Source organism: Nostoc sp. DedVER02, assembly GCF_034530675.2.
In the GTDB taxonomy this organism is placed as follows: Bacteria; Cyanobacteriota; Cyanobacteriia; order Cyanobacteriales; family Nostocaceae; genus Nostoc.
Genome location: NZ_JAVRCP020000015.1, coordinates 1 through 57671, shown reverse-complemented (window position 1 = coordinate 57671; position 57671 = coordinate 1). Strand labels below are relative to the sequence as shown.

General features: G+C 41.5%; 53 protein-coding genes (1 of these 53 running past the window's edge). 21 read left to right on the top strand and 32 right to left on the bottom strand.

Going from position 1 to position 57671, the window contains the following annotated elements; translation table 11 throughout:
• The 6 genes from RMZ41_RS16690 to topA form a co-directional block, all read right to left on the bottom strand.
• Nucleotides 1–1572 carry the 5' portion of a hypothetical protein gene (locus RMZ41_RS16690; protein ID WP_322643619.1) on the bottom strand. Its footprint begins 138 nt before the window's first position, so the window shows 1572 of its 1710 coding nt (coding positions 1–1572); the start codon lies at nt 1570–1572; the stop codon falls past the left edge of the window.
• A gap of 431 nt (nt 1573–2003) precedes the next feature.
• Nucleotides 2004–4673, bottom strand: a complete 2670-nt coding sequence (locus RMZ41_RS16685) for an HD family phosphohydrolase (protein ID WP_322643620.1) — start codon at nt 4671–4673, stop codon at nt 2004–2006.
• Nucleotides 4674–4791: 118 nt separating this feature from the next.
• On the bottom strand, nt 4792–5721 hold the full coding sequence (locus RMZ41_RS16680) for an ADP-ribosylglycohydrolase family protein (protein WP_322643621.1): 930 nt from the start codon (nt 5719–5721) through the stop codon (nt 4792–4794).
• Nucleotides 5722–5861: 140 nt separating this feature from the next.
• Nucleotides 5862–6326 (bottom strand): type II 3-dehydroquinate dehydratase, encoded by a 465-nt coding sequence (aroQ, locus tag RMZ41_RS16675; protein WP_322643622.1) that lies wholly within the window; start codon nt 6324–6326, stop codon nt 5862–5864.
• Between the two features lie 7 nt (nt 6327–6333).
• The gene (locus RMZ41_RS16670; protein ID WP_012410890.1) at nt 6334–6474 is read right to left on the bottom strand and encodes a hypothetical protein; all 141 of its coding nucleotides are present in this window, start codon (nt 6472–6474) and stop codon (nt 6334–6336) included.
• A gap of 599 nt (nt 6475–7073) precedes the next feature.
• Nucleotides 7074–9725 carry a type I DNA topoisomerase gene (gene topA, locus RMZ41_RS16665; RefSeq protein ID WP_322643623.1) on the bottom strand — a complete coding sequence of 884 codons (2652 nt, stop codon included), beginning with the start codon at nt 9723–9725 and terminating at the stop codon, nt 7074–7076.
• 486 nt (nt 9726–10211) lie between these two features.
• On the opposite strand from topA, the gene RMZ41_RS16660 reads away from it, so the two are divergent.
• Both RMZ41_RS16660 and RMZ41_RS16655 read left to right on the top strand, forming a co-directional pair.
• Nucleotides 10212–10505, top strand: a complete 294-nt coding sequence (locus RMZ41_RS16660; RefSeq protein ID WP_322643624.1) for a hypothetical protein — start codon at nt 10212–10214, stop codon at nt 10503–10505.
• Nucleotides 10471–11589: a DUF6745 domain-containing protein gene (locus tag RMZ41_RS16655; protein WP_322643625.1), complete on the top strand. Its 1119-nt coding sequence runs from the start codon at nt 10471–10473 to the stop codon at nt 11587–11589. Before RMZ41_RS16660 ends, RMZ41_RS16655 begins: the two co-directional genes overlap by 35 nt.
• Before the next feature lie 75 nt (nt 11590–11664).
• On the opposite strand, the gene RMZ41_RS16650 is transcribed toward RMZ41_RS16655, so the two are convergent.
• Nucleotides 11665–12105, bottom strand: coding sequence for a thermonuclease family protein (locus RMZ41_RS16650; protein ID WP_322643626.1), 441 nt, complete (start codon nt 12103–12105; stop codon nt 11665–11667).
• A gap of 233 nt (nt 12106–12338) precedes the next feature.
• Complete coding sequence (locus RMZ41_RS16645) at nt 12339–12899, bottom strand: HD domain-containing protein (protein WP_322643627.1); 561 nt, start codon at nt 12897–12899, stop codon at nt 12339–12341.
• 589 nt (nt 12900–13488) lie between these two features.
• On the opposite strand from RMZ41_RS16645, the gene RMZ41_RS16640 reads away from it, so the two are divergent.
• Together RMZ41_RS16640 and RMZ41_RS16635 are read left to right on the top strand one after the other, a co-directional pair.
• Nucleotides 13489–15495 carry an amylo-alpha-1,6-glucosidase gene (locus RMZ41_RS16640; RefSeq protein ID WP_322643628.1) on the top strand — a complete coding sequence of 669 codons (2007 nt, stop codon included), beginning with the start codon at nt 13489–13491 and terminating at the stop codon, nt 15493–15495.
• Between the two features lie 240 nt (nt 15496–15735).
• Nucleotides 15736–16302, top strand: a complete 567-nt coding sequence (locus RMZ41_RS16635) for a hypothetical protein (RefSeq protein WP_322643629.1) — start codon at nt 15736–15738, stop codon at nt 16300–16302.
• Nucleotides 16303–16587: 285 nt separating this feature from the next.
• Here RMZ41_RS16635 and RMZ41_RS16630 read toward each other — a convergent pair whose 3' ends face one another.
• Together RMZ41_RS16630 and acnB are read right to left on the bottom strand one after the other, a co-directional pair.
• Nucleotides 16588–16734: a hypothetical protein gene (locus tag RMZ41_RS16630; RefSeq protein WP_322734379.1), complete on the bottom strand. Its 147-nt coding sequence runs from the start codon at nt 16732–16734 to the stop codon at nt 16588–16590.
• Nucleotides 16735–16737: 3 nt separating this feature from the next.
• Entirely contained in the window at nt 16738–19401 is a 2664-nt protein-coding gene (gene acnB / locus RMZ41_RS16625) for a bifunctional aconitate hydratase 2/2-methylisocitrate dehydratase (RefSeq protein ID WP_322643630.1), read from the bottom strand.
• A gap of 464 nt (nt 19402–19865) precedes the next feature.
• Here acnB and RMZ41_RS16620 point away from each other — a divergent pair, with 464 nt between their 5' ends.
• On the top strand, nt 19866–20576 hold the full coding sequence (locus RMZ41_RS16620) for a Uma2 family endonuclease (protein ID WP_322643631.1): 711 nt from the start codon (nt 19866–19868) through the stop codon (nt 20574–20576).
• Nucleotides 20577–20700: 124 nt separating this feature from the next.
• On the opposite strand, the gene RMZ41_RS16615 is transcribed toward RMZ41_RS16620, so the two are convergent.
• The 3 genes from RMZ41_RS16615 to RMZ41_RS16605 all read right to left on the bottom strand — a co-directional run bounded on the left by RMZ41_RS16615 (nt 20701) and on the right by RMZ41_RS16605 (nt 22444).
• Nucleotides 20701–20934, bottom strand: a complete 234-nt coding sequence (locus tag RMZ41_RS16615; RefSeq protein ID WP_322643632.1) for a DUF4351 domain-containing protein — start codon at nt 20932–20934, stop codon at nt 20701–20703.
• A 27-nt stretch (nt 20935–20961) separates the two neighbouring features.
• On the bottom strand, nt 20962–21858 hold the full coding sequence (locus RMZ41_RS16610; RefSeq protein ID WP_322643633.1) for a DUF4351 domain-containing protein: 897 nt from the start codon (nt 21856–21858) through the stop codon (nt 20962–20964).
• Nucleotides 21859–22042: 184 nt separating this feature from the next.
• Complete coding sequence (locus RMZ41_RS16605) at nt 22043–22444, bottom strand: hypothetical protein (RefSeq protein ID WP_322643634.1); 402 nt, start codon at nt 22442–22444, stop codon at nt 22043–22045.
• 183 nt (nt 22445–22627) lie between these two features.
• On the opposite strand from RMZ41_RS16605, the gene RMZ41_RS16600 reads away from it, so the two are divergent.
• The 5 genes from RMZ41_RS16600 to RMZ41_RS16580 all read left to right on the top strand — a co-directional run bounded on the left by RMZ41_RS16600 (nt 22628) and on the right by RMZ41_RS16580 (nt 25786).
• Nucleotides 22628–23023, top strand: a complete 396-nt coding sequence (locus RMZ41_RS16600; protein WP_322643635.1) for a hypothetical protein — start codon at nt 22628–22630, stop codon at nt 23021–23023.
• 266 nt (nt 23024–23289) lie between these two features.
• Nucleotides 23290–23610, top strand: a complete 321-nt coding sequence (locus tag RMZ41_RS16595) for a 2Fe-2S iron-sulfur cluster-binding protein (RefSeq protein WP_322643636.1) — start codon at nt 23290–23292, stop codon at nt 23608–23610.
• Between the two features lie 148 nt (nt 23611–23758).
• Nucleotides 23759–23938, top strand: a complete 180-nt coding sequence (locus RMZ41_RS16590) for a hypothetical protein (protein ID WP_094351499.1) — start codon at nt 23759–23761, stop codon at nt 23936–23938.
• 119 nt (nt 23939–24057) lie between these two features.
• Nucleotides 24058–25119, top strand: coding sequence for a DUF3326 domain-containing protein (locus RMZ41_RS16585; protein WP_322643669.1), 1062 nt, complete (start codon nt 24058–24060; stop codon nt 25117–25119).
• A 64-nt stretch (nt 25120–25183) separates the two neighbouring features.
• Nucleotides 25184–25786 (top strand): CPBP family intramembrane glutamic endopeptidase, encoded by a 603-nt coding sequence (locus RMZ41_RS16580; protein ID WP_322643637.1) that lies wholly within the window; start codon nt 25184–25186, stop codon nt 25784–25786.
• Between the two features lie 336 nt (nt 25787–26122).
• Here RMZ41_RS16580 and RMZ41_RS16575 read toward each other — a convergent pair whose 3' ends face one another.
• A complete protein-coding gene (locus tag RMZ41_RS16575) occupies nt 26123–26539 on the bottom strand; it encodes a hypothetical protein (protein WP_322643638.1) in 417 nt (138 codons plus the stop codon).
• Between the two features lie 623 nt (nt 26540–27162).
• Between RMZ41_RS16575 and RMZ41_RS16570 the strand changes: the two genes are divergently transcribed.
• Nucleotides 27163–29745: a GAF domain-containing protein gene (locus tag RMZ41_RS16570; RefSeq protein WP_322643639.1), complete on the top strand. Its 2583-nt coding sequence runs from the start codon at nt 27163–27165 to the stop codon at nt 29743–29745.
• Between the two features lie 191 nt (nt 29746–29936).
• On the opposite strand, the gene purN is transcribed toward RMZ41_RS16570, so the two are convergent.
• The gene (purN, locus tag RMZ41_RS16565; protein ID WP_322643640.1) at nt 29937–30599 is read right to left on the bottom strand and encodes a phosphoribosylglycinamide formyltransferase; all 663 of its coding nucleotides are present in this window, start codon (nt 30597–30599) and stop codon (nt 29937–29939) included.
• Nucleotides 30600–30624: 25 nt separating this feature from the next.
• Here purN and RMZ41_RS16560 point away from each other — a divergent pair, with 25 nt between their 5' ends.
• On the top strand, nt 30625–31509 hold the full coding sequence (locus RMZ41_RS16560; protein WP_322643641.1) for a sugar ABC transporter permease: 885 nt from the start codon (nt 30625–30627) through the stop codon (nt 31507–31509).
• Nucleotides 31510–31616: 107 nt separating this feature from the next.
• On the opposite strand, the gene RMZ41_RS16555 is transcribed toward RMZ41_RS16560, so the two are convergent.
• Complete coding sequence (locus tag RMZ41_RS16555) at nt 31617–32180, bottom strand: thermonuclease family protein (protein WP_322643642.1); 564 nt, start codon at nt 32178–32180, stop codon at nt 31617–31619.
• 181 nt (nt 32181–32361) lie between these two features.
• On the opposite strand from RMZ41_RS16555, the gene RMZ41_RS16550 reads away from it, so the two are divergent.
• Nucleotides 32362–33108, top strand: a complete 747-nt coding sequence (locus RMZ41_RS16550) for a ferritin-like domain-containing protein (protein ID WP_322643643.1) — start codon at nt 32362–32364, stop codon at nt 33106–33108.
• 239 nt (nt 33109–33347) lie between these two features.
• Nucleotides 33348–33695 carry a helix-turn-helix domain-containing protein gene (locus RMZ41_RS16545; RefSeq protein WP_322643644.1) on the top strand — a complete coding sequence of 116 codons (348 nt, stop codon included), beginning with the start codon at nt 33348–33350 and terminating at the stop codon, nt 33693–33695.
• 112 nt (nt 33696–33807) lie between these two features.
• Here the strand turns inward: RMZ41_RS16545 and RMZ41_RS16540 are convergent, their stop codons facing one another.
• The 3 genes from RMZ41_RS16540 to RMZ41_RS16530 all read right to left on the bottom strand — a co-directional run bounded on the left by RMZ41_RS16540 (nt 33808) and on the right by RMZ41_RS16530 (nt 35644).
• The gene (locus RMZ41_RS16540; protein ID WP_322643645.1) at nt 33808–34203 is read right to left on the bottom strand and encodes a salt stress protein, Slr1339 family; all 396 of its coding nucleotides are present in this window, start codon (nt 34201–34203) and stop codon (nt 33808–33810) included.
• 27 nt (nt 34204–34230) lie between these two features.
• Complete coding sequence (locus RMZ41_RS16535) at nt 34231–34836, bottom strand: VWA domain-containing protein (RefSeq protein ID WP_322643646.1); 606 nt, start codon at nt 34834–34836, stop codon at nt 34231–34233.
• A 202-nt stretch (nt 34837–35038) separates the two neighbouring features.
• Nucleotides 35039–35644 (bottom strand): vWA domain-containing protein, encoded by a 606-nt coding sequence (locus RMZ41_RS16530; protein WP_104910068.1) that lies wholly within the window; start codon nt 35642–35644, stop codon nt 35039–35041.
• A 335-nt stretch (nt 35645–35979) separates the two neighbouring features.
• Here RMZ41_RS16530 and RMZ41_RS16525 point away from each other — a divergent pair, with 335 nt between their 5' ends.
• Nucleotides 35980–39027 carry a PAS domain S-box protein gene (locus RMZ41_RS16525; protein WP_322643647.1) on the top strand — a complete coding sequence of 1016 codons (3048 nt, stop codon included), beginning with the start codon at nt 35980–35982 and terminating at the stop codon, nt 39025–39027.
• 399 nt (nt 39028–39426) lie between these two features.
• Here the strand turns inward: RMZ41_RS16525 and obgE are convergent, their stop codons facing one another.
• Nucleotides 39427–40455, bottom strand: a complete 1029-nt coding sequence (gene obgE / locus RMZ41_RS16520) for a GTPase ObgE (protein ID WP_322643648.1) — start codon at nt 40453–40455, stop codon at nt 39427–39429.
• A gap of 141 nt (nt 40456–40596) precedes the next feature.
• Nucleotides 40597–41274, bottom strand: a complete 678-nt coding sequence (locus RMZ41_RS16515; protein WP_322643649.1) for a Mo-dependent nitrogenase C-terminal domain-containing protein — start codon at nt 41272–41274, stop codon at nt 40597–40599.
• A 297-nt stretch (nt 41275–41571) separates the two neighbouring features.
• On the opposite strand from RMZ41_RS16515, the gene RMZ41_RS16510 reads away from it, so the two are divergent.
• The 3 genes from RMZ41_RS16510 (at nt 41572) to RMZ41_RS16500 (ending at nt 44639) form a co-directional block, all read left to right on the top strand.
• Nucleotides 41572–42672 carry a glutamate-cysteine ligase family protein gene (locus RMZ41_RS16510; protein WP_322643650.1) on the top strand — a complete coding sequence of 367 codons (1101 nt, stop codon included), beginning with the start codon at nt 41572–41574 and terminating at the stop codon, nt 42670–42672.
• 535 nt (nt 42673–43207) lie between these two features.
• A complete protein-coding gene (locus tag RMZ41_RS16505) occupies nt 43208–43564 on the top strand; it encodes a hypothetical protein (protein ID WP_322643651.1) in 357 nt (118 codons plus the stop codon).
• Nucleotides 43565–44099: 535 nt separating this feature from the next.
• Complete coding sequence (locus RMZ41_RS16500) at nt 44100–44639, top strand: Dps family protein (RefSeq protein WP_322643652.1); 540 nt, start codon at nt 44100–44102, stop codon at nt 44637–44639.
• 338 nt (nt 44640–44977) lie between these two features.
• Here RMZ41_RS16500 and RMZ41_RS16495 read toward each other — a convergent pair whose 3' ends face one another.
• From RMZ41_RS16495 to RMZ41_RS16465, 7 genes are all read right to left on the bottom strand, one after another.
• Nucleotides 44978–45757 carry an ABC transporter permease gene (locus tag RMZ41_RS16495; protein WP_409875490.1) on the bottom strand — a complete coding sequence of 260 codons (780 nt, stop codon included), beginning with the start codon at nt 45755–45757 and terminating at the stop codon, nt 44978–44980.
• Nucleotides 45758–45948: 191 nt separating this feature from the next.
• Nucleotides 45949–46896 carry an ABC transporter permease gene (locus tag RMZ41_RS16490; RefSeq protein WP_322643654.1) on the bottom strand — a complete coding sequence of 316 codons (948 nt, stop codon included), beginning with the start codon at nt 46894–46896 and terminating at the stop codon, nt 45949–45951.
• A complete protein-coding gene (locus RMZ41_RS16485) occupies nt 46886–48409 on the bottom strand; it encodes a sugar ABC transporter ATP-binding protein (RefSeq protein WP_322734321.1) in 1524 nt (507 codons plus the stop codon). Before RMZ41_RS16485 ends, RMZ41_RS16490 begins: the two co-directional genes overlap by 11 nt.
• Before the next feature lie 112 nt (nt 48410–48521).
• Nucleotides 48522–49523, bottom strand: a complete 1002-nt coding sequence (locus RMZ41_RS16480) for an ABC transporter substrate-binding protein (RefSeq protein ID WP_322643656.1) — start codon at nt 49521–49523, stop codon at nt 48522–48524.
• 406 nt (nt 49524–49929) lie between these two features.
• Nucleotides 49930–50328: a TIGR02588 family protein gene (locus RMZ41_RS16475; RefSeq protein WP_322643657.1), complete on the bottom strand. Its 399-nt coding sequence runs from the start codon at nt 50326–50328 to the stop codon at nt 49930–49932.
• Nucleotides 50325–51203, bottom strand: a complete 879-nt coding sequence (locus RMZ41_RS16470) for a TIGR02587 family membrane protein (RefSeq protein WP_322643658.1) — start codon at nt 51201–51203, stop codon at nt 50325–50327. Before RMZ41_RS16470 ends, RMZ41_RS16475 begins: the two co-directional genes overlap by 4 nt.
• 380 nt (nt 51204–51583) lie before the next feature.
• Nucleotides 51584–51799, bottom strand: coding sequence for a hypothetical protein (locus tag RMZ41_RS16465; protein ID WP_322643659.1), 216 nt, complete (start codon nt 51797–51799; stop codon nt 51584–51586).
• Between the two features lie 544 nt (nt 51800–52343).
• Between RMZ41_RS16465 and RMZ41_RS16460 the strand changes: the two genes are divergently transcribed.
• Together RMZ41_RS16460 and RMZ41_RS16455 are read left to right on the top strand one after the other, a co-directional pair.
• Nucleotides 52344–53393 carry an adenosine deaminase gene (locus RMZ41_RS16460; RefSeq protein ID WP_322643660.1) on the top strand — a complete coding sequence of 350 codons (1050 nt, stop codon included), beginning with the start codon at nt 52344–52346 and terminating at the stop codon, nt 53391–53393.
• A gap of 71 nt (nt 53394–53464) precedes the next feature.
• Nucleotides 53465–53650 (top strand): hypothetical protein, encoded by a 186-nt coding sequence (locus tag RMZ41_RS16455; RefSeq protein ID WP_322643661.1) that lies wholly within the window; start codon nt 53465–53467, stop codon nt 53648–53650.
• 31 nt (nt 53651–53681) lie between these two features.
• On the opposite strand, the gene RMZ41_RS16450 is transcribed toward RMZ41_RS16455, so the two are convergent.
• The 3 genes from RMZ41_RS16450 to RMZ41_RS16440 all read right to left on the bottom strand — a co-directional run bounded on the left by RMZ41_RS16450 (nt 53682) and on the right by RMZ41_RS16440 (nt 56609).
• Nucleotides 53682–54017 (bottom strand): rhodanese-like domain-containing protein, encoded by a 336-nt coding sequence (locus RMZ41_RS16450; RefSeq protein WP_322643662.1) that lies wholly within the window; start codon nt 54015–54017, stop codon nt 53682–53684.
• Nucleotides 54018–54394: 377 nt separating this feature from the next.
• Complete coding sequence (locus RMZ41_RS16445) at nt 54395–55225, bottom strand: ScpA family protein (RefSeq protein ID WP_322643663.1); 831 nt, start codon at nt 55223–55225, stop codon at nt 54395–54397.
• A 298-nt stretch (nt 55226–55523) separates the two neighbouring features.
• Entirely contained in the window at nt 55524–56609 is a 1086-nt protein-coding gene (locus RMZ41_RS16440; RefSeq protein ID WP_322643664.1) for an AI-2E family transporter, read from the bottom strand.
• Nucleotides 56610–56730: 121 nt separating this feature from the next.
• On the opposite strand from RMZ41_RS16440, the gene pdxH reads away from it, so the two are divergent.
• Complete coding sequence (gene pdxH / locus RMZ41_RS16435; RefSeq protein ID WP_322643665.1) at nt 56731–57375, top strand: pyridoxamine 5'-phosphate oxidase; 645 nt, start codon at nt 56731–56733, stop codon at nt 57373–57375.
• Nucleotides 57376–57502: 127 nt separating this feature from the next.
• Here the strand turns inward: pdxH and RMZ41_RS16430 are convergent, their stop codons facing one another.
• Complete coding sequence (locus tag RMZ41_RS16430) at nt 57503–57628, bottom strand: hypothetical protein (RefSeq protein WP_322643666.1); 126 nt, start codon at nt 57626–57628, stop codon at nt 57503–57505.
• Between the last annotated feature and the right edge of the window lie 43 nt (nt 57629–57671).

Sequence of the window (57671 nt, the reverse complement as noted above, 5' to 3'; positions counted from 1 at the left end):
TGAGCCGTAAAGTCCTGAAATATCTGGTCTTACCTGTCCTATCGGTAGGATATCAAACACTATCAAACCATTAGATTCATTTGGGTAAGCTAATACTACAGCATCTGCTATTCTCGTTGGTAGTTTAGCCCATCCACCAATTTTAAAAGAACCATTTTGGTCTTCTTGGATAAAATCAATATAGCCCCATTCACCCTGATTATATATTTTTATATCATTCACAATTCCAGGACGCAAGATATTTAATTGGCTTAGATTTTTAAATCTTGCAATTATTAAATTTAATTTTGAAGAATATATAGAATTAATAGAGGGAGATAGCATCATAATACAGTCATCTTTTTGATAAATATTGACTAACTGAATACAACTTTTGCTATAGTTATACTTGTATTGCCATTGTTCTAACTCTTGCAAAATTGTACTTGGATAATTTTTATTAATGTAAAATGCAGTTATTATACTTAAAAAATAAAAACTTAAATTTTTTAAATTTCGATTATATTTGAATAAATATAAGATAATTACCATTATTGATAATGGTAGATAAACTAGATGAATAATATAATCAACTCTTAGTGCATTCTCATTAGACATTGGTAATCTAGTAATAGTGTTTACTATTCCTAGTGCAATAGTATAAGAGCCAATAGCAAACCATACTATAATTTCTTCTTTAAGGCATTTTAAATTTAAGATTAGCAACAGAGTAAAGGTAATGAATAAAACTAATCCTATAAATATATCTAATTCATAAGAATTTCCCAAAATATTGCCCATAAATGCCAAAAAATAAGCTATGATATCTTGCCAAGAATATTTAACTATTTCACTTGCTTTTGTATGATGGTATGGATGGACATAATTTCTAAAATAAAAAATAGTTGATATTGCAAACAATAATATAAATGAACCTGTAGATTTCAATTTTTCATTCAAGCTAATTTTGTTATTAGAAATAACAAATATCAGTGACACAACCCATGTAACAATGCCTCCAGAAAAAGAATATTGTGATACCGCACAAAAAAATGAATATAACGAGATTTTTAGGTTTTGATTTATATTTGATCGAAAAATTAATGCATTTACTATTAAACAAGCATCAGGGATTAATCTATGTATAGTGATGCCTCGCAACCATCTACTAAAAGAGGACGGTGAGAATAATAAAAAATCATAAATAATTAGAAAAAAGATATTTTTATAAAAGCTTTTATTTGTTAATAATAACAATAAATAAATTAAAAGTGACATGAGAAAAGCAAAATGTAATCCTATTATCATTTCTGCTTTCACATTCCATTCATTTAAAATTGCTGCCAAAACAACAGATATTATATTTGGAATTAACTTTCTACTTTCATTATGTTGTTTATAAAGTATTGAAAAAGATAATTGATTATTAAAAAAACTTTCTATTTGTTCACCGGGTACTTTCCATTGATCTAGTATCGGAATATTTACACCATATAAATATATTATCACTATCCATATTCCATATATTGTTAGTGGCAATAAAAATACTAAGTTGCGTTTTTTTAAAATTAGAGTTTTGATATAATTTATCATATAAATAATTGTAATTTATTTAACATTTGCTAAATGTATAGAGCAGCGATAAGACCAATATCGGATTACTTCAAAGACTAAGTTGCTATCCTATATATGCGTTCTTCTCATAAAGAACCAAGTCAAATTAATCACATACTATTGAGAAAAATCAAGTAGAAGGCTTACACATTGACAAATTAGACAACATGTATTCAAAAAGAAGGATAACAAATAAAAAGCAAAAAATAAGCAACGCTTGTGGGATAAAAATAGCACCTGATATCACAAGTCATTTGCCGGACATGAGATGAGTCAGTATAAGTATTTTTTGTAGGTGATGGTGCCTAAAAATTTTGCGAGGCACTTTAGCGCGATCGCAGATCGCGCTAAAGTGACAACCGTAACGCTTTGCTACTATTCTGAGAACGAAGAAGAACGCAATAAAGCCGTTATGAATTACGCATAGTGTTATTAGCTTTCAACTTCGGATAAGCAATCCGTTTGTGATTAAATTGCTGCCAAACATCCACAAATATCTGGGCAATTTGCGACATCTCTTCCCGTTTTAGTCCTGAATCTACAAGTTGGTTGTCTTGCCATTTAGCACGCAGAATATTATTCAACATTGCTAAAGCTTGTTCGGTGGAGACATCTTTAAGCAATGGTTTCTCTCCTACAGATTTAGCCGATGCTTGCAGCGATCGCAGCGCCGCTTCACAAGAATCTGCTAACATGACAATTCCGGTTTCCCGTGATTGGGGAATCGGCCCATCGTAGCGAAAATCTGCGTCGTCTACTGTTAAACTTGGATCTAACTGAGCCATTTGCTGGGCTTGATGATGGAAATAGGCAATCAACATCGTTCCCTGATGCTCTGGAATAAAAGCTTGAATTGCTGTCGGCAAAAGGTGTTTACGCGCCATCACCAACCCTTCAGTTACGTGCTTTTTGATAATCTCTGCACTCTTCCAAGGATCTTTAATCTCTGTATCATGTTTATTCGGCCCCCCCATTTGATTTTCAATAAAGCCAAGTGGGTCGTGCATTTTACCAATATCGTGATATAATGTCCCAGCCCTGACTAATTCAACATTGCATCCTAGTTCTTTGGCAGCAGCTTCGGCAAGGGTAGCCACAAATAAGGTGTGTTGAAAAGTTCCGGGAGTTTCTGTAGCGAGTCGTTTTAATAACGGGCGGTTAGGGTTCGCCAACTCTGCTAGGCGGATGGGAGTAACTAAATCAAAAACTTTTTCGAGATAAGGACTCAACCCTAAAGCTACAACACTCCAGGCTAAACCGGATAAAGCAAACAATCCGGCTTCTCGGAGGACAATATACCAGGTTGAACCAAATACTTGACCAATTAAGATTTTAACAAGCAGGTAAATACCGCCCTGAGTTAAAGCGATCGCAACTCCTAATAAAGCCAATTCTTCACGCGATCGCAATCGTTGTGCTATGTAACTACCTAATATTGCCCCAGCAACACCTGCTAAAAGGGCAGCCTTGCTCATATCTAAACTAATAGCTAATATCGGCGACAGCAGCCCAACAACTGTTAACCCCAAGATTGGGCCGTAAAAGCTTCCCAACAATAAACCAAGGGCGCTCCAGGTGGTATAAGGCAATCCCATTGTCACCAATCCTGGCACACTTAGAGTTAGCAATAACACCAAAAGGCGATCGCGTTGTCGCAATTCATAATCAATATGTCGCTCTACCCAGACAAAAATGCCAATGGCGATCGCAATTAACCCTCCTAATTTCACCAACCCCCGCCATTTTACCTCCCGGCGAACCAGGCGATAATGCTCCAACACCTGAAAGTTCCATGCTGTAATTTGCACTCCTCTTTTGACAATTACCTCACCATGCCGTACCTTTACCATCACGGGCGGGACTCCAGCAGCAGCCTTTTGAGCGTTTTCTCTGGTTTGTTCTTCATCTTTTTGCAGATTCGGCTTAAGTACAGCCAACAACAAGTTCTTTGCCAAAAGTTCGGCGGACTCTGGTACAAAGGACTGCAATTGTAAACTTACCGCATCCTGTAAAATATTTTTTGGTAGTCCCTGTGGGATGCCTTGGGTGAGAATCCGCTCTGCACTCTGATGGATTCCCATTTGTGTTTTGTCCCAGTCCACATCTGATAAATCCAAAAGCAGGGATTCTTCGTACACTGCTTCTGAAGTAACAGTCTTTAACTGTAAAAGTTTGGCGGTGGCTTGGGTATATCTTTTGCGCGTTTGGGAAATTTGGGCAATCAGTAAAGACAAGTTTTTCTCAGAAGTTGTGACGCGGTAAGATTCTAGTTCTGCAACTGCTTGAGTAAAGTCAGTATTTTGAGAAAAATCAACTGGTGTCTTCTGTGGGGTTGTGCGCGGTTGGCGTTCAGTTGATGATGGACGTGATAAGGCGGGAGTTTGTCTCTTCTGCTGATTTTTACTATTTTCTGTAGCCAATAGCACCGCTTGCCACTGTGACTCAGGACAAGAACGGAGGTAACGCTGGGTAGAGATGGGCATAACTACAGAATCAAAAAAAGGAAAAGCTCCAGCAACGGCGCGAATTTCGTTACCATCATCTAGAAGTTGTTGCAAATTTTCGTTGATTTGTTCGTTCATTCGCGCATCCAGCATCAACACTTGTAAGGAGCTTCTACTGACGGCTTTGCGCTCGGCTTCTGTTTTTTTCTGATCTTCGATGCTAGTTGTGTAAGGTGCTGTAATGGTTTGGGGCGCGGGATGCCCTACTTGGAGTTGAGTTTGGTTGTAGAATTTTTGTCCAATAACACCTGTAAGGGATAGGATAGCGATCGCTAAAATTACCCAGGAACGCTGTTCATGCACCCAACCTAAACAGACTGTACAATAAGTACTCTTAGTTTTGACCGATTTTGCCTTTGACTGGAGCGCTCTTTCTTGTTTTCGGCGATTATTTTTCTCATTGGTTTTTGATAAAAATAAGATTACATTCTTCAGGGCAGTCTTTAGAAGTTTCTCTCTATGGCTTTTGCTTTTAGGATTTCTCATTAACTTTCCCTTACGGCGTAGTCCTTTGTACTGTCGCCGCCAGTGAGTCAATTGCTGGGTTAAGAACTGCAAAAATTCCTGCATTTTCATTATCTCTGCCTGCAATTGCCTACTTTGATAGCTCAAAAAAAGACAATCATCAGGGAAGTTTGATCTGGTAATATTGCAACTACAGTGGCGCAAGCTAATTCGTAATTCGTAATTATTGTTAACGCGACCGAATCACACGAGGGGCTGCGTAAACTGAAAGTAAAGCTATGTCACATCCCTTGTCTGTTAACTCCTCGGGATTTAGAGCAATATTATACACTCCTGACCACACCGCCACAAAAGCATCGGTCAATTCTAACATTTGGGAAAAGCTAGTTAGTCCCCATACTGGGGAATTGCTTTGTAAGAGCAAGACTTGCCAATTTACGGGAATTGAGCCAATACCGTTATGTGCCCCTGATAAAGCACCAGTAATTGCACCTGTCGCCTGTGAGCTTACAGATGTAGAATTATCATTGTAAGTAGCCCGCAAAACTGCAAGGCGAAAGTCTTCTAAGGTACTCAAAAAGCAGTAAAATGCCATAGCAATAGTGTTACTGAGTTTTTCTTCCCTAGCGAACTCAGCTTGCGCCTTTGATAATCCCGCTCCTTGTTCTAATAAATTCTGGACTTTTAATAATTTTTTTGGTATTGATGTCGGCGTTTCACCAAGAAAAGCAATTGTTTGTGGGATGAGGGTAAGAGGGTTGAGTTTTTCGGTTAGGGCAAGAGCGATCGCATAAGCTACCGCTAATGTTCCATCCCTTACTACTGGGTCATCTTCCCAGATTTTGAGTACATGCAGCAAGTTTTGCCGCAACTTCATCGGATTTTCGTGAAAAAAAAGTGCTATTGGTAGTGTGGCAATAATTATTTTTATTGATAGATCGTCAGTTGCTGCTAAATGAAGAGATTCTTGTTGCTGACGCGCTATCCAATCATCTAAATCTAATCTACCCAACGCAATCAAACTCTCAGTACCCAGAATCGCCATTCTGCCCAAATCTGGGTAACTCTGAGACTGTATTTTACCACCAGGGGCTAAACTTCCCCCCAAAAATGCTCCAAGGAGAGTACCTCTAAACCGACTTATAGGAGAGTAACGCATAAATTATGTAGTTAAAAATGAGTAGTGAGGAGTGAGGAGTTAATGAAATATCGCTAATTCCTAACTTTACTACCAACTACTAATTCCTAAATCTTAACTCCCGTACAGACAAAAGTTTTTCGCGTCTCTACTCCTAACTTCTAACTCCTAACTCTCAAATGATTCACCAAAGCTTGTAAGCCCAACAAGTAACTTTGAACACCAAAACCACTTATTTGCCCGATCGCAACTGGGGCGATGTATGAATGATGGCGAAAATCTTCCCGGCGGTATATATTACTCAGATGTACTTCGACTGTGGGCAAGTTAACAGCCGCGATCGCATCTCGCAAAGCCACACTTGTGTGAGTATACGCCCCAGCATTAATCAAAATCCCCTGATGTTGTCCTAACGCCTCATGAATAGTATCTACCAAAATTCCTTCATGATTTGACTGCAAAGGAAAAACTTTCGCCTGTAACTTGAATCCTTCTTCTTCTAACAGGCGATTAATTTCAGCTAGTGTCAACGAGCCATAAATTCCTGGTTCTCGCTGTCCTAGCAAATTTAAGTTTGGCCCATGCAATGCCAGAATGCTTAAGGGTTGCGATGTCGAGTTCAACACTTTGGGTTTAGTGGCGACGACGCGAGCGATCGTTCACAGGAATCGGAATCAGTTCCGGTTCCGGTTCAGCCTCTGGCCCTAACAGGCTTTCAATTAGCCTGCGAGCTAATTCCTTAAGCTTTTCCAGCACCTTTTCTATATAGTCCATGAACTGAACGCTCCTGAGATACTACCTCAATTTTTGATTAACAGGTACGCATAAAATGGCATATTGTCGCACCTCTGGCTTCCAAGCGGGCTGAAACACAATCCCGTATTTGGGATATAAGCCACTTCTAAAATTTGGCGTTGTGTTCTCCCTTACTTTTTAGAGTATCACACTTGCAACCTACAGAACTGCATCCTATCAGGGATAAATATCAAGGGTCAAGAGCTTCAAGATCGGACTTTGGACTCTTGACTACGAATTTTAAATTTACTATGGCGTAGGGTTCGCGTTCGCGTAGCGTCTCGTAGAGAAGCGGTAGCGAGTCATTGAGCGTCCGTAGGAGCGTCTTTGAATTGTACACCTACAAGGGGGTTGCACTGCGCTGAAAGGGTTCCGCGACATAAGGGACTTCCAAATAAATATCCCATCGCTATGTAGGCAGAGGGGCAGGGGGCAGGGAGCAGGGGGAAAGAAAGTCGTTTTGCAGGAGTGAAATTGGATAATTTATTTCTTGGAGTTCCCTAAATAAAGTTAAGTAGCATTGAGGTATGAACCCCAAAATTCTTTTAATCCAGAATCCAAAATTAGCTGACTTGCAGTTAGCCTTCTTTTGTGCCCTTTTTCTTTGCAGCCGTCGTTGATTTAGCAGTTGACTTAGATTTGGAACTCGTTGATTTAGTCGTTTTGCGAGTCGATTTCGCTGTTGATGCCTTAGCTGCCAACAAGTTCAGCGCCTCAGCCAGGGTTATATCTTCAACCGTTTGACCTTCTGGAATACTCGCATTAGTTTTGCCATGCTTAATATAAGGGCCATAGGGGCCATCGTAGATGTTAATTGTTTCTTCATCATCTGGATGTGTACCCAATTCGCGTAAGGCTGCCTTGGACTTGCTATTGGTGGAACTGCGTCCCTTTTTCGGTTCTGATAATAATTCCAATGCACGTTCTAGGGTAATTGTCAATACATTGTCAGCAGCTTTTAGGGAACGGTAGTCTTTCCCTTCCTTACCCTGGTCATGAACCACATAAGGCCCGAAGCGCCCCAAACTTGCTTGGATTTTGCCGTTAGTCACCGGATGAACTCCCAATGTTCGGGGTAGTGCCAACAGACCAACAGCCATTTCTAAGGTAACGGTTTCTGGGGTAACACCCTTGGGTAGAGAGGCTTGTTTCGGTTTGGGGTTTTCGTCGGTTTTGTCGCCCAATTGGACATAAGGCCCATAAGCACCAATTTTCACATAAATCGGTTCGCCAGTTTCGGGATGTCTACCTACCTGGTCAGGGCCTGTGGTTTTTTGCCGCAGCAATACTTCTACCTGTTTGGGGTCGAGGTCGGCTGGTGTCAAGTCTTTGGGAATTGAAGCGGTGATTACCCCCTCACCATTTTCGACTTCAATGTAGGGGCCATATTTACCAATGCGGACTTTGGCATCTAGATTTTCCAGTTCTACAGTTCTAGCTTTGGTGGCATCAATTTGGCTTTCCCTTTCTTTTACCAGGGTTTCCAGCCCTTTTTCTCCTAGATAAAATTTTTGCAAGTAGGGCAGCCATTTTGCCTCACCTGTAGAAATGTCATCAAGGGTTTGCTCCATCTTCGAGGTAAAACTAGGATCAACGATGTCTGGGAAATGTTTTTCTAGTAAATCGGTGACGGCAAAAGCTGTAAAGGTGGGAATAAGAGCGTTACTCACCAAATGGGCATAACCTTTGTCGATGATTGTGCCAATGATGCTAGCGTAGGTACTGGGACGACCGATACCTTCACTTTCTAAGGTTTTCACTAAAGTTGCTTCGGTGAATCTAGCTGGCGGTTGGGTTTCGTGCCCGACTGCTTCCAGTTCTGTACAATCGGGGCGATCGCCTACTTTCAGATTCGGCAAAATTACTTCCTGGTCTTCCAGTGCTGCTTCTGGGTCATCTGAACCTTCGACGTAGGCGCGTAAGTAGCCAGGAAATTCAATCCGTTTGCCAGAAGAACGGAATCCCGCATCCTCGACTTGCAATTGCACGCTAATCTGAGTTTGGCGGGAATCAGCCATTTGACAGGCAACAGTCCGCTTCCAAATCAAATCGTAAACGGCAAGTTCTCGACCGCCCAAACCAGTTTCTTGGGGGGTGCGAAAGGTGCTACCTGCTGGACGAATTGCTTCGTGTGCCTCTTGTGCGCCTTTAGATTTGGTGGTGTATTGCCGGGGTTGGGGGCTGAGGTATTGTTGACCGTAAAGTTTTTCTACAGAACTTCGAGCAGCTGCGATCGCTTGATCTGACAAATGCACCGAATCTGTCCGCATATAGGTAATATACCCTTGCTCGTACAAATTCTGGGCAACACGCATTGTATCGCGGGCTGAGAGGCGCAGTTTCCGGTTAGATTCTTGTTGCAGCGTCGAGGTAGTGAACGGTGGCGACGGCTTGCGCGTCACTGGGCGTTCTTCCATCTCGGTAACACTCCAGGTTTTCCCAGTTAGGCGTTCCTTGAGGGCGATCGCTTGGTCTTCGTTGAGTAACAAGACATTGCGACCTGCGGTAATTTGTCCAGTTGTTGCGTCAAAATCGCTACCGTTAGCGATTTTCATTCCTGCCAATGTTACCAACTGAGCAGCAAAGGGCATTTTTTCCTTTGACAAACTGGCTTTCAAATCCCAGTACGTACCCTCATGGAAAGCGCGGCGTTGGCGTTCCCTAGTGACTAAAAGCCGCACAGCTACAGATTGCACTCGCCCAGCAGATAATCCCCAGGCGATTTTTTTCCATAGCAGTGGAGACAGGGTATAGCCCACAAGTCGATCTAAAATTCGGCGCGTTTCTTGGGCGCGAACCAACTGCTCATCAATATTGCGGCAGTCTTTCAGAGCTTTTTTGATCGCCTCTTGGGTAATTTCGTGAAACACCATCCGCTTTGTCGGAACTTTCGGTTTCAGCAATTGGTATAAATGCCAACTAATGCTTTCACCTTCCCGGTCTTCGTCTGTTGCCAGAATCAGTTCATCTACATCTTTAAGGGCATCTTTAAGCTGGGTGACAATTTTCTTTTTGTCTTTCGGGACAACATATACCGGTTCAAAGTCGGCGTCCACATTTACCCCTAGCTGCGCCCATGTTTCCCCCTTGACGGCAGCAGGAATTTCACTAGCCGACTGAGGTAAGTCACGCACATGACCCATAGACGCTTCCACCCGATAGCCTGCTGGCAAGTAGTTGCGAATGGTACGAGCTTTGGTTGGAGATTCGACGATGACAAGAGTTGACATGGAAATTTCAATAAAAAGAATAGCAACTAAGCTAAACAGTCAAATTGAGGTAATTTTTGCAAATTGTCAAGATAAAAGGTCGCGCTTAGGGCGGTGATTTAATCCTCACATAAACTGTCTGCTTGGGAGAAAACCCCCTGAACTTATGCCCAGTCTGTCCCAGAGGATAGATGAGGCTACGCTGGATGTGAATTTCCAGCTATTTCAATCTTTAACTTATCTAACGCATAATTGGCGACTACAGTTTTAAAATTTGGGAATTGGGAATGGGGAATGGGGAATGGGGAATGGGAAAGAGTTTTTTAAAATTTAATACTCAATGCCTAATACTTCCCCTTACTTCAGCTTCTCTATGAGATGTTATGCGACCGCTTAGTACAATTCCCAATTCCCAATTCCCAACTCCATATAGCTTGTGCCAAAATTAAACCAAACTTGAGAGCAAAAGCGAAGTAGGGTTTGTACCCATGTCAGGAAAGCAAAACTATGCAACCGATTCGTCAAGGTGATGTAATTTTACTGCCTGTACAGCAAATTAAAGGACAAAAAATACCTCACTTAACTTTGGCAGAAGGCGAAGTTACGGGGCATAAACATCGCATTACTGAGGGAAATGCCGAATTATACGATAAAGATAGCACACTATACTTGCGTGTCTTTTCAGAGTCGGCATTGCTAGCTCATGAAGAGCATAAAGCTATTTCTATTCCCCAAGGTGATTGGATGGTGAAAATTCAGAGGGAATATGAGCCGGAAGGTTGGCGTTATGTCGCTGATTGAAAATTTAACGCCTGAGCAAGAGGCTTTAATTCCAGTTTATCGGGAAAAGTGGCAGAAAATTGCGCTTTCGACCGAGCGGATTGATCGTGAAAAAGCAGCAGAAGCCGTAAAAGCTGCCTATCTTGCAATTGACTTTGACTATGAAGAGCCGGAAATCTTTTTTCAGGATAGTCCTTATGCAGCCTGCAACTGGATGCTAAAACGGCTTTCACCTCAATTTATTGACAGTTATCTCAATGAACCTAATAGTTTAGGGAGCTTTTTATCGGCTCATTTCTTTCACGAACTTTCGAGTAAACTCGATCAACAGTTTGGAAACCAAGTTCGTAGGCAATTAGATAACTGTTTTGATTATGTGATAGATGATCCTTCAAATCATGAAATATACAACGACTTAAGTGAAAAATTTAGCACTCAAGTAAATGAGCAATTAGAGGATCATTCGTGGTGGATTACAATCCAACTTAATGATTGCTTTAAACCTGGAAGTCACTATAATTGGATGACTGGGTTTGATTTTTTTGTCTCTGTCTTGAACATTGATCATCCTCAACAGGAATGGAAAGTATTTCAATCTTTAATTCAAGAATGTGGTTGGTTGTTTGCGTATGATGATATTTGTATAATATGCGATCGCCCCCTTCACCTGCGCTTCGACAATGAAAATCGCCTCCACGCTGAAGGCGAACCTGCCATTGAATTTACTGATGGATATAGCCTTTACTCCTACCACGGCGTAACTTTGCCTGAAAAGTATGGTAAAATCCACCCGCAGCAATGGCAATCTCGATGGCTTTTAACAGAAGAAAACGCCGAACTACGCCGAGTGTTAATTCAGGGTATTGGTTACGCTAGAATCTCCCAAGAACTACAAGCTATTGAATTAGATAATTGGCAAGAATACACGCTATTAAAAATAGATGCTGATGTTGATGAAGAACCAATTTACTTATTAAAAATGACTTGCCCTAGCACAAGCTTTATTCACGCCTTGCGAGTTCCACCGAATATGAAATCAGCGCGTGAAGCAATTGGCTGGGTAAATTGGGGTGTAGATCCAGAGGAATTTGGTGAGCAAACATAGCTGCTTCAGCGTATTGCGCCCTAACTCTTTTTAAAAAGGAAGTAATTAATAATAAATCTTCAACTGGATTTGATATTACTTGATATGAGACTTCAATTGCACTTTTGATTGCTGCCACAATCCCAGATGCTTATTTTTAGCATTAGCTTCTGCAATTAAAAATTGCGTTTTACTCTCGTAGCAATTTTGTAAAGTTTCTCGGTCAACTACAGCATTACCTGACTCTACCAAAAGAAGATTTACTGACCGATTATCCACATACACTTCCCCAACTGTACTACCATTTTCAAGCTGTTCTGTGCTTCTAATCACGACAGGAGTTTTCGGTGGTAGTAGCTGTTTTAATCTTTTTGTTGCTGCTAATGTATATGCCTGTTCAGTTGCCTTTGGTACATTAATACATGCTAGCTTGACTGGAATTGTTTTTCCGGCATTATCTTTAACCAAAATTGTGTTTCCGTCTGTAACACCAACTACTGTAGCTAGCACCAACATTAGTTCAAATAATTCCATCATTTTCTATAGAAATCATATTTGATTTTTGAACGAAATTAGGTATTGTAGAGTGTGTTATAACAGAGTTCGTAACGCACTATGATCAAGGGTTTGATGCGTTACGCTGTCGCTAACACATCCTACGGATATTTTCTCTACATAAAACCAGATTCTTATATGTAAGAATTTATGCATAAATATAATGTTATTGCAGTACTAAAGTTGCTAGTGTGAGTTAAATCACAAAAGGCTATTTACTTGATAAACGCTTTGTAATCTTCAATTAACTTTGCCAAGCGGGATGCAAGAAATGGGCTTGCGTCCTGTAAAGCTTCATAAATCTGAATACCTTCTTCTCGATATCGAACAATTTTGTCTCGATTCCAATAATGTGGTGGTGCTTGTAGATTGGTGATTCTATCTGCTAATTTCACCATCCATATTTCTTGTGGTTGCTTTTTGATCCTTTGTAAACTATCTGCCATTTGCAGATGTTTTGCTAGATTTTCATCTTTGGTCAATGCAAGTACACCATTAGCTACTGATTCACCAAATTCGGTTTTTATATCCTCGAATGTTGTATCAGTATCTTCGATGGTGTCATGTAAAATAGCACATTGAATAGCAAGATTTCCATCATGTGTCTCTACACTTAAGGCTGCAATTACTTCCATACTTACAAAATTTAAGTGCATGAGGTAAGGTATTTCTGAACCTGGCATTTTCTGACCTTGATGGGCGTAGGCTGCTTTCTTGAAAGCTTTAATGTAAGTTTCTTGTGACCAGTTTTTTGGGCTAAGTTGATATTTTTCCATTTAGCGATTTTTCTTATGAAGTGATGCAATACTGTATCTCGTAATCCTAAATTAGAATCACCGTAGCAAAAGAAGCGCTTGACTTCAGTCTGCTCTATTTACGATGATGTGGTTAAGTTTATTTATATCTAAGTACTTACAAACTGAAGATTACAGTAGTTTTTTTAGTCAATGTATAATATAAAACGTTTTAATTTGTGTCCCGGAGTTAATTCTTTATAAATTGAGTGGAATGCCTCTAAATATTTTTCCTCTGAAGGAATATAACGTTCAACATCTTTCAACACTCTATTCTTCCTCTTTTGATTTGAAAATTCGCTGGCAATGAGTAAATTATAGTTTTCTCTCCCTAATTCCTTAAGAGTGGGTGCTTTTCTAATAACGTTAAAGAATCCTTTAGAGGCATTTTAGCTTCTACTTGCAGAAATGTCTTACTAAGGATAGTTGTATTTAATATTACTTAAAATGATGTATTTTATTTAACCGCGATCGCCAGTTAAGATTTTAGAATTCTTAATACCATTCTCAGCACACTAGAGGATTCATAATCGATAATCCAAATATTGATCCCAAGAAAAAGTGTTGACTTATGTGTATAGAATTTGGGCGGGAAATCTGCGGCAATCTTGATACGGCAGAGTCACGGGAATGGTTAGTTACTAATGGTATTGGTGGTTATGCTTCTGGAACTGTGGCTGGTTTATTGACCCGTCGCTATCACGGATTACTGGTAGCAGCATTGAAACCACCTTTAGGTCGTACCTTAATGCTGACAAAACTAGATGAAACTGTCCTGTATGACAATCGCTTTTATTCTCTAGACACCAATCGTTGGGCAGATGGAACTGTCAGCCCCCAAGGGTATCAAAATATTGAACGTTTTTCTCTGGAAGGTACAATTCCCTTATGGCGTTTTGCTGTTGCCGATGCCTTGTTAGAAAAACGGGTGTGGATGCAACAAGGTGCTAACACTACTTATGTTCAATATATTCTGCGTCGTGCCACACAACCTCTGAAGTTGACGCTCAAAGCAATGGTCAATTACCGCGATTATCACAGCGACACCCAAAGTAATGGCTGGCAGATGTCTGTTGAGCAAGTGGAACAGGGGATTTGTGTAACTGCTTATCCTGGTGCTGTACCACTGTATTTACTGAGTGATGGCGGTAGTGCATCTGTTGTGCACGATTGGTATTATGGCTTTGACTTGGCTGTTGAACGCTATCGGGGATTGAGAGATAGAGAAGACCATCTCCACGCTGCGACTTTTGAGGTTACACTGAATCCTGGGGAAGCGATCGCTTATGTAGCCAGCACAGAAAAACAAGCAAATCTCAATGCCGAAGCTGCGCTGAAGTTACGTCGCGCTCAAGAGCAGAAGCTAACAGGATTTTGGAATAGTAACCGACCCCTCAAGACTAAAGAATCACCTACCTGGATTAAGCAACTAATATTAGCTGCTGACCAATTTATTGTTGACCGTCCAGTACCAGAAGACCCCAACGGCAAAACTATCATCGCTGGTTATCACTGGTTTAGCGACTGGGGACGCGACACCATGATTAGTCTACCTGGTTTGACAATTTCCACTGGTCGCCCAGAGGTAGCACGCTCAATTCTTCGCACTTTTGCTAGATACATAGACCAGGGAATGCTGCCGAATCGCTTTCCCGATGCGGGCGAGCAACCAGAATATAATACAGTGGATGCTACTCTCTGGTATTTTGAAGCAGTCCGCGCCTACTACAGCGCTACGGATGATGATACTTTGCTTGCTGAACTCTTTCCCATACTTGCAGACATCATTGATTGGCACTGTCGTGGTACACGCTACAACATCCATCTCGATGCGGCTGATGGCTTACTTTATGCAGGTGTTGCAGGTGTACAACTGACTTGGATGGATGCCAAAGTTGACGATTGGGTAGTTACGCCCAGAATTGGTAAACCAATTGAAGTTAACGCCCTCTGGTATAATGCTTTACGGACAATGGCAAAGTTTGCCCGTCATCTTGGTAAACCACACCAAGAATATGAGGCAATGGCAGACCGGGCTAAGTATAGATTTTCTCGCTTCTGGAATGACAAGACAGGTTATTGCTATGACGTTCTAGACAGTCCTGATGGTGATGATGCAGCATTGCGACCTAACCAAATCTTTGCCGTTTCGCTACCAGAAAGCCCGCTAACACCTGTCCAGCAAAGGGGTGTGGTGGAAGTATGCGGGCGAATGCTGCTGACTTCTCATGGGTTGCGTTCGCGTAGCGTGTCTGAAAGACTCTCGCTAGCACCCGACCATCCTCAATACCGAGGTAAATACGGAGGTAATCAGTATCAAAGAGATGGAGCTTATCACCAAGGGACAGTTTGGGGTTGGTTGTTGGGGCCGTTTGTTTTAGCCCACCTGCGTGTCTACAAAAACCCTGAGCAAGCTCGTCAGTTTTTAGAACCAATGGCTAATCATCTTACTGCACATGGTCTTGGCAGTCTCAGCGAGATTTTTGATGGTGATGCTCCGATGACTCCACGGGGATGTATTGCCCAAGCGTGGACAGTAGCAGAGGTTTTACGTGCTTGGTTGATGACAGATAATTGATGCACTTACCTGTTACCCCACCCAAAGTTGAGTAAAACAGCTGCCCATCAGCAATTTCTACAATGAGCTTAGTTCCATCTTTACTCTCTATTACATCTACAGAAAAGAATTGACTTCCAATCCTTTTGTACATTAAGGATCTCTGGAACTTCTTCATCTGGTAAAACTTTTGCTACTTTACCAGATTGAGAAATCAAGAAATTTGCACTTTTTCAAAATTTTTAAGTATGATTATTAACCATGAATATATTAAAGTACTCAGTTAGCTTTGCTTCCTTTTGTGTTGTCGCTTGTATTATTGCTTCTACAGCGGCGGTAATTGCTCAACCAAGACCTTCACAAACCAATTCGGTAATAAAATTAACATCGACTCAATTAAAAGTTTTGCGATCGCTAGGGTTAAAAGTAGCATTACCAAGTTACATACCCGCAAATTTTCGTGCCGACAAAGTATTAGTTGAGGCTGGGCGTGAAAATGTTGATAGCTTGCGTTACTTAGTCGTTTACCAAAATTTAAGTGCAGATAAATGCTTTGCAATTGAGTCAACATCTGGTGGTATTGGCGACTTGCCTTCTGGATCGCGCAGTTATCCAATAAATTCTCCGATATTTGGAAAAAGTGTTTTGGAGGTAGGATTATACGGTAATGCCAAACAACCAACATTGCTATCACAGTGGTTAGGTTCGCAAAATGGCCCTTTTTACAGATTTGTTGGTACTGGAGTAGTACCAGAATTGTCTAATTGTAGTAATCTTACTCCCCAAGAAGCAGTCAAAGTTTCGCAGTCAATTCGATACTTTAATTAATCGGCTATGGCTATTAGACCGCAGCTTATTAATTTTTTGGAGTGCAATTCAAAACTAATAAGCTATGGTAATTCCCTATTAATTAGGACTTACGCAAAATCATAATAAAACGAACCGCAAAGGACGCAAAGGACACAAAGGAATAAGAGTTTCAGAGAGTTCTTGCGTAAGTCCTGTTAATGTTACATAGTAAGGTGGGCAATGCCCACCCCACTTTACAAGACTGAGTGCTGAGTAATGAGTGCTGAGTAATGAGTAGCAAGAAGATTACTCAGTACTTCCGCACTATGGTAAAAGCCCCGCCCGCAAGTGGCGCGGAATCTTCTTATAGAGAGAAAGTTGATACCCGCGCATAGTGTGGGCGTGTATCAACTCAATACGGGCTAAACGCCCCGCTTCCGCTAACAGCACTTGGAACTCAGCACTCTTCATTTACTAACGCAAACTACTAGCTGGCATACCCAAAATATCCTCAAGCTTGGGCATCTCTTCCAATGGAATTACGCGCCCTTCATCCTCAAAACCGATGATTTGATCGAAGTTCAAATACCGATACAAATCATCGGCAAAAGGCTCAATTCTACTCGCCACAATATCCAAGTATTCCTGCACTGTCGGCAGCCGCCCTAGCAGCGCACAAACTGCGGCTAATTCTGCTGAACCAAGATACACTCGCGCATCTTTACCCATGCGATTATTGAAGTTGCGGGTAGAGGTAGAAAATACTGTTGTGCCATCAGCAACTCGCGCCTGATTTCCCATACACAAACTGCATCCTGGCATTTCTGTACGCGCACCCGCAGCCCCGAACACGCTGTACACACCTTCTTCTTTTAATTGGTGTTCATCCATACGCGTTGGTGGTGCAATCCACAAGCGAGTTTTGACTTCACCTGCGCCTTCTAAAACTTTAGCTGTTGCCCGATAATGACCAATATTCGTCATACAAGAACCGACGAATACTTCTTGCACTGGATCGTTAGCAACTTCCGATAATAACTTAACATTATCGGGGTCATTGGGAGCAGCAACAATTGGTTCTTTGATTTCGTTTAAATCAATTTCAATTATTTCGGCATACTCAGCATCGGCATCGCCTTCTAATAAGACGGGATTTGCTAACCATTCTTCCATTTTTGCCACACGGCGCAGCATGGTACGCGCATCATGATAGCCGCGTGCTATCATATTTTTCAGCAACGCTACATTAGAACGCAGATATTCCGAAATTGTCTCTACACTCAGCTTAATTGTACATCCGGCACAAGAGCGTTCGGCACTAGCATCGGTGAGTTCAAAGGCTTGTTCAACTTTTAAATCTGGCAAACCTTCTATTTCCAAAATTCGCCCAGAGAAAACATTTTTCTTATTCTGTTTCTCTGCTGTCAGCAAACCTTTTTGAATTGCTACGTAAGGAATGGCATTCACCACATCCCGCAGGGTGATACCTGGTTGTAATTCTCCTTTGAATCTTACCAAAACTGACTCTGGCATATCTAAAGGCATCACACCCAAGGCGGCTGCAAATGCTACTAATCCAGAACCGGCGGGGAAGGAAATACCCAAGGGGAAGCGGGTGTGAGAGTCGCCGCCAGTTCCTACGGTGTCGGGTAGCAGCATCCGGTTTAACCAAGAATGGATAATACCATCACCGGGACGGAGGGCGACACCACCACGAGAAGCAAAGAAATCGGGGAGTTCGTGATGGGTTTGAATGTCTACTGGTTTGGGATAAGCTGCTGTGTGGCAGAAACTTTGGATAACTAAATCTGCACTGAAACCAAGACAAGCGAGTTCTTTCAATTCGTCGCGGGTCATGGGGCCAGTGGTATCTTGAGAACCAACGGTAGTAATGATGGGTTCGCAGGATGTGCCGGGACGCACACCAGATAATCCGCAAGCTTTACCGACCATTTTCTGGGCTAGGCTGTAGCCTTTACCTGTATCAAAGGCTTGCTGGGGACGGGTGAAAACGGTGCTGGGTTCTAAACCGAGTGCAAGACGAGTTTTGTCGGTGAGGGTACGTCCAATAAGTAGGGGGATGCGTCCACCTGCGCGGACTTCATCGAGGATGGTGTCAGGTTTAAGGGCAAAGGTGGAAATGACTTCGCCTGTTTCGTTGGTGATTTCGCCTTTGTAAGGATGGATGGTAATTACCATGCCGGTTTCGAGTTTGGTGACATCGCACTGAATAGGCAAAGCACCGGCATCTTCTGCTGTGTTAAAGAAAATTGGCGCGATCGCACCACCTAAAACATAACCCCCAGCGCGTTTGTTTGGCACAAAAGGTATATCATTTCCCATGTGCCACAATACTGAGTTGATGGCAGATTTACGCGAGGAACCTGTACCAACTACATCCCCCACGTAAGCTACAGGATGTCCTTTTTTCTTCAATTCGGCAATGGTTTGTAAGCTTCCCGGTTGCCGGGACTCTAACATCACTAAGGCGTGTAAGGGAATATCTGGGCGAGTTGTGGCGCTTTGGGCGGGGGATAAATCGTCGGTATTGGTTTCGCCAGGAACTTTAAAAACAGTGACGGTAATCGCTTCTGGAACTGTGGGGCGAAGGGTAAACCATTCAGCTTCCGCCCAAGAATCAATCACCCGTTTGGCGAAAGGATTGGTTTTAGACAACTCTAAAACATCGTGGAAGGCATCATACACCAAGAGGATTTTGCTTAAGGCGTTGGCGGCATAAGCGGCGATGGGTTCCTTTCCTTGTCCACCCATTACCAGAGGTGTTTCAGATGAGTCTGAGACGGATACGGTGGGCCATTGCAGCAAATCGATTAAAGCTTGCACGTTGTAACCACCTACCATTGTCCCTAACAATTGTACCGCTTCTATGCGCGAAACCAAGGGACTGGTGATTTCCTTTTTGGCGATCGCGGTGAGAAATCCAGCTTTGACATAAGCTGCTGGATCGACACCAGGAGAAACGCGATCGCTCAATAAATGCAATAATATATCCTCTTGACCCTTTGGCGGATTTTTCAGTAATTCACATAATTCTGAGGTTTGCTTGGCATCCAATGGTAAAGGGGGAATACCGAGTGCTGCTCTTTCGGCAACGTGTTTACGATATTGTTCTAGCATTTTTATATTCTCCATTGGGATGTTCTATCTTTAATTATGAAATTTTTAGGCAATACTTGGCTATAAAAGTTTAGCTTACTTTTATGATGAAAGCCTTACTGGTAATCGGTTATTCGCAACTTTTTTTATACTGAAAGTTTGAAAAGTATGAGGCGAATAGGATTCGTTACTACACAAACAAAGTCTACCTCCGTAGACTAAGAGGAAATCAAGGATTTTTAACCCAGGTCGGTGGGTTTTGCCTGTATAACCGCGACTTTTATTCGCTAGGTCTATTAGATTCTGGTTAAATTAAAAGTCTTATTATATCTGTAATATCATATTCAGCTAATCACTTTTAATACAGTGCGATCGCACATAATTAGCACATAATTATAAATCAACAAGATTATGATAGTAATTATATCTGTGCATCCACCTGTAGCCGTTCATCTGAACATCTCACCCCTAGCCCCAAGAAAGTCATGTCAGTTGCCCAAGAATTAGAACCAGCAAAAGATATAATATTTCCACCAGGAGATATAGAAAGTCACGAACCACCATTGGAAAGCGATTTACATCTACGCCAAATTATTCTGTTATTACAATGCTTAGAATTGTGGTGGCAAAATCGCAATGACTTTTATGCGGCGGGGAATTTGACAATTTACTATAGCCAACGTCAGCTTAAATCTGAAGAATTTCGTGGCCCAGACTTTTTTGTGGTGCTAGGATGCGAAAAAAAACCGCGCAAAAGTTGGGTGATTTGGCAAGAAGATGGTAAATATCCAAATATCATTGTCGAGTTGCTTTCGTCTTCTACAAAAGCCACAGACAAAGGCTTAAAAAAACAAATCTACCAAGATATCTTTCGCACACCAGAGTATTTTTGGTTTGACCCGGATAATTTAGAATTTGTGGGGTTTCATTTAGTAGACGGGAATTACCAACTAATAGAAGCGAACCCCCAAGGTTGGTTATGGAGTCAGCAGTTAGATTTATACTTAGGCGTGCAGGACAATCAATTACGTTATTTTACAGCCCAGGGGCAGTTAGTGCCGACACCGCAAGAATTAGCAGAACAGGAAAAGCAGCGTGCGGATGAAGAAAGACAGCGTGCTGAACAGGAGAAGCAACGCGCTGAACGCCTAGCCGCTAAGTTGCGAGAATTAAATATTGACCCTAATAATCTATAAAGACAATTCGCAATACTCGCTAAAGGCGAGAATCAAGCTATGCAATGGGCAACTTTTGGGAGACGCTAAACTAAAAGCGAACGCCTTACTACGCTAACGCAATTAAAGCTTACAAGTCTTGATTTTATTGTTGGTTTAACCAAGTTTCTAAATCAGCAACGCGAGAAAAATCTAGTAATGCTTCTCCTAAATTCTCTAATTGTTCAATGGATAAACCTTGAATTCGCTCGATTAATGATGTATCAATTTCACCAATACGGCGATTGAGTAAGCGTATAACTAAACGTTGTTCTCCTTGTTTATTTCCTTCTTGTATAGCTTGCTCTCTGTCTCTTTGATAAAGTGGTTCTAGTCGCATAATTAACTCTTTATCAATCGAAATGAATTAGATTGATTGTTGATTCAACCAACTTTCTAAATCAGTAACACTAGAAAAGTCTAGCAATGCTTCCCCTAAATTCTCTAATTGTTCAATGGATAAACCTTGAATTCGCCCTATTAATGATGTATCAATCTCACCAATACGGCGATTCAGTAGACGCAGTATTAAATCTTGCTTTCCTTCTTGCCTTCCTTCTTCTTTGGCTTGTTCTCTGTCTCTTTGATAAAGTGGTTCTAGTCGCATAATTAACTCCCTATCATCTGCTTCTAATTCTTGATTTACTCTCAAGTTTTCGCGCAAGTTGTAAACTAATTCGAGAGTTGCTTGTTGGTATGGATGATCTAATGGTAACGCTTGCAACTCGATAATCGCTTGTGACTGCACGTTTCCCCTACCTAAAAGCCTTAACCATAATGTCTCTGGTGTTTGCGGTAGTTGGTGTATTGCCACAATTGCTGTTCGCAAAGCATTTGGCAGAAAATGTACTCCTGATAACCAACCTGCTTTTTGTATAGTTCCAAAGCTAGACAATCTAGTTTCAGATATGGTTGGAGTAAGAACCCACAAATTGGGAATTTCTGAGTCCTGAAGTTTGGTTTTATTTGCCTTAGCTTCTCGTCGCAAGAAAGCTTTGACTTCTAATAGTTTGAGAATACAGTCGCAGATTTCATCAGTAGAAGCTGGATTGCGGTACGGTTCTATAATTGCAGGCTGTTGGGCAAATCTCCCTAACAAACCCAGTATTTGTATTTTAGAGCTTTGTTGTTTGGCAGGAGTGAATAAAACATCTATTTCTTTAATTTCTCCTGAGACTTTTTCTGATGCCTTGACTTCTCCGTAATCTTTTAATAATTCTTCTAGATAGTCTTTGGCGAATTTATCATGAATAAAACGGGTCATTCAATTTTAAGATTTCGCAAGTTCTGAGTTAATGCAAAGTCTTATTATATAGCAGTCTTAAATTATTTGTGATGAAATAGATCCCCGACTTCTTTGATAAGTCGGGGATCTTGACACCTTGAATTTTCACAGATACTATTCTAAAAAAGTTAAAAGCAGATTATATAAGCCTTTTGACTTACCGTTAGGGCGTGGCGGTTATTGCATTTTCATCTAATGTTTTATCTGTGTTAGATTTTAAGCGTGTCAATCTGCTTTTGCGGACACGTTCGCTGTCTCTAACTCCACCTGCAAGTTCATATTCATTGCTGTTTTTGCCGTACTTGCAACTAACCCACGTCAGCATTTTGTCTGAAACCTGACTTAAGGTTTTTTCCATCTCATCTAGCTTATTTCTAGAAGAGTCAATCATAGCTATAGCAGCGTTATATTCATCAAGCAAATTGTGAAAATTGTCTATTAATTGAGTCAGGTTTTGCAAGTTGTGAGTATCATCAAAATTGATCTTTGGATCGATAGCTTTCAGTCCGGCAACTCTAAACTCAGCTTTTTCTAAAATCCGGGAACTACGTTTTCTCCGAGCCATAAATTTACATTTTTAATAGCTTTACACAGCTATTGTGTCTCAGTTAAACTGGATTCTGGTTCAGCAAAAAGCGCATTTTTTGTAGCAAAATTTTTTATTTATGTCCGTGATTTCTCGGAATTTATTATCAAAAGTTGATTTTCAGTCAAGCATTGCTGTACCGCTACAAATGGTCTGTATTCTATGTCAAGAGCGATCGCTTTAACTTTAAGCCTTAATGTTGTAACTCTAAGCCTTTATGTTCTAACTTTAAGCCTTTATGTTCTAGCTCTAAGGCTTGATGTTGTAACTTTAAGCCTTAATGTTCTAACTTTAAGCCTTAATGTTGTAACATTAAGCCTTTATGTTCTAGCTCTAAGGCTTAATGCTGTAACTTTAAGAGTCAAGATTGTAACATTGATGACCAATGAGGTAAAGTCGTTGCCATATTTTTTACCTACAGCCTCAATCATCACCCGATGGATTTCTTCGTCGCCCGCTTTAGCCAAAAACGGCCTTAACCCATTATTCAACGCAGCGATCGCAATTCTCCCACTGAATTACGAGAAGCCCCACATCGGGGCGGGTTGTACCAATTAACAATTCAAAATTAAATACATTTCAGACGGGGATTTAAACCCCGAGTGAAATTGGGGCTACCTTATGATCTCAGGATTTAACCTAAATATTTTAGGACTTACGCAAAACTACAGATGGTAGGAGCAATTCATGAATTGCCCCTACCAGAGAATCAGGGTTTTGACTATTGTTTGCGTAAGTCCTATATTTATGGTAAATATCTAGATATTTTTAACTAATTCAGATAAGATAAGAAATTTGTCTGTTGCATCACGCTTGTTTTGTATATGCCCAAAACTTACACCGTAGAAATTAATCACCAAGGCGAAATTCATACTTTGCAAGTTCCTGAAGATGAAACTATCTTATCAGTTGCCGATACTGCTGGTTTGGAACTGCCGAGTTCTTGCAATGCAGGTGTTTGCACAACTTGCGCCGGTAAAATATCTCAGGGAACTGTAGATCAAACTGATGGTATGGGCGTTAGTCCAGATTTGCAAAAGCAAGGTTATGTATTGCTTTGTGTTGCCAAACCCCTTTCTGATTTGAAACTTGAGACAGAAAAGGAAGACATAGTTTATCAGTTACAATTTGGCAAAAGCAAATAATCTGCGAACAGTTATCAGTATATCGGATGATTATTCATCACTGAATAACTGTTCGTTGAACATTACCAAAACGGAGAAATAACATAAGTATTTCATTGCATCTAACATCAGCTATTCTAGAAACTACAAATCAACAGGATTTACCAAGATGACAACTCATTTTATTACCGCAGAAATCGATTTACAAGAAACTCCCGCAGAATTACTAGAAGTAATTGAAACAGAGTTGAAGAAACAAGGCGAACCCCTGCGTTGGGCTGTTACCTCTGTGGATGCTGACGAACAAAAAGCTACAGTTGAAGCCGTGGTAACGACAGTTAAGAGTTAGGAGTTAGGAGTAGAGACGCGATTAATCGCGTCTGTACAAGAGTCAAGAGTTCGGAGTTCGAAGTTAGGATTTGATGGCAAGTGAATCATAAACTCATTACTCATTACTCATTACTCAATATGTACACCGCTATCTTAATCGTACCAACTGGCGTTGGGGCTGCCATTGGGGGTTATGCAGGAGATGCTTTGCCTGTTGCCAAAGTTATAGCACAGGTTTGCGATCGCCTAATTACTCACCCCAATGTCCTTAACGGCGCAAGTTTATACTGGAATCTTCCGAACGCTTTCTATGTCGAAGGTTACGGACTTGACAAATTTGCGGCTGGATGCTGGGGTTTACGTCCAGTCCGCACTAATAAAGTAGGTTTGCTTTTAGACCAAGGTATTGAGCCAGAGTTACGGCTACGACATATACAAGCCGCCGATGCAGTCAGAGCAACTCTGGGATTGACGTTAACAGATTATGTAATTACTGATGCACCATTAAATGTGGAATTACGGACTACAGCATCGGGAGCTAGTTGGGGAACAATTGGCAACCCGGATAGTTTATTACGTGCAGCTGAGATATTAATTAAGAAAGCCGGGGCTGAAGCGATCGCAGTTGTTGCCCGTTTCCCCGATGATATGGATGAGGGAGCAGTGCAGAAATATCGACAGGGTGAAGGTGTAGATTCCTTAGCGGGTGCTGAAGCTGTAATTAGCCATTTACTAGTGCGAACCTTTCAAATACCTTGCGCCCATTCTCCCGCTCTTTTGAGCGAACCTCCACAACCTGATTTATCTCCCCGTTCCGCCGCCGAAGAATTGGGCTATACCTTCTTGCCGTGTGTCCTTGTAGGATTAAGTCGTGCCCCACAATTTATAATAAATAAAGGAACGATTGCATCAGAGAAAGGAGATATTTGGGCAGATGAAGTGGATGCTGCGATCGCACCTGCAACTGCCTGTGGTAGCAGTGCCTTACTGAGTTTAAGCCAAAGACGATGCCAAATAATTACAGTAGAAGAAAATAAAACTCTGATCGAAGTTCCTCCCCAACCGTTGGGGATCAAAGTTATACAGGTAAACTCATATTTAGAAGCTGTAGGCGTATTAGTAGCACACAAAGCAGGCATCAACCCCTCCGCTCTCCGTCCCAAATTATTACCTTTGCAGTCATTAGTCATTAGTCATTAGTTATTTCTTCCCAGTCCCCAGTCCCCATTCCCCAGTCCCCAGTCCCCTTTCCCCTTAAATACCCGTGATTGAAAAACACAAGCAAGAGCCAGAAATTCCATACATGACGCGCATCCAAGTACTTGGAGCGATGGGAGTGACTGCAATCATTTTGTTGATAGTCGCCAAACTGTCGTTGCACTTTGGTAACTTTTCCCTATTTTCTTGGAAGTGGGATGAAAAGGATTTGCTGTTGGGTGTAGGATTGGGGTTTGTCATCACCGCGTTAAGTGGTCTAGCTTATCGTGTTTGGACTCCCTACCGTAAAAGTGCAGATTATTATCTAGAAGTAGTACTAAAACCTTTAGCCTTACCAGATTTAATTTGGTTGGGCTTGCTACCAGGTTTAAGTGAAGAATTATTATTTCGGGGTGTAATGCTCTCAGCTTTAGGCTTGGATAGTCTAGCTGTAATTGTATCTAGTGTTTGTTTTGGTGTTTTGCATTTTAGTGGTTCCCAACAATGGCCTTATGTGATTTGGGCAACCATTGTCGGGATGATCTTTGCATATAGTGCCTTGCTCACGGGAAACTTATTAGTGCCGATTGTCGCGCACATGATTACCAATTGGACTTCTAGTTATTTTTGGAAAATGTGGCAACTGCGGCAATTAAAAAATAAAGTTTGAGCTTGTAGGAATTAGTTGCGATCGCGTATGTAGATAAAAAGCAATAAGCAAAGGAAAGAAGGATCGTCAAGTTGTGCTGATTCTTTTTCAACAATCAAATATCAGTCCTAATATCCTAATATCATACATTAAATTACTTCAACAGTGCTGATTGGAATTAATTTTACTTTTTACTCAGCACTCAGCACTCAATACGGTTCGGTTAAGACAAGAGACGCGATAAATCGCCGTCTCTACAAAGGACTGATTCTTGTAAAGACGGCGATTTATCGCGTCTTTGCGATCTAGAACATATCATCAAAAAACCTTATCCGAACCGTATTGACTCATTACTCATTACTCAGCACTCAGCACTGTTTTGGTAACTTGAGCGCTCTCACCAGATGCTTGGTGTGTAAGATTTTTTAAGCGGCTCAATCTGCTTCTGCGGACACGTTCACTGGTACGAACCCCACCCGCCATTTCATATTCGCGGCTGTCTTTGCCGTATTTAAAAGCAACTCCCATCAGCATTTTCTCAGATAAACTGCTTAAGCTTTGTTCTAACTCTTCAATCTCTGCCCTAGAAGAGTCAACAACGATTAAAGCCATGTTAAGAGCATCTATCTTGGCGCGTAACTTCTCAATTAATCCTGTCATGTTTTTTAAGTTACAAACATCTCCAAAATCCAGATTGGTATCAATTGCTTTGAGTCCAGAGGATCTTAACTCAGCTTTTTCTAGAACGCGAGATGTGCGCTTTTTCCGAGACATAAATTTACTTATTTGTGAAGTTTCTAAAGCTACTATGCTCTAATCAAACTAGATTTTGGTTCAGCAAAATCCACAAACATTGTATTTTTTATCAAATCTATACTGGTAAATTCTCGCAATTTATTAGATAGCTTCCGATAGTAATGGCAACTTAAGCATTTATAACCACAGCTTTGATACTCATAACAACAATTTAAGTTGTCCTAACCACAGCTAAATTGTTGTTAGGACAACTTAAATTGTAGTAACCACAGCTTAAGCATTCATAACAAAAACTTGAATTGTAGTAACCACAGCTTAAGTTGTTGTTATAACAACTTGTGTGTTTATGATGACAAGTGCAATTTACATAACGATTCTTTTAAAAAAGAAAGATTGTTTAACTGTCTTGCTAAAAAATTGCAACACCTGATGGGAAAATGAGGTATTCCAACAATGCAATCGCCATTTTATTGTTAACAAGCCTGTTAATCAGCTTGAGGCGAAAGGAAAGAAAAACCCGATCGGAAGGTTAGTGTCTTAAAATACTCCTAAAAGCCAATCCTCGTTTAATAAGTTTTGTGTAAAATTTGGTGGTGAGGTTATCTACTTGATTCTCAATTGCAGCAATCCAGGTTTCATTTATGAGTCAGTCTTTTTCTCAAAACCAAGCAAGGCAGAATCGTCAACAAAAGCTGTGGCAACAAAAAGGGAGCTTAAAGACTAAAGCAATAGTTTGGGCACTAAGCATCAGTGTTCTTCCTGTGGTTGCAATTGGAACAGCTACTTACTTTTATGGAATTAATTTAATTACCAGACAGATTCCGCAAGTAAGACAAGAGACTTCTAAAACTTCAGTAGAAACAGAACTGGCTTTACAACAAAGACAACTGTCACTCTTGTTAGCTGGGATGGGAGCAACAGCAATTGTAGCAGGTGCGATCGCTATTTTTGTGACGAATCGAGCTATTACTCGAATCAGCAAGGCTGCTGCAATATCTAATAATATCAAGAATAAACTACGTCCAGACAGCGAGTTTACTCAAATATTCATCGCTAACGAAGATGAGTTAGTGATGTTAGAGAGAAACATCAGCTTATTCACAGAACTGCTTTCAGTTTTAGCACAGGAGAAAGAAACAGAAGCCGATTATTCTGAACTATTGATTAAAATCACCCGATGGGTTCGAGAATCGTTCAACGAACAGGATGTTCTCAAAACTACCTCAGAGGAAATTCGTAAAGCTTTAAGCATTGACCGCGTAACAATCTTTTGCTTCAACTCCAACAGCAATGGAACCTTTATCGCCGAATCAGTAACACCGGGTTTACCTAGAATGTTAGGGGTTATAGTATCTGAGCCTGGATTTGAGGCAGGGTATAGAGAAAAATACCAGAATGGTTGTACCCGTGCTATTGACAATATCCTCCAAACCGATCTCAGTGATGGTGATATTGAGTTGCTTCAGCAATATGGTGTCAAATCTAATTTAGTAGCACCTATTTTCAAAGGCAAAGAGCTATTTGGTTTATTGATTGCTCATCAGTGTTCTAGACAACGTTTTTGGCAGCAGTCTGAGATTGATTTGTTCGCTCAGGTAGCCATGCAAGTGGGGTTTGCCCTTGACTACGCTACACTTTTACAACAGGTAGATACCAAAGCAGATAAAGCTCAGATATTTATAGAAATTACCCATAGCATTCGCCAATCGCTCAACGAAGAGGATGTCTTAAAAACCACTGTAGAAGAGGCTCGCAAAGCACTTAGTACTGACCGAGTGCTGGTTTATAGCTTTAACCCTAATTGGTCTGGAACTGTAGTTGCTGAGTCAGTAGTTCCAGGTTATCCCAAAGTTTTGCGATCGGAAATCGAAGACATCTGCTTCAGTCGGGGTTATGTAGAAAAATATCAGTCTGGTCGCGTTGTCGCCACAAACAACATTCGTGAGTCAGGTTTGGCTGATTGTCACATTAACCTACTCGAATCCTTTGCTGTGAAAGCAAATTTGGTCGCACCTATTCTCAAAGACGAGCAGTTATATGGCTTATTAATTGCACATCACTGTTCCAGACCTCGTGATTGGGAACAGCCTGAAATTGATTTATTTGCCCAGATAGCCATGCAAGTCGGATTTGCTCTCGACCATGCTAGGCTGCTGCAACGTGTCGAAGCTGAAGGTGTACAAAGTCAGTTGCTAGCAGATACTATCGGCAGCATTCGTCAATCGCTTAACGAAGAAGATGTTTTAAAAACTACTGTAGAAGAAGTTCGTAAAGTACTGAGTACTGACCGAGTGATGATTTATAGCTTTAACCCTAATTGGTCTGGAACTGTAATTGCCGAATCAGTTGTTCTCACCTACCCAAAAATTTTGCGGGCTGAAATCGAAGATCCATGTTTTGGTCAAGGTTATGTAGAAGATTATCAGTCTGGTCGCGTTCTGGCAATAAACAACATTTATGAAGTCGATTTGGCTGATTGTCACATTAGCTTACTCGAATCATTTGGTGTGAAAGCAAATTTAGTCGCACCTATTCTCAAAGATGATCAGTTGTATGGTTTATTAATTGCACATCAATGTTCCAAACCCCGTAATTGGCAACAATCTGAGATTGATTTATTTGCCCAAATAGCCATGCAAGTGGGATTTGCTCTCGAGCATGCCAGACTCCTGCAACGAATCGAAGCTGAAAGTATGCGAAGTCAATTACTAGTGAATATTACCCGCAGTATTCGTCAATCACTCAAAGAAGAGGATGTCTTGAAAACCACTGTGGAAGAAGTTCGCAAAGCATTGAGTACCGATCGAGTCCTGATTTATACTTTTTATGCTAATTGGTTCGGAGTTATAATTGCCGAATCAGTGGTTCCAGCTTATCCCAAAGTTTTGCAGTCTAAAATTTACGACCCATGTTTCACTGAAAGCTATGTAGAAAAGTACCAATCAGGCCGTGTTGTGGCCACAAACAATATTTATGAGTCAGGTTTGGCTGATTGTCATATTAGTCTGCTCGAATCATTTAGTGTGAAAGCAAATTTAGTTGCACCTATTATCAAAGATGAGCAATTATTTGGTTTGTTGGTTGCACATCAGTGTTCTGGGCCTCGTGATTGGCAACAGCCTGAGATTGATTTATTTACCCAGATAGCCATGCAAGTAGGATTTACTCTCGATCATGCTAGGCTCCTGGAAGCGTATCAAGTTGGTGAAACTAGCTCTAATTAATAGTCACATGCTGGGAATTGGGAATTGGGAATGGAGAATTGGGAATGGAGAATTGGGAATTGGGAATGGGGAATTGGGAATTGGAAATTGGGAATTGGGAATTGGGAATTGGGAATTGGGCATTAATTAGGTATTCTTTCTCCCCCTGCTCCCTGCTCCCTGCCCCCTGCCCCCTGCTCCCCTGCCCCCTCTTAAGTTAGGCTGAGTGGAGCTTTTGATGAAGAAGCTGCCAGAGCGATCGCTAATGGTAAAATTCGATGTTCCTGAATTTGAATCCTGGCGTGGAGTGTTTCGGCTGTATCATCCGGCAATACTGGGACTGCGGCTTGCATCAATATTGGGCCACTGTCCATTTCTAAACAAGCTATATGTGCCGTACAACCCGTAATTTTTACTCCTGATTCTAAGGCTTGTTCTACAGCGTGGATTCCTTTGAAACTAGGTAGCAAACTAGGATGGATATTAATAATTTTGTCAGGAAAGGCATCAATGAAAACTGACGTTAACAATCTCATCCAACCCGCCAAAATCACCCATTCCACATCATAGCGCCGCAATGTCTGCACAATTTTCTCATCCAACTCTTCTCTACTTTTATACTTGCGGTGATTCAATAAAACAGCTTCTACACCTCTATTGGCTGCTCTTTCGGCTGCTTTCGCTGAGGGGTTATTGTAAATTAAAACTTGAATTTGGGCATTTAGCTGTCCATCTTGGATAGCTTGAGCAATGACATCAAAATTGCTGCCATTCCCAGAAGCCATAATTCCCAGTTTTAAAGGGGCGACTTGTTGGTAAACATCGCTAACGCTGGGAGAAACCAAGCTAAGGGTAGAATCAGGGCGGAAGGTCATAAACAGCTAAGAGGGAAAATTATAGATGCCAAAAAAAATATATACTAAGTCGTGGTTGGATAATGATACAGTAGCAGCCTGGACTTTTCTCACCCCAGCACTAATTTTACTAGGCGTTTTTATCATTTGGCCGATCGCTTATTTGTTCTACCTCAGCTTTACTGCTGGTAGTTTCACCTTAAAAGGTATTTATTGGATAGGCTTAAAAAACTATTGGCGCTTGCTACTCGACCCCGACTTCTGGCAAGTTCTGGGTAACACTTTTTATTTTACCGTTGCCACTATCATTCCCAGCATAGTTATCTCTTTGGGATTGGCAGTGCTATTAAACCGCTCTATTCCTTTGCGAGGTATCCTGCGGAGTGCTTATTTTCTGCCTTCGATTATTTCACTTGTGGCAGCCGGTTTGGGATTTCGCTGGCTGTTTCAAACACCAGGGCCAGTTAACGGACTTTTAGATTTTTTTGGCATTCCAGATATTCCCTGGTTAGGAGATACATTTTGGGCAATGCCAGTAATTATTTTGATGAGCATTTGGAAACAACTGGGTTTCAATATGGTAGTTTTTTTAGCAGGCTTGCAAGCAATTCCTCCTAGTCGTTATGAAGCAGCAGATTTGGATGGAGCAAATGCTTGGCAACAATTTTGGTATATTACTCTGCCTGGATTGCGCCCTACTATGATATTTGCAATCATCACTACCGCGATTTTTACATTGCGGAGTTTTGAGCAAGTTTTTGTGATGACTGGCGGTGGGCCACTGAATTCGACTAATTTGCTGGTTTACTACATTTATCAAGAGGCTTTTGGGCAGTTTGATTTTGGTTATGCAGCAGCAGCAGCAACGGTATTACTAGCAGTGACGCTGGTATTAGTTTATTTTCAACTGCAAACTTGGAAAGAGGAGTAGGGGAGGCAGGGGGCAGGGAGCAGGGGGAATTTGGGAGTTGATAAATTATGTGGTAAATATGCAATGCCAAACGATGTAGTGTATTCAATTAAAAATAGCTAGAGTTTTTATTTTTTTGATAGGGTGCGATATTCCCAAGGGTTAACAAATTTAGCATCACTCCAAATACCAAGCCGTTGTTGTTTCGCTTCAGCTTCGGCTTGTTGCACTAAGTCTTTGCTAGGACATTTGTTTAAATAAGGACGATACACTTTTGCCAATCCTTCTTTTAACAATACCTGTTGCACAAAAGTGCCATTCTGTAAACGAACTTCGGCAATTTTGCGTCCATAGCGATCGCTATCTGTGATATTCAAAGTTACGCGATCGCCTCCTTTTTGCACCAGTTGTTGTACCCGTTCTTGGGCTTTCACACCCCAAGTAAATTGATTGCGATCGCTAGTACGTTTACTCTGCTTTTCTTTGTTGGTATGGGCGATTTCTGGCGCATCTACACAAGCAAAGCGCACGGTAAAGTTTTTGCCACTGCTATCTTTAACTACTATAGTGTCGCCATCACTAACACGCTCAACTGGTTCTCCAGAAGTATTGACACGATCACAACCTATTAAACCCAAAATGATGATAGTTGCACAAAGCCAAAATTGCATTGGTTTAGTTAATTTCTCCATCCAAAGTCACCTGCATTACCTCTGTGGGATGATATTAGCAAAATCACCAGATATATTTGTTAACCTTTGACATACTGCCACAATTCAAAATTCCAATCGGTATAACCCTCTGGCGGCAACGAATAGAAAATGCACATTAGTATAAGAATTGTAACCTCCCAATTAGCAGTGGCGATTTCTGATGAACTTCTTAACTCACATTCTGCATCTAGCTGGTTCAGGTGCTTTTGCCTATTACTCTGCTGCCCAAATTCGTGATTTAAAAACCCGTCCCAACATCCTTGCGGGATTTTATTTTGCCGAATCTGGTTCTGTGCCATTTTTATCTACACTTAGCGATCGCGCCGCAGCCGAAGGTGATACATGGCTAGCCGAAAAACTAGTAAAACACGCATCCGATGAAACTAGGCATGGTAAGATTTTTGCCCACGCCCTACAACAGTTAAATAAAGAAGTCATAGATTTTAAGCGTCAACCTCAAACTACAACCACAAACAAATCACAACAGCAGCGTAGTCCCTTTTTCGCAGCATTCTTTGAAGGCTACACCCAAGAACAGCTAAAACCGGCTGTTATTGACTGGGATGTGTTTATGGCTAGCACATACATTCTTGAGTTAGATGCTAGTAAAGACTTTGCGCGAATGGCGAAAGTATTACCTGATAACGACCCAATCAGTCGTAACTTAAAGTTAGGAATGCTAAGTATTGCTCAAGATGAAACTGGACATGCAGCTTATCTCTACGAAGCGATGATGCGACGAATGCCTGCTGCAAAAGTGGAAAAACTTGTAGATATGTGGCGAACCCGCAAAGTAAATGCGGTGTTAGCAATGGTTGGCGGTATACTCCAGCGTAATGGTGAAACGCGATCGCTAGTCCAAGATAGTGCGCCGTCAGAAATCGATTCTGAGTTGGTAGCTACATAATTATAGATATCGTTGAATATCTAATGTTAAAAAAACATCTAGCTTGCAAGGTAAGAGGTTTGCCTCTTACCTTCTTCAAATTCATTTCACAGTGCTTTCTCTAAAGCGCTATCCCTAAGTAGATTATGGAAGACTTAAAACAAGCACTAATTAGCTACTCTAGTAAAGACCTTGAACAGCCAATTCGGGGCAATTTAAAGATTTAGTAGCTGGGCAATTTGTATCTTAAAAAACTAACTATGAAAGCTGAAGCAGAAAACAATCTCAGGCTGACTTGTGAAGTAGAAACTACCTTAAAGGTAATTGGCGGACGCTGGAAAGTTTTGATTATTAGAGAACTAATGACTGGCGTAAAACGGTTTGGTGAATTGCAACGGGCTTTACCTGGAGTTACGCAAAAGATGCTAACTCAACAACTTCGAGAAATGGAACAAGACCTTATTATACATCGAGAAGTTTATCCTCAAATTCCCCCAAAAGTAGAATATTCTCTAACACCTTTAGGCGAAACTTTACAGCCAATTCTCTATGCTATGCATGAATGGGCTGTTCAACATTTAGCTCGAACAAATAACCATCAATATTGAGCATGGATAAAGAGCCAGAAGGCAAAAGAAATCCCCATAATAAATTTAGGGGATTTAATCAGGATACCGTATTTCTGGCACTGTGCGTCTCTACATTCTTGTTCAGAAATTTTCATTCGTTGTTTCTTAAATATTCAATCGCTGCCTCTAATTTTGAAGAGTAACTTTCAGCAAACCTTTCAAACCAAAGTCCTTCAGAAGAAAGTGGATCTACTTTGGATAACCATTCTTTTGCCTGTACTTTCAAAGCCTCTAATTGTTTGGCTTTGATTTTTTCTTGGCGAATTTGTTCTAGTTTTAGTTCTTGCTGTTTTTTTAACTCAATAGCAGCATCCTCTTCTGCAAAATCAGCCTTAACTTCTGCCAAAAGGTTATCCATGAAAGATGCCGACTTTGGCGATGATGGAATAAAGGATTTGGCTGTGGCTGATTTTGGCTGCTGCTGTTGCGGTTGTACTTGTTTATATTCAGTTTGGAGTTCAGCTAACAGCTTATCAATGGAATCCATTTTTGTAATTCCTAATAAATGGTATAGCTAGTCATTAATGGCATTGAGTAGAACTTCTGATAAACTCATATCTTCCATATCTTCCATAGTAATTGTGTCACAGATATCAAACTTAGCCCCAGCACTTTGAAGTTCATCATCTAAAACTTTCAAAAAGCGAGTAGCTTGTGCATCTGTGCCAACTTGAATAAAGGAAATGGCTAATTCTTCATCTCGGTCGATGCGGCGAGAAGCTTCAATAATTACCTTCATAACTGCTTTGCGATCGTCCGGTTCACCATCAGTAATCACTAAAATTGTTTCACCATTTGGCTTTGTTTGACCGGCTGCTTTGCGTCGTAAGTAATCATCAGTCGCATGTTGCAACACACTTGCTAAGTCTGTTGTCCCAGAAGGATCGTTTTCTCGGAAAATTTGCCCTACTATACTGGATGTGACATTTTCATATCTCTTAAATTTCCCAGAAAATACATAAATAGTGATACCATCTGGGTCAAATTGTTCACACTTGCTAGCTAAAGCTAAAGTAGATTCCTGTGCGGCAAACCATCTACTTCTACCACCCTTTTGATCCTGGGTTGCCATGCTGCCGCTTTTGTCGATAATTAAGGTATAATCACGATTTTCTAACATTATTCAATTCTCCAATTGAAAGTCAATCTTTGGATGTGGTATTTTAGATTAATCGTTAATCTAAAATTATGTTATTAGGAAATAAATTTGAGATTTTTCCCTAGTTGAAAATACTATCTTTGAAAGCAGATTTAATTTTTGAATCCTTCAATCCAAAATTTAAAATCAAAAATTGCTTACTGGACTATGGGCAATCAAAGCATTAATCAGTTATTGCGTTTGTTAATACATCTACAAGACTCATTTCTTCTAAGTCATCTAAAGTAACCGTGTCGCAAATATCAAATTTAGCACCGACACTTTGCAACTGGTCATCTAAAGCTTTGAGGAACTTAGTTGCTTGAGCATCTGAACCTACTTGAATTATCGAAATTCCTAATTCTTCATCACGTTCCATCTGGCGAGTAGCATGAATAATGACTTCAAATACAGCTTTGCGATCGTCTGGTTCACCATCAGTAATGACTAAAATTGTCTCTCCGTTTGGCTTTGTTTTACCGGCAGCTTTGCGTTGAAAGTAGTTATTGAGTGCATCCTGAAGCACACCTGCTAAATTTGTCGTTCCAGATGGGTCATTTTCAAGAAATATCTGTGCAACCTTCGCTGAGGTGACATCATCGTAGCGTTTAAATCTACCAGAAAATACATAAACAGTGATGCCATCGGGGTCAAACTGTTCGGCCTTTCTTGCCAAAGCGAGTGTAGACTCTTGGGCAATCTCCCATCTACTTCTACCACCCACTTGGTCGGGTGTGGACATACTACCACTTTTGTCAATGATTAATGTGTAGTCGCGATCGCTCATCATAATTTCCCTCTGATTGTTACCCTGCAATTCTAGTCTAACTCCGTTTTTTTACTAGTAAGCAAGGCTTTTAAGCTTTTGTATAAATTCTGCTAGTTCCAAAAACCTGGCAACACTAAAAGATGGGTTTGCTTGTTGCATCCATATATAGTCTGGGAATAATAAAGACTACTTATGCTGACACACACGGAGCTAAATGAACGTGAGCTTGACAAATCTCACCTTGCCTTAAACTTGAATAAAAGTGTGTTCCTATCTGAAGTCGGAGAGGGGCGGTTTTACTGCGTAAAACCAGGGAGAGGTTTCTTTATTGCTTAATTTTAGAAATAAATTCCAGTATGAACAATCCTAGATTCCTAAATAACCCGGCGCAAAAACACAACACGCAGCAGCAAAACTTCTCCCTGGCATTTCTGCATCAGATGGTCAATGCCATCTCTGACCCCATTTTTGTAAAAGACCGTCAACATTGCTGGGTATTACTTAACGATAGCTACTCTAATTTTATCGGTCATAGCCGAGAAGAATTAATTGGCAAATCAGACTACGATTTTTTTCCTCAAGTAGAAGCTGATGTGTTTCGACAAAAAGATGAATTGGTTTTCACCACAAATATTACTAATGAGAACCAAGAGCTTTTTATCGATGCTCAGGGTATAACCCATCTCATCTCTACCAAAAAGTCTTGCTTTGAAGATGAAACTGGTAATAAATTTCTCGTGGGTAGTATTCGAGACATCATTTTACAGAATGAAGTCGGCATTCTGGGTGTGACTGACAGAGTTACCGATATTACCGATCTTATGCAAACCTGTGAGGTACTTCGAGAAACCCTAGAAGAACTCCAGATAGTTGAAGAAGAACTGCGCCAACAAAATGGAGAATTAGCGATCGCTCGTGAAACAGCAGAATCAGAACGTCAGCGTTACCAAGATTTATTTGAATTCGCCCCAGATGCTTACTTAGTGACTGATATCGCCGGCATCATCAAAGAGGCTAACTATGTAACCGCAGCCTTACTATCTGTAAAACAAAACCATCTGATAGGTAAGCCATTCATCCTTTTTATAGCTGAACCAGACCGCAAAGGCTTCATGAACAAACTGGCAAATTTACAGCAAGTGCAGGATTGGGAAGTCTGTTTAAAGTCACAAGGAGGTACAACCTTTCCTGCTAGTGCCAAGATGGTTGCTATGTATAATTCACAAGGTCAGCAGGTCGGCTGGCGTTGGTTACTTTGCGACATCAGCGAACAGCAAGCCATACTACGCTTACGCCAACAAGCAGAGAAAGACCTACACCGCATTAATGCTGTACTCCAAGCTCAACAAGAAGCTTCCATCGATGGAATTCTGATTATTGATGAAAATCGTACAGTGACATCATCCAATCAGAAATTCTCCCAGCTATGGCAAATTCCTGCGGTAGTTCTCCAAACAAACGACGATCGCCAACTCCTCGAATGGGTACTAGACAAACTAGTAAATCCAGAAGAATTTGTAGCTAAGGTGGAGTATCTTTACCAGCATCCAGAAAAAACTAGCCGTGATGAAATTTTCCTCAAGTCTGGAAAGATTTTTGAGCGCTATTCTGCACCTGTGCGTAAACACCAAGGAGCTTGCGGTGAAACATCTTCTTTAGGAGACGATTACGGTAGAATTTGGTATTTTCGGGATATTACCGAACACAAACAAGCAGAGGCAGAACTTAGGGCTTCACAACAAAGACTAGCATTGCTGATTGAACAAACACCTTTAGCCATTATTGAATGGAATACCCACTTTGAAGTTCAGACATGGAATCGGGCAGCAGAAAGAATCTTTGGATATACCACAGGGGAAATGCTGGGGAATCGTTTTGAGATGATAGTACCTGAAAACGTCAGAAAGCACGTAAATGAAATTATTGCAGCCCTCTTAACCCAATGTGGAGGAAGTTTTAGTGTTAACGAGAACATCACTAAAGATGGCAGAAAGATGGTCTGTGAGTGGTATAACAACCCGTTGGTAGCCCCTGATGGTCAGGTTATTGGCGTTGCTTCAATGGTGTTAGACATCACAGAGCGCAAACGCGCCGAAGAGGAACAGCAAAAATTTGTCGCGTTGATTGAAAATAGTAGTGATTTTATTGGCATTGCTTCAATGGAAGCGCAAATTCTCTATGTAAACCCTGCCGGACTCAAGATGGTAGGACTTAGTAGCCTGGAAGCAGCTAAAGCCCAGTCAATAGCTGATTTTCATTCACCAGAAGCTTTTGCAGAGTTTCAGCAACAAATTATGCCTTTGATGTCTCAACATGGTTTTTGGCAAGGTGAGTTTCGCCATAGGCATTTTCAAACTGGTATAGAAATTCCTACTGATTGCAGCCTGTTTATAGTTAAACATCCTGAAACAGGAGAGCCTTTTTCTCAGGTAGCTGTTGCTCGGGATATTACAGAACGTAAACAAGCTAAGGAAGCCTTGCTAAAGTCGGAAGCGCAACTACGACAACAAACTGAAGAACTTAAAGTTGCACTCCACGAACTTCAACACACTCAGACTCAGTTAATTCAAAGTGAGAAGATGTCTAGTTTGGGTCAACTAGTTGCAGGAGTGGCACACGAAATCAACAACCCGATCAATTTTATTTATGGCAATCTCAGCCCTGCCAAGGAATATACTCAAGATTTACTTTCACTTTTGCAACTTTACCAAAGTCATTATCCTGAACCCATGCTAGAAATTCAGGATTTTATAGAACAAATCGAACTAGACTTTTTGAAATCAGATTTCCCGCAAATAATCAACTCCATGAAAGTTGGGGCAGACCGCATTCGAGAAATTGTACTTTCCCTGCGAACTTTTTCGCGCTTGGATGAAGCCGAAATGAAAGCTGTTGATATCCATGAGGGAATCGATAGTACTTTGATGATTTTGCAAAGCCGCTTCAAGGGTAATAACCAACACCCAACAATTCAAATAATCAAAGAATATGGCGAACTACCCCTAATTGAATGTTACGCTGGGCAGCTAAACCAAGTATTCATGAATATTTTGTCAAATGCGATCGATGCTTTAGAAGAGAGAGTAGAGAGTGGGGGTGAGGGAAACAAGGGGAATAACCAATGCCCAATTCCGACAATTAGCATTTGCACTCAGCTACAAGAGCCAAATCAGGTAACAATTAAGATTGCCGATAATGGATTGGGAATACCAGAAGATTTGAACAAACAACTATTTGATCCCTTCTTTACCACCAAAGCCATCGGCAAAGGAACGGGAATGGGGCTTGCCATTAGCTACCAGATAATTACAGAAAGACATGGCGGTTCCTTAGAATGTATTTCGCAGCTAGGACAAGGTGCTGAGTTTGTAATTAAGATTCCTCTGATTCAATATAATTCGTAATTCGTAATTCGTAATTCGTAAGTTTAATAGTTTTTATAAGATTAGATTTATAAAGGTTATAAAAAAATAGCTAACCTACTTATCATATTGCTAAACTTGGAAAATTGGGATGCTCCCAAAATTATGTTGTGTATCAACTACAATGCGTCGTTTTAGGTTTTTATTAATCATTGTTTGATGATAATCGAGCTTCCCTGTAGGGGAAATTCATGAATTGCCCCTACAACAGATGTTGTTTTTCAAATCATCTATATTTGCTCTTTTCTATCAGTTATATCAAGGGACTGGGAACTGGGTGAAAAGTCTTTTTGTGTCTAAGTTTCATGATCTGTTGATGTCCTAACCACCTTGACTGTTGTTAGAACTAGTAATTACGAATTACGAATTACGAATTACGAATTATCTCAATGCCTCCACTTCTTGGGGAACCTTCATTTGATCGAGAATTCCCCAAATTTCTTGTAACATCGGCTCTAACCCGGTGCGGGTAACTGCTGAAATCACAAAAACCGGAGCGTAGGAGAGATGATTAAGTTGGGTAGCTAACGCCTCTAAATCGACAGTTTCCCGATCGACTGCATCAATTTTATTTAGCGCCAAAATTTGCGGACGTTCTGTTAAACCCCGTCCATAGGCTTGTAATTCTTCCTTAATTGTGTTGTAATCCCTAACCACATCATCACTAGTGGCATCAATCAAATGAAGTAGCACTCGCGTGCGCTCAATATGGCGCAAGAAATCATGCCCTAACCCAGCCCCGTGAGATGCTCCCTCAATTAGTCCAGGAATGTCGGCGAAAACAGTACCATCGCCAGTTGGTTTCCGCACTACACCCAAATTTGGGATCAGGGTAGTGAATGGGTAGTCTGCAATTTTTGGACGTGCAGCCGATAATGATGAAATTAAAGTGGATTTACCAGCATTTGGTAAGCCAATAATCCCTACTTCTGCTAAAAGTTTTAACTCTAGGCGCAACTGCTTTATTTCCCCTGGTAATCCTGGGAGGGCGTATTCTGGGGCGCGGTTACGGTTACTCAAGAAATGCTGATTTCCGAGTCCACCTTTACCACCTTGAGCAATCAGCAGAGTCTGCTTAGGCTCAATTAAATCCCCTAGTAACTCGCCAGTTTCAGCATCATAAATGGTTGTACCACAAGGAACTTCGATGATTAAATCCTTTCCTGCTGCTCCAGTGCAGTTATTTGGCCCACCACGAGTTCCTTTTTCTGCCTGAAAGCGATGGTTATATCTGAAGTCCAGCAAGGTTTGGAGGTTTTCATCGGCAACGAAAAATACCGAACCGCCTCGTCCCCCATTACCACCAGAGGGGCCACCAGTCGGCACGTATTTCTCTCGCCGGAAGGCGACAATACCATCGCCGCCCTTACCAGCTTCAACTTCAATTTTTGCTTGATCGATAAATTGCATACTTTTAGAGTTTTGAGTTTTGAGTTCTGAGTTCTGAGTTCTGAGTTATAAATTATAAGTTTTTAATTAACTTTAATTCCTCACTCTTTACTTTTAACTCCTAACTCCCCACTCTTCAACTCAGCACTCATTACTCAGCGCTCAAATATATGGTGAAACATCTTCACCGCATTTATCTGCTAAATAAGAGAGGGCGCGGAAACGTAAGCCCACCAATTGCTCATACAAGGGGTTAATTTTACACATGGGCGGGATGTGGACAATCTTGCGTCCAAATAGGGTGACATCGCGCTCAAAGGGACACTGGGAGGGAATCATTTTACACAAAAAGCGGGCTACTCTTGGGTCTTGGATATCTAGCCCATCGAGCCAGTCGCGCAGGGGGTGTAGTGCATCAATTTGACGCTTTGTAAGTCCAGGGCTGGCGATCGCAGGGGTAAGTTGCTGTGGGTGTTCTAGGGTGTGGCGAAGGGGTTCTAGTAAATTCTCTGGCTGTTCTAAGGCTTGACAGAATTGATGTAGCACTTCATCTTCGCTGGGGGAATAAGTGCCATCTGCGATCGCTACCATCACTGCTGTCCTTAAGAAATTTTCGGCAGATGGTGTACCTTTACCCAACACTGCGGCTAATTCTTCTGGCGTAATTACCTCTAGTGATTCGCATTCAATCTTAGGAGCTAATTCATTTTTGGTAATGTTAGCAATTAATTCCTGTTCTTGGGCATCAAAATTACCATCTGCCCAAGCAATGGTGAGCAGCCCACGCAACCAAGCGGCAATCTGTTCGCTGCTGTAGGGGGATTGAACGGTACTTGTCATAAACTCACGTCTGGTAGCTTTCCTCAGTCACTACTAAGCTACCCTACCCAGCCACTAGGAAGATAGTGGGAGGAGCAGAGAAAATAAATTAGAGAAGTTTTCAAATCGCAAAAGTCGATCTTAGGGTAAAATCCATTTATGCCATTATTGAGAATCTTTATAGTTAAAGTGTATCTGATTTGAGTATCTCAACTATTCGTGCTACGTCTCTTTGAGAGTTCTGGACAAAGCATATTTAATTTTTGGAAATATATATTAGGTAGATTAGGTTAACTTTAAGCAATCAAGGTATTAATAATGTTTTTCTTTGGCATTGAGCATGAAGTCGCTTTCCTAAACGAAGAAGGAAAGTTTGCTGATTTTTCCCACACAAAATTTGCTGATTTTAATCAAATTATTGAAAAGCTACCCACATATCCCAGCGACTATCCCCAACTGCGCGTAGGTGATGCGGGTATTAAGATGAAGAGATGGTACATTGAGGGATTTGAAAGATTTGCAGATTCTGATGAAGTGATTGACTGTCATGTTAAAGGTATTGAAATTAGAACAACTATACATTCTAATATTCAAGGCGCTATTACAGAATTATCAGAAAGTTTTCATTTACTCCGTGAGGTTGCTGCTAACTTTGGTTTATCACCAGTTCTAGTCAGTTTCAATCCCTACAATCAAGCCTTTGAGCCTCAGCCCCCATTAAACGATTATGAAATTAAACAGTTAGAGGCTTATCCTGACGAACAAACTGCTAATATTCACATGGTATCCTATGGGCCAGATTTAAATATTTCAGTGGCAGATATGTCTAGTGAAAATATAATTGATATTGGCAAAAAGTTAACTTATTACAGTCCTTATATCGTTCCTTTTAGTTATAGTTCCCCTTTTTATAAAGGAGGTTTATGGGATGGTTTATCGGTACGAACATTTATCAGAACTGGAAAAAGACCAGCAGCCTTAGTTTTTGTTCAGAAAGAGGAACAACTGATTGATAGCACACCTTCCTTAACAAAAATTGCCCGAATTCCGGCTGAAGTGGGACGCATTGAATTTAAGGCTTGTGATAGTTGCGATAATTTTTTAATCTACGCGGCTTTACTGGCGTTATTAAAAGGTTTGGTATTAGATGAAACTTTGCTGGGTAGAGCAACTGTACCCGATGCAATGTTACATCAAACTTCTGCAAAAGAAGCTTTTGACAACGAGAATATTTTTGAGAATGCGACAAAAGTCTTGCAAGCAGCCGAAGTAGCTTTGGGAGACGATCCAGATGTTCACTATTTAACGCCATTAAAAGTACTGCTGGCGAACCGAAAAACTAGATCCCATGAATTAATAGAATTGTTCCATCATGGAAATTCAATAGAAGAGGTAATAAGGCAGACTTATCAGTTTTAAAGAAAAGATTTAGTATCCACCTTAAAAAGGAAGAATTTTCATACAAATTTATACTTTACAAACATCCTCTAAGGTGCATATTACCGAAAGTTCTTTGAGTGGATAAAGTCGAGCTAACTGAATATAAATAATAGAGTCATTAAGTCACAACTATATTAAGTCGATATATCTAGAGACTGATATTATTACAACCAAAGATAGAGGAAAGTTCATTCTAGAGATTGATGCAGGCTTTAGCATTTTCCAAGTAAAAGTAGAAACAGGGAGCCTTGAGAGAAGAATGTCAATATTGAATGTAATAATTTTGCTAACAGAATTAAAGTGGTATTTGCTTATTATACCTTGCTAATTCGATGCAAAAATACAAAGACAATTAGACAATCTGCTCATTAGGTTCGTTTTACAAGAACTTCCAGATTGAAACGTAGCTTGCTAGTTTTCTTATTGCTCAAATTTGTTTGCCAAATTAAAGTTATAAGCTTCTGCTCTTTCACTGAAAGTTCTGCGTTGTTCAAGCTGTTATTGAGGATTTCAAATGAAGATTGTTGCTTCTGTTTTATCTATCTTAAGCCCAGTACGTTTTTTGGTTGTGGCTTTTACTTGCGCCATACTATTGTTATCTAGTGCTTTTCCTGCTTTTGCGATCGATAGCTACCAAAGCGATCCTACCGAAGCTACTACACAATTGCTTGACATTCAACGCAAAACTGACGAAGCTGCTAAAGCACCACCAATAGGATTGAGAAAGACTCAAAAAGAGACTAACGAAGGACTAAATGAGGTTCAGGGAGCGGCTGATATTGATCAGCAGAAGCGTCCAGAAAATTCCCAGAGTGCAACCACTGTGGAAGAAAATATAAAGAATGTATTGGAAAAAGTTACGGGTAAGTAACTAAATTAATAGTTCTGGTAATTTTTTGTTAATAATGGGTGATTGTGTAAAAGCAGTCGCCCATTACTAATTAGTTGGGAGCTTAAAAAATAATAAACTTCCCTAAATGATAAAAATCCGGTTTGATTTGAAGAAAAAATTGGTAGTGGCGTGTTAGCGACAGCGTAATGCACCATTATCAAGAATTTGGTGCGTTACGAACTTCGTTCTAACAGATCCTACAATACCTAATTTTATTCAAAAATCAAATACTATAGCGTTTCCTAATCTGCTTAGGTACTTAGTACGTCACTAATAAATTGGGCAAATCTCTGCGTAACTCTGCGCTTTCCTCTGTGCCCCTCTGCGTTTAAAAACATTTTTTATGTACCTCACTTACCTGAGAATCGCTATATTCCTATACTACCTATTAAGACATAGGCAGAACTAGGAATTAGGTCATTAATTTAAACTCATAATGTTTCCTTTGGTTGATGTGGAATGTATATGAAATTTGAGAAGTTAGTAAATAAGTTTGCTTAGGGATGGAAAAAGAATGCGTGCGATCAACATTGGTTTGACTGAAGAACAGCGTCAAGGTGTAATTAATCTGTTAAATCAAGATTTGGCAGATGCCTATTTACTGTTGGTAAAAACCAAAAAGTATCACTGGGATGTCGTTGGGCCTCAGTTCCGCTCTTTGCACCAACTTTGGGAAGAACACTACCAAAAACTGACTCTAAATATTGATGCCTTGGCAGAGCGGATTCGTGCTTTGGGCGGTTATCCAGTTGGCACATTGGAAGGATTTCTCAAGATTGCTACCCTTAAGGAACATGCTGGTAATGTTCCTACAGCAACAGGGATGGTAGCTAATCTAGTGGAAGATCACGAGCAGGTTATTCGTAATTTAAGAGACCATGTGGATCAGTCTGGCGACGAGTTCCACGATCAAGGAACTGCTGACTTTCTGACTGGACTCATGGAAGAGCATGAGGAAATGGCTTGGATGCTGCGTTCATTTATTGAAGGGGAAGCACTGGGCCCAGATGGTAGACAGCCAGCAGAAGGAGCTAAGACTCCTGTAGGTGTCTAGCACATAACTTCTGACTTGAGGATAGGTGTCTGTGAAACCATTTAAAAGGAGGAATCAATCCTCCTTTTAACTTGAGTGAAAGAACATATCCATTGCAAAAACAACATAATAAGTAAGTGGGTCAAATTAAATATAAAACCTCACCCTGCCTCCGGCTTCCCTCTCCAAAGTATCTGAGAGGGATTGAAGGTGAGGTTTAATCTTATATTTAATTACGCCTACTTACTTATCAATAAGATTGATTTTAAACACAATCACTACATTGAGATCCTGGGCGAATTCTTTGTGAAGCAAAGGGACTTGATAAATATCAGTTTGAATTTCATCCTCAATATCACTTAAGCCCTCTGTACGATGCGCTGCTGGAAAATGACAACCAGAAGCAGGAAACCGCCCCGAAGGACAAGCTGCCACCAGGGGGTAATAGTCCCCTCAAGATTCAGCAGGTTGTACATCATTCCGAGCAAAAGCACACCAGCAAGCGTCGGAAACACGCTCCCCTGTCCCCCACCAAGAAACGTTCCTCCCATGACCGCCGCAGCGATCGCATCGGTTTCCCAGCCAAAGGCGGCCACAGGCTGGCCTGCCCCTAGACGACCTGCGAGAATTACACCCGCCAGTCCGGAAAGCAGACCGCTAATTGTATAAACCGCAAGTTTTACCCGATCTGGACTCACACCCATGAGTCGGGAGGACTCTTCGTTGTCACCAACAGCGAATATGTGCAAGCCTAATAAACTCCTGTGCAGCATAAACCAAGCTGCAAAATATAACAGCACAACTAAAAGCACCGGGACAGGAACCGGGCCAATGAATCCCCTACCTAGCCAAACAAGTCCTGATACTGTCGATGATACGGCAATCGACCTCTCCCCGGTGATGCTCAACGCCAGTCCCCGCGCCGCACTTGCGGTAAATAACGTGACAACAAACGGCTGGATTCTGGCGCGGGACACGAGAAGACCGTTGACTAGACCAAGTAAAGTGGTGCTGGCAATACCGCCGACGATCGCTATAAGGCTTCCTTGTCCCGCTAGCATGGCAGCAACGACACCGCCTAAAGCCACCAGCCCACCTACAGATAAATCGATTCCTCCGCTCAAAATCACAACAGTCATGCCCAGCGCCACGATCGCCAGCATACTGTTCTGTCGCATAATGTTCATCAGGTTAAGCGGTGTCAGAAAGGTTTCATAACGCAAGGATGCAAACAAAGCTAAACAAAAAAGCAACAGTAGCGCACCTTGCGAGGTAAGTAGTCTCGCCACGCGCGTACCGATAAGGGCAATCCTGGTGGCAGCCATTCTTGTTAGACCTCCCTTGGGCGCTGTAGAACAACAGCGAAAAGAATAATTACAGATTTCAAAACTAATGACCAGGTGAAGGGAATCAACAGCATATTGAAACTGGTAGAAATTACCTGCATAATTAAGGCTCCGACAACAGTTCCCAGCACATTTGCACGACCACCAGAGAAGGGCGTACCGCCAACAACAACAGCCGCGATCGCATCGAATTCGGCGTTGACACCAATCTTGCTCGGATCGCCCATCGCCAACCTTGCTGTCTCGATTAGCCCAGCCAACCCAGCCAATAGAGCGCTAATTATATAAACAATGGATTTTACACGCTCTGCACGGATACCCGCCAGCCTTGCTGCCTGTTCATTGCCGCCAACTGCAACGATGTAACGCCCAAAAATTGTAGAGCGGATACAGAAGAACGCGGCTGCAATCACAACTCCTGCAATCACAACCGGAATCGGGATCGGGCCGATATAACCCTTACCCAAGGCTTCAAAGGTAGCATGAGCAAAGGGAACAATTTCACCGTCCCCGATCACCTGAGCAATTCCCCGCCACACAATCAAAGCCGCCAAGGTGGTAATTAAAGGCTCAAGTTTCAGTCCTGTGATGAGAAAGCTGTTGAGAATGCCAATCAACAGGGCGCTTCCGAAAGCAGCTAAAAGAGCGATCGCCATCCCATACTTAATCAGCAATGCCACAATAATTGAAACCAATGCCATAGTAGAACCAACCGTGAGGTCAATACCCCGTGAGGCAATGACAAACGTCATTCCAACGGCAACGATCATCGTTGTAGATACCTGGAGCAACATATTTAAGGTGTTGCTAAAGGTAGCAAAACGCGGAGTAAACAGGGCGTTTGCAACATAAAGAATTAGGAGCGCCGCAGGTGCGCCGAAGTTTGGGTTCCACAGAGTTCCCCAAGATAAACCGAGCTTCTTAATATTCATTTGCGTCTTGCTCTTTCTTGGAATCTGCACCTTCCGCCATAGCGTGCAGAATTTCTTTGATGTTCTTCTGCTCGCCACTGAGTTCTGCAACTGACCGCCCATCACGCAGAACCACGACACGCTGTGAGCCTTCAACGAGTTCTTCCACTTCCGAGGAAATCATCAGCACTCCCAGCCCTTGCTCTGCAAGTTCAGCAATTAGTCGCTGAATCTCACTCTTTGCCCCAACGTCAATACCACGGGTCGGTTCATCGAGGAGAAGCAGTTTCGTATTTTTGCACAGCCATCGCGCCAGAAGAACCTTCTGCTGATTACCCCCCGAGAGTTCGTGAATCTTCTGCTCGGCGCTGGCAGCTTTGATACCAAGACGCTGCATGAAACGGTTGACGAGTTCGCCTTGTCGTTTTTTGTCAACGATACCCCATCGCGTCAGAGACGGTAGGGCAGCGAGTGTGAGGTTTTCGCGCACCGAAAGTTCAGGAATGATCCCATCTGCCTTGCGGTCTTCTGAGAGGAAAGCCATTCCCGCGTTGATGGTATCATGGGGACTATGCACTTCGAGAAGATTACCTTCGAGTTTTACAGTTCCAGCGTCGAGTGGTTCAGCGCCAAATACAGCGCGCGCCGTTTCGCTACGACCAGAACCGAGCAAACCCGCCAGCCCAACGATTTCACCATGCCGGACTTCAATTGAGACACCAGCGAGTCGGTTTTGATATTTCAGGGCTTGGGCTTGCAACAGCACTGGTTGACCTGCCGCGTTTTGCGATCGCTCTGTAAACGCTGTGACTCCTTTGCTTACCTCATCCGGCTGGCGACCCAACATATAACAGACGAGATCCAGACGATTGAGGGTGTTTAACGGCTGCGTCACGATGTTACGCCCATCACGTAGAACCGTCACGCGATCGCACACGGCGTAAAGTTCTTCAAAACGGTGGCTGACGTAGACGATGGCTGTCCCTTCTGACTTCAGACGACGCATAACGTTAAACAAAACAGCAACCTCAGTTTCCGTTAGGGAACTCGTCGGTTCATCGAGAATCAGCACCCGCGCCCCAAAAGATATAGCACGGGCGATCGCCACCATTTGACGATGTGCAATATTGAGCGAACTCACAAGCGATCGCGGATCGATATCCAACCCCAAGCGCTCCAAAATCTCGGTTGCCGTAGCGTTCATGCGCCGTCTATCAATGATGCCAAAGCGATGCGGCTCCCTACCGAGAAAAATATTCTCGGCAACGGTTCGGAAACCCACAAGCTGAATCTCTTGGTAAACAGCTACAATTCCTACTGCCTGTGCTTCTGTCGGGTTCTGAAATGCAACGCGCTTATCTTCGTACTCTATAACGCCTGAGTCCCGTCGATATGCTCCCGTCATAATCTTGATTAGCGTCGATTTACCAGCACCGTTCTCACCAACCAGCGCATGAATTTCACCTGCCTTGAGTTCAAAATCAACGCCCCACAGCGCTGGCACACCGGAAAAACTTTTCTTAATTTCCGTCATGCGGAGGACAGTTCGAGTACTCTGATTCATCGGCTTTATACCAATTCTTGAGAATTTTGCAAGAGATTCAAACTTGAAAACCTAGATTCTGTAAGACTCTCGTAATTATGAATTAATATGCTTCATTCACAAAATCCTTAGCATTTGTTGCGTCAAAAAGTCTGTCCTTAAGAATAATTCGCGGTGGAATTTTTGCACCTGCAAAATACTTTTCCATTGTGGTAAAAACAAGCCGGCCAAAACGTGGGTTTGACTCGACACTCACACCCAACTCACGGCGGATAATCGCCTCAAGTGCAGATTTTTGACCATCAATTGAACCGATAATTACATCCTTACCAGGCTTCATACCTGCGGACTTAATAGCTTGGATTGCACCCAATGCCATTTCGTCGTTGTGAGCATACACTGCGGTAATCTCAGCACCCTTGGCTTGGATAATGTTTTCCATTACGCGCTGGGCCGCAGCCCGGGAAAAATCCGCCGTCTGCGAGGCGATAATCTTCATATTGGGATAATCAGCGATCGCATTGCGAAATCCCTTAGCCCGCTCAATTGCAACCGATGAACCTGCTGTTCCCGTAAGTTCCACAATAGATGCCTTACCATCAGTTGCTTTGGCCAGCCATTCACCCACACGGCGACCTTGGGCGATGAAATCCGACCCTAAAAAGCTAACGAAGTCCTCGCCTGGTCTTCCCGCCGCTTCACGATCGATGAGAAACACCGGAATTTTTGCTGCTCTCGCAGCTTCCAAAGCCGGCGTAAGACCTTCATACTCACGTGGTACGAGGAATATGGCATCAACTTGGCGGGCGATCAAATCCTCAATGTCAGAGAACTGCTTTGATGTCTGCCCTTGTGCGTCCGTCATCAAAAAGTCGTAAGTTTCCTTACGTTTGGCGGCTTCAGCTTTGATACTATTCGTTTCAGCGACGCGCCACGGCCCGATGTTCTCGGTTTGCGAAAATCCGACAATGTTTTTCGTTTTCTCACGCACGCAACCAGCTAGCGAGAAAGCCGCGACGGTAATCGCAACGTAGACTCTAAATACTAAAAACCTTGACATATAAACTCGGATAATTGAGTATCCGAAACAGGCTTCATTTTTCATCAACTCAAAAGAATATTTTTAATCCTCGAAATGGTGAAAACCAATATTATTAAATCTGATTCTTTAAGTATATTGAAAATTTACCTCAATAGTAGGCAAAAACAAGCCGTAAAAATACATCTATCTTCTTATTGTTGAGTCTGCTATTTCAAATTTATAGTAGAATCCAAACCTTTTATATTAAGTTAGTTTGATGTGTAGGTTACATATTAGCTTAATAAAAGTAGAATTAAATTTCTACACTATCTCTATTTTTTCACTTTTCGTAACAAGCAAGTAGTAAACAAGTGAAATCATCAGTTTTAAATAAACAGGACTTACGCAATAACTCTCCGAAACTCTTATTCCTTTGTGTCCTTTGCGGTTCGTTTTGTCATGATTTTGCGTAAGTCCTAATAAATCTTCTCTATGGCAATTTATAACTACCCACACGCAGATTTAACTGACCTTGACGCGGATTTTGGCTGAATATAAATGCTCCTTCTTCAGTTTCTCCACTAGATAAAAAGTCGATTTGTTGCTCTCCTGTTTCTGTAACTTTGCCGTTAATTAGTAACTCAGCCATAATCTGAACTGACTCAGCTGTATCTCCTCCACTATTCACAACTTCAAAGGGAACATAAAATTGTCCATCAATTTCTTGAATTGTTTGTTTTTTGGAGACAGAAAGGATGGGAGGTTGATTCTTTTCGTTCAGCCAAGTGTAGCCAACCAGACCAACAATGATTGCTAAAATTAGTGAGGAAATGCTGAATGTCACCCACTCAGCTATTGAGCGCTTTGGTTTTTGTTCTGTTTGAGTCATATTGCTAACCTTCCGGCTGCACCGCCAATTGTTGCAGGCAAGCCTAGCATCAATGTATGATCTAACCACATTGTCCAAGGGTCGCTAAAAGTTAATTTTTGAAAGAACCACAGCATAAAAGCGCTTGCTATTAGTGATACTAAGTAGGACATGATGGTTTCGCTCGATGGTCGTTGGAAAATTCCTTTTTGCTGTCTTCGCTTTTGCTGGTCTGAAAAGCCTGCCTGAAATACAATGCCATAAGAAATCAGTAAGGATGTGGCGATCATTGCTAACTCCCAAGATGGTGAGGCTGCGGCTGCAAGCATGGTAATTTCATCTGTTGGAGCGATGTTAAAGGCAATTATGGTTGCACCAATCAGGGTTCCACCCACATCGGCAAAGGTGGCGTTTAACTCATCGTTTTTGTTGCTGGTTGTGCTGTCCGCTTTTTGTCCTTCTCTATTGCTATTTCTACTATCTCCCAACAATTGGTTGGCTAATGCTACACCAAGAGCAAATGGTACACTTTCAAAGATGATTTTCCCTAAAGATTCTTTTAGGGAAGTTTCTAGCGTCAATTCTCGCAATAGTAGCAACACAAAGGTAGAGCAAGCTAGTCCGATCGCGATCGCTTCTACGGTATCCATTGCAGCTTGAGGATCTAGCCAGCTATATCTGCGTTTGCGAAAGCCTTCTGTCTGATTGAGCAAGTAAACCCCAATAAACATTAATGCGATCGCTATCATCATCAGTTGTGGTTTTACTAGCGATCCAATCCACCAAACCTCCATTGTGTACAGTAAAGGTATGCCAAATAAAAAGCCTCCACAAGCACCGCGAATGATATCATTAATCTCACTTTTCCATATATTCTTTTTACGTTTTGTTGCCACTCCTTTACTTTCCTTTTGTTGAAAATTTGCTTTGATTTATACTTAGGACTTAAGCAAAATTACACACAGTAGGGATAATACTCTGCGGGTTCGCCTTTGATGTTTTCGTAGAGTAGCCGTTTGCGTCTATATGAATTCCCCTAAGAAAATTTTTCTTTTTGGCTATTCTTTGCGTAACTCCTAATATTAATTTTCTATGAAAATGCATATAGTAGTTCTAAATCTTTCATAAAAGTTAAATCCCCAACTTATTGAAGAAGTCGGGGATTGCAATCATATAAATTTTCACAGATTGCTATTTGCAACCGCACTTTTAACAAAAATTAAATTCAGCTTCAGCTGTACAATTGCTAGAGATATTTTTGAAATTTAATGCTGCCTTAATTTTCATTTACCAAATCAACTAAGGCGTTGGATTGGAAGCGGACTATAGATGAAACTGAGCAACCGCGATAATTCTCAGAGGTGAATACTGATAGTGTGATATTAGCCTGACCAGGGTCTAAGATGCGTTTTACCTTGCAGGTTTGCATTTTGTTATTGCAGTAAGCAATAATGCGATCGCCAGCCTTGACATCTAACGCTTGAATTTTCACTTAATATCAACCTCGCCCAAGATTTTGTTTAGCTAAAGAAAAATACATTACTATATTTCACTTGCTAAACAATTTAAATATTCATTTTAGTATAACACAAAAAGTAAGCGTTTTAAACGCTATCAATTTCATCTAAATAATGTCAAGTTGATTTATGCTCAAAATTCTATTAAATGCTGGACTGGAAGAAAATAAACATACTTGTAGCGCAGCTGTTACAGCGCGGCATAAATCCAGCTATCATCTCAATTAACAAGATTTGTGGCAATACTACTCGGGTTTTGCATTTTGAACTCAGAATTTGGTTTGGGGAAAAGGTTACTGGGGTTGGGTTAAAGGTTTTTTCTTTCCCTTTTCCCCTTCCCCTTTTCCCCTTAACCGACAAGTATTGAGATTTGTGGCTTAAGTCTTTATTTTAATGGTAGGCAACTTTTCGCCATATTTTACTAGAGTATAAACCTTTTGCTCTAAATTTTTTTGGGTAAAGATTTTTCCTTCTATGTTTTTGTTACAATTATTGAAATTTTTACCTAAAAGTACCACTATGGCTTTATATGCTGAATTACATAGACATCTGGGCGGTTCCGTCGTACCGCGAGTTCTATGGCGATATTTTGAGCGACATTCTTCGGAGTTGATTTCCCGCTTTGCTGACTATTCAGAATTTGAAGATTTTTATACTCGTCCACGCAACAGTCTAGATGAGTATCTAGAATTACACACCCTGGTAGAAAGTGTGCAAACTGTGGAGACTTTGCCTTACTTTATCTATCGCTTGGTGCGGGGTGCTTACATTTTTGAAAATTTGGCTTATCTGGAACTGCGCTACACTCCATATTTACGAACACCTGAGCATCTGAATCAATCACAGAGGATTGACAAGATGGCGGAAATTGTGAAAGTAGTAGGACTTGCTAGCCACCAACCAGAACATCCAATTGTTACTAGCCAAATTCTTTGTATGCACACGCGCTTACCTTATGAGGTAAACAAGGCGATTATTGATTTGGCGGCGCAAAATAAGGAGTATGTCTGTGCAGTGGATGTAGCAGGGGGTGATAGCTATTATGCCGAACGCTTAGAAGAATGGATTAGCTTATATGATTATGCGCGATCGCTAGGCGTTAACACCACGGGACATCTATATGAAACCACCGCAGGTTGTTATCCCGAACTGTTACCCTATCTGATGCGAATCGGTCACGGTATCCAAATCCCTCTACTGTATCCAGAGTTACTTAATGATGTTGCAAGACGCGGACAATGTTTAGAGATTTGCCCCACAACTTACATAAAAACTGGTACTTTGCAGGATATCCGTCAACTCAAATTAGTTTTTGATCGTTGTTTTGATGCTGGGGTAGATATTGCTATCTGTACCGATAATGCTGGATTGCATAATGTACGTCTACCATTTGAGTATGAAAATCTCTTGACTTACGACATTATCAGTTTTAAACAACTACAAGCTTGTCAGGATGCAGCTTTCCGTCATGCTTTCGCTTGGCCTTACAGTGAACGTCCTGCATCTTTGTTGAACGATTTGTTAAAACCCGAACTACCGAAAGTTTTAGCAATCAGGGATAGTAATTAACGATCGCCTAGAGGCAACTAGAAAGTAAGGTGATTTAATGTTAATTAATGTTGAGTGTTGCGATCGCTGATTTGTCTGATGCTTTAGAGAAAGCTGTAATGCACAATAAATATCTGGCAAAAATCAATTTTTTAGAGATTAAACCACAGATGAACGCAGATAATGCATTGGCCTTTATTTGTGGTTCTTTTTTCTCTAATTTTGATTTTTGCTCAAAGTCTAATGTGCAGTACAAAAAACCAGCAATGATGGAATAAATAGACTTAGATTGAGATATCTGGGGTAAGTTTAAGCACCAACACCTTCTGTAGCACCACCAATTGAAATCCAAGCTGCAAGGCCACCTTTGATTTCCGCTACCTCAGCAAACCCTTGTCCTCTTAGAAGTTGTGCCGCCTGGGTTGTATGTTCGTCACTGTCGCCATAGATATAAATATGGCGTTCTTTATGTAGAGCAGATTTAGCTTTAGATGCCAAATCGTTTAATGGGATAGGTATTGCTCCACTGATCCGACCGTGATTGTAGGTGTGGCGATCGCGCACATCAACAATTGTAAAACCTGGTTGACCCCATTGCAAACGGGTCTTTAAATCATGGACATCAGCAACTGAATTATTACTCATAAGCTTTTCCCGCTTATAACCTCACAAGCAATTTATCAAAAATCGCCTTGTAATTGAGTTTTCAGTCTAATAAGTTAATAATTAGCAATTATAGCAAGGGACTGGGGACTGGGGACTGGGGACTGGGGACTGGGAACTAGGTGAAAAGTCTTTTTGTGTCTAAGTTTCATCATCTGTTGATATCCTAACCACCAAAGCTTGTGCTATACATCAACAATACCCCAAATTCTTAAGGGAATAGTCATTATTAGTTCATTTGAACTATCTAGCGTTTGCACTAACTGATAAAGCATGATGATGCCGACAAAGAATATGCAATGATTGACAAGGGAATTACCCGCGCCCATCAACACAGCGCAGGTGCAATTTTGGCTTTTTTAGTTCATTAACTGCTCAAAAGGTTTACTTATCTTAGCCGAATCTGTAATTAGCCGAATTTTAATCTCATGGTAGAACTCCTCTTGAAATAGCTCTACTTTCGATTGAGCCGAAAGTAGTAGTAGCGCCCAGAAAACGCTAACTAAATGACTATGTTTAGACTCATGTCCAGACCCATTTTGCTTAAGAAGTTTTGTTTGAGTCCACAACTCTACAAGTTGTTCTAGATTCAACCAATTTTGTTCTGAATTTAGCTCCCTTGCCGATAAATTCAACACTTGTTCAAGTTCCCCAGCTACTTCCGTTAGATTTTCCTGGTGAGCTAATTCCAGCGCCTCCCGCATACTTTGAACGCTGGGCAAGCGTCTGGGACGGATAGGTTTGCTGACTTTTTCTACTAGTTTTAGCTGGTTTGCCATAATCTGCAATTGCTTGATTAACTCTTGCAGAGTCACCCGGCGCTTTGGCGGCGGCATTGCCGATGGACGACGGCGCAATTGCCGTTCTAATGGTAAACGATGACCCTGATGTGATATTCCGTCTTCACCTTCTAACAGGGCATCATCTAATACGCCATCTTGAATATCTCCTACTGTTGACAATTGCATCAATGTATTGGCTTTGAACAATACCAGCATTGATGCTGACAAAAAAGCCTGTCCAGATTGAGATAAATCGGCTTCATAGCCTCTTCCTATTGACTCCGGTGCCATCAGTTCTAAGTAACGGTCAATCACCTCAATCACCTGAACATCCCAAGGGTCTATTTGTCCCTGTTCAGCTTGGTAAATCAGGAGTGTGATTGTTTCTAATAGCTCGGAAGCTTCCATCAACAGGTTCTAAGTTAATTAATAAGAATAAAAAGACCGTAAATTCAATGACTATTGGCAAAGCGTGTACTTTATACATTCGCTTGTGCTTTTTTTAATCAGGAATTGCCTGCTGGCAGTATCCCCTGAAATTATAATCAATCACTATTGTGAATTGTGAGATCGGAATGTGCAACTTTTGATATTTGGGAATTGGGCATTGGGAAAGAGGCAGAGGGGCAGAGGGGCAGAGGGGAAAGACTTGACTTACTCAACTTCTCCCCTGCTCCCTGCTCCCTGCCCCCCTGCCCCTCCTCTCTTAATCTGGAGGTGCGTCATGAGCAATGGTGACAGTTGAGACAACATTACCAGGCTTGCCGCTTTTTATCGCATCGAAAGTGCCTTTAATAGTACCAGCAATGGGAACAGCAACAAGCGTTCCTAACAGTCCAGCAATCTCAAATCCCATCAAAATAGCTACGAAAATCCAGATGGGATTCAACCCAATAAAGTTACCGAGTAACCTGGGAGCTAACAGGTTATCTTTAAGCTGCTGCATAACAATTGCTGCTATGGCAACTTGAACTGCTAACCACCAATTTTGCAACAGTACTAAAATTGTCACTAGGCCAATGCCAAGAGATGCCCCGATAAAGGGAATGAGTTCTGAAATCCCAATTAATATGGCAAACAACAGGGCAAAGGGTACCTTCATTACCAAGAAAATTGGTGTGAGGGTTAGCATCATGAATAGTCCTAGCAACAACTGGCTAAGAAAGAAGTTCTGAAAATTTAGGCGTAAGGATGCGGTAAGAGGATCTGCAATATTAGAGGGTAAAAGATTGACTAGACCATACCAAACGCGATCGCCATATAAAAGCATATAAAATGCAAGCACAATCACTAACACTATGTCAAGTAAGCCTGATAGTAGTGTTCCAGCAAATCCCACTGCCCCAGAAGCTAGCTGTTGCACTAGATTCTGAATGTTGACATTGATTTGACTGGTTACAACTCTTAGATCAATGGGCAAACGTCGTTGTTTTGCCAGCATCTCAAATTGCTCTAAGTTTGCTTGACTAGCGCCTAACCAATCAGGGATCTTATTTAACAGTTGGATTGTTTGGTCAATGATCAACGGCACTAAGGTAATGCCTAGAATCCCCAATAGGGTAAGCGTTGCTAGTAAAACTATAATTACCGCCTGAGTGCGCGTGATTCGGGCACGTTCAAAGAACTTAACCGGATAATTTAGTAAAAAAGCTAAAATTGCCGCAATGCTCAAGACGGTAATGGGATGCTGGAAATAGCGAAAAAGCACGGACAGTAGCCAGATATTAAGAGCGATAATTGGACCGCTCAGACCATAAATTAACAGTCGTTGAAGGGAGGCTGAACGGCGCATATTATGCAACCTATTTTAAATATTCCTGAGAGAATTTATAAAATTCTTGATGGCATTATCATCATAGAGATTTTTAACAAAGATATGTATAAGCGTATCTGATAACAGGAAGTAAATAAAAATGGACAAAACCGTAGCTGATCTACGCAAAGACTACACCTTGGAAGCTTTGAGCGAACTCGAAGTAGACCTCAATCCTTTTATTCAATTTAAAAAATGGTTCGATCAGGCTCTAGCAGGGCAACTCCTCGAACCCAATGCCATGACCCTTGCTACCGTTACACCAGACGGTAAGCCCTCAGCCAGAATGGTGCTACTGAAAGATTTTGATGAACGAGGCTTTGCCTTCTTCACCAACTACAACAGCCGCAAAGGACAAGAACTCGCAGAAAATCCTCTAGCGGCTTTAGTCTTTTGGTGGGCAGAACTAGAACGTCAAGTTCGGATTTGTGGCTATGTGGAAAAAGTTTCCGAAACTGAATCCGACCAGTATTTTGATACTCGCCCTCCTAATAGTCGCTTGGGTGCATGGGTATCTAATCAAAGTGAGGTGATAGAAAGTCGAGAAGTCTTGGAGCGACGTTTGCAGGAGTTCTACAGTAAATATGAAAATCAAGAGATCCCCCGACCGCCTCATTGGGGAGGCTTACGAGTGATCCCCACAGAAATTGAGTTTTGGCAAGGACGCTCTAGCCGCTTACACGATCGCTTACTCTATAGCCGTTTAGATAATGGCACTTGGAAAATTGAGCGGTTATCACCTTGAAGGGAGCAGGGAGCAGGGGAGAAATCAATTCAAAATTCAAAATTCAAAATTCAAAATTAAAGAACTTCTGTCTCCTGCCTCCTCTTTTACAATGTCCAATGCCCTATGCCCCATGCCCCGTATCAAATTACCACTGAGCGATCGCGTCTTGAATTGCTGCCCGTGCTTCTGATAGAGATTGGCTACGGGCATCACCCTCGTTGAGTCTGTTGGCGTTAATGGTTGAGTCGATGGGGAGTATTATCTCCCGCACCTCTCAGTTAGATCCGTGCGTACCCGTTTCCGTGTACACGGCT

Coding starts and splice junctions, on each gene's coding strand:
- RMZ41_RS16685 (WP_322643620.1), bottom strand. CDS start 4,673: ATGAAAATGCAGGAATTTTTGCAGTTCTTAACCCAGCAATTGACTCAC.
- RMZ41_RS16680 (WP_322643621.1), bottom strand. CDS start 5,721: ATGCGTTACTCTCCTATAAGTCGGTTTAGAGGTACTCTCCTTGGAGCA.
- RMZ41_RS16670 (WP_012410890.1), bottom strand. CDS start 6,474: ATGGACTATATAGAAAAGGTGCTGGAAAAGCTTAAGGAATTAGCTCGC.
- topA (WP_322643623.1), bottom strand. CDS start 9,725: ATGTCAACTCTTGTCATCGTCGAATCTCCAACCAAAGCTCGTACCATT.
- RMZ41_RS16660 (WP_322643624.1), top strand. CDS start 10,212: ATGCAACCGATTCGTCAAGGTGATGTAATTTTACTGCCTGTACAGCAA.
- RMZ41_RS16655 (WP_322643625.1), top strand. CDS start 10,471: ATGAGCCGGAAGGTTGGCGTTATGTCGCTGATTGAAAATTTAACGCCT.
- RMZ41_RS16650 (WP_322643626.1), bottom strand. CDS start 12,105: ATGATGGAATTATTTGAACTAATGTTGGTGCTAGCTACAGTAGTTGGT.
- RMZ41_RS16645 (WP_322643627.1), bottom strand. CDS start 12,899: ATGGAAAAATATCAACTTAGCCCAAAAAACTGGTCACAAGAAACTTAC.
- RMZ41_RS16640 (WP_322643628.1), top strand. CDS start 13,489: ATGTGTATAGAATTTGGGCGGGAAATCTGCGGCAATCTTGATACGGCA.
- RMZ41_RS16635 (WP_322643629.1), top strand. CDS start 15,736: ATGAATATATTAAAGTACTCAGTTAGCTTTGCTTCCTTTTGTGTTGTC.
- RMZ41_RS16630 (WP_322734379.1), bottom strand. CDS start 16,734: ATGAAGAGTGCTGAGTTCCAAGTGCTGTTAGCGGAAGCGGGGCGTTTA.
- acnB (WP_322643630.1), bottom strand. CDS start 19,401: ATGCTAGAACAATATCGTAAACACGTTGCCGAAAGAGCAGCACTCGGT.
- RMZ41_RS16620 (WP_322643631.1), top strand. CDS start 19,866: ATGTCAGTTGCCCAAGAATTAGAACCAGCAAAAGATATAATATTTCCA.
- RMZ41_RS16615 (WP_322643632.1), bottom strand. CDS start 20,934: ATGCGACTAGAACCACTTTATCAAAGAGACAGAGAGCAAGCTATACAA.
- RMZ41_RS16610 (WP_322643633.1), bottom strand. CDS start 21,858: ATGACCCGTTTTATTCATGATAAATTCGCCAAAGACTATCTAGAAGAA.
- RMZ41_RS16605 (WP_322643634.1), bottom strand. CDS start 22,444: ATGGCTCGGAGAAAACGTAGTTCCCGGATTTTAGAAAAAGCTGAGTTT.
- RMZ41_RS16600 (WP_322643635.1), top strand. CDS start 22,628: ATGTCAAGAGCGATCGCTTTAACTTTAAGCCTTAATGTTGTAACTCTA.
- RMZ41_RS16595 (WP_322643636.1), top strand. CDS start 23,290: ATGCCCAAAACTTACACCGTAGAAATTAATCACCAAGGCGAAATTCAT.
- RMZ41_RS16590 (WP_094351499.1), top strand. CDS start 23,759: ATGACAACTCATTTTATTACCGCAGAAATCGATTTACAAGAAACTCCC.
- RMZ41_RS16585 (WP_322643669.1), top strand. CDS start 24,058: ATGTACACCGCTATCTTAATCGTACCAACTGGCGTTGGGGCTGCCATT.
- RMZ41_RS16575 (WP_322643638.1), bottom strand. CDS start 26,539: ATGTCTCGGAAAAAGCGCACATCTCGCGTTCTAGAAAAAGCTGAGTTA.
- RMZ41_RS16570 (WP_322643639.1), top strand. CDS start 27,163: ATGAGTCAGTCTTTTTCTCAAAACCAAGCAAGGCAGAATCGTCAACAA.
- purN (WP_322643640.1), bottom strand. CDS start 30,599: ATGACCTTCCGCCCTGATTCTACCCTTAGCTTGGTTTCTCCCAGCGTT.
- RMZ41_RS16560 (WP_322643641.1), top strand. CDS start 30,625: ATGCCAAAAAAAATATATACTAAGTCGTGGTTGGATAATGATACAGTA.
- RMZ41_RS16555 (WP_322643642.1), bottom strand. CDS start 32,180: ATGGAGAAATTAACTAAACCAATGCAATTTTGGCTTTGTGCAACTATC.
- RMZ41_RS16550 (WP_322643643.1), top strand. CDS start 32,362: ATGAACTTCTTAACTCACATTCTGCATCTAGCTGGTTCAGGTGCTTTT.
- RMZ41_RS16545 (WP_322643644.1), top strand. CDS start 33,348: ATGAAAGCTGAAGCAGAAAACAATCTCAGGCTGACTTGTGAAGTAGAA.
- RMZ41_RS16540 (WP_322643645.1), bottom strand. CDS start 34,203: ATGGATTCCATTGATAAGCTGTTAGCTGAACTCCAAACTGAATATAAA.
- RMZ41_RS16535 (WP_322643646.1), bottom strand. CDS start 34,836: ATGTTAGAAAATCGTGATTATACCTTAATTATCGACAAAAGCGGCAGC.
- RMZ41_RS16530 (WP_104910068.1), bottom strand. CDS start 35,644: ATGATGAGCGATCGCGACTACACATTAATCATTGACAAAAGTGGTAGT.
- RMZ41_RS16525 (WP_322643647.1), top strand. CDS start 35,980: ATGAACAATCCTAGATTCCTAAATAACCCGGCGCAAAAACACAACACG.
- obgE (WP_322643648.1), bottom strand. CDS start 40,455: ATGCAATTTATCGATCAAGCAAAAATTGAAGTTGAAGCTGGTAAGGGC.
- RMZ41_RS16515 (WP_322643649.1), bottom strand. CDS start 41,274: ATGACAAGTACCGTTCAATCCCCCTACAGCAGCGAACAGATTGCCGCT.
- RMZ41_RS16510 (WP_322643650.1), top strand. CDS start 41,572: ATGTTTTTCTTTGGCATTGAGCATGAAGTCGCTTTCCTAAACGAAGAA.
- RMZ41_RS16505 (WP_322643651.1), top strand. CDS start 43,208: ATGAAGATTGTTGCTTCTGTTTTATCTATCTTAAGCCCAGTACGTTTT.
- RMZ41_RS16500 (WP_322643652.1), top strand. CDS start 44,100: ATGCGTGCGATCAACATTGGTTTGACTGAAGAACAGCGTCAAGGTGTA.
- RMZ41_RS16495 (WP_409875490.1), bottom strand. CDS start 45,757: ATGACTGTTGTGATTTTGAGCGGAGGAATCGATTTATCTGTAGGTGGG.
- RMZ41_RS16490 (WP_322643654.1), bottom strand. CDS start 46,896: ATGAATATTAAGAAGCTCGGTTTATCTTGGGGAACTCTGTGGAACCCA.
- RMZ41_RS16485 (WP_322734321.1), bottom strand. CDS start 48,409: ATGACGGAAATTAAGAAAAGTTTTTCCGGTGTGCCAGCGCTGTGGGGC.
- RMZ41_RS16480 (WP_322643656.1), bottom strand. CDS start 49,523: ATGAAAAATGAAGCCTGTTTCGGATACTCAATTATCCGAGTTTATATG.
- RMZ41_RS16475 (WP_322643657.1), bottom strand. CDS start 50,328: ATGACTCAAACAGAACAAAAACCAAAGCGCTCAATAGCTGAGTGGGTG.
- RMZ41_RS16460 (WP_322643660.1), top strand. CDS start 52,344: ATGGCTTTATATGCTGAATTACATAGACATCTGGGCGGTTCCGTCGTA.
- RMZ41_RS16450 (WP_322643662.1), bottom strand. CDS start 54,017: ATGAGTAATAATTCAGTTGCTGATGTCCATGATTTAAAGACCCGTTTG.
- RMZ41_RS16445 (WP_322643663.1), bottom strand. CDS start 55,225: ATGGAAGCTTCCGAGCTATTAGAAACAATCACACTCCTGATTTACCAA.
- RMZ41_RS16440 (WP_322643664.1), bottom strand. CDS start 56,609: ATGCGCCGTTCAGCCTCCCTTCAACGACTGTTAATTTATGGTCTGAGC.
- pdxH (WP_322643665.1), top strand. CDS start 56,731: ATGGACAAAACCGTAGCTGATCTACGCAAAGACTACACCTTGGAAGCT.